The sequence below is a fragment of the Aquabacterium sp. T101 genome (assembly GCF_057219775.1).
The window spans coordinates 109485-164431 of sequence record NZ_JBXVVZ010000003.1 but is presented as its reverse complement, the minus strand read 5'-3'; the positions used below and the strand labels follow the sequence as shown (position 1 = coordinate 164431).

Here is a 54947-nt window from a genome sequence, read left to right as displayed (position 1 = left end):
CGGCCTGGTCGTGCGTGACGTACACCACCGTGAGGCCCAGGCGCTGCTGCAACTCGCGCAGCTCGTGGCGCATCTCCTGGCGCAGCTGCGCGTCCAGGTTGGACAGCGGCTCGTCCATCAGGCACACGCGCGCCTGCGCCACCAGCGCGCGGCCCAGGGCCACGCGCTGCTGCTGGCCGCCCGACAGCTGCGAGGGCTTGCGCTGCAGCAGCGTGCCCAGGCCGAGCAGCGACGCGGCCTCGTCGACGCGGCGCGTGGCCTCGGCCTTGTCCACCTTGCGCACCGCGAGGCCGAAGCCGATGTTGTCGGCCACCGACAGGTGGGGGAACAGCGCGTAGTTCTGGAACACCATCGCGATGCCGCGCTGCGCCGGCGGCAGGGCCGTCACGTCGCGGTCGTCGATCAGCACCTGGCCGCTGGTGGCGGACTCCAGCCCCGCGATGATGCGCAGCGTGGTGGACTTGCCGCAGCCCGACGGGCCGAGCAGCACGCAGAAGCTGGCCGGCTCGATGGAAAGGTCAATGCCGTCGAGCGCGCGCGTGGCGTCCCAGTGCTTGCAGACCTTGACGAGGCGGATGGCGGCCATGGGTCGGTGAGTATGCGTCGGTTCAGTGACAGGTCGGTGAGGGTGCGGTCTCGCGCAGCAGCTGCGACAGCTCGGCGTGCAGCGCCGCGTTGGCCGCGACGCACTCGCGCGCTTCCAGGTAGTGCGGGCTGCCATCGAAGGTGCTGACCACGCCGCCGGCCTCGGCCACCAGCAGGCCGCCGGCGGCCACGTCCCAGGCCTTCAGACCGCGGTCGTACATGGCGTCGCAGCGGCCCGCGGCCACCCAGGCCAGGTCGAGCGCGGCGGAGCCGCCGCGGCGCAGCGCGCTGACGCGTCCGACCACGCTGCCCAGCGTGCGCAGGCCGTCGGCCAGGCCGGGCCCGGGGCCGAAGGGACTGTTGGTGGTGACCAGCGCGTCGATCAGCGCCGTGCGCGTGCCCACCGCCAGGCGCTGTTCGCCGCACCAGGCGCCCTGGCCGCGCACCGCGTGGAAGACCTCGTCGCGGGCGGCGTCCCACACCACGCCCAGTTCCACCGTGCCGCGCACGGCCAGCGCCAGGCTCACCGCATAGGCCGGATAGCCGTGGATGAAGTTGTGCGTGCCGTCGATTGGGTCGACGATCCACACGTGGTCGGCCGCCGGATTGCCGTGCGGCTCGGCCGATTCCTCGCCGCGCACCGCGTGGCCGGGGCAGGCCGCCAGCAGCGTATCCACCACCACGCGCTCGGCGGCCTCGTCCACCTGGGTGACGAAGTCGTTGGGGTGCTTGGCGCGCACCTGCACGCTGGCGGGGTCGGCGGCGGCGCGGCGGATCACCGCAGCCGCCGCCTGCGCGGCGCGCAGGGCCAGTTCGAGCAGGGGCGGTACGTCGGCAGGCAGGGGCATCGGATTCGTCGGCCGCACGGGGCGGCCCGCGGCGCAGTATCCCCAAGCCGGCGCGGATGACCATCGGCATTGCCCCCGAGAGGGGCTGTGCGCCAACCCTGCGGCGCTGGCACACTGCGGCCCTTGCCGCCCCGCTGGAGATTCGCATGATCCACGCCCTCGTCAACCGCGCTGGCCTGGGCCGCGCAGGCTGGGTGGCCGCGCTGGCCCTGGCCCTGTTCGGTGCCGGCACGGCCCAGGCCGCGCTCAAGCCCGGCGACGCGGCGCCGGCTTTCACAGCCGACGCGGCCCTGGACGGCAAGGCGTTCCGCTTCACGCTGTCCGAGGCGCTGGCCAAGGGGCCGGTGGTGCTGTACTTCTATCCCAAGGCCTTCACCTCGGGCTGCACCTACGAGGCGCACCAGTTCGCCGAAGCGAGCGAGCGCTTCGCCGCGCTCGGCGCCACGGTGATCGGCGTGTCGGCCGACGACATCGACACGCTCAAGCGCTTCTCGGTCGAGGCCTGCCGCAGCAAGTTCGCGGTGGCCGCGGACGCGCAGGCGCGCGTGATCCGCGCCTACGACGCGCAGATCGCGTCGCGGCCCGACATGGCCGACCGCATCTCCTACGTGATCGGCCGCGACGGCCGCATCGCCTTCGCGCACCGCGACGGCAACCCGGACACGCACGTGGCCGCCACGCTGAAGGCGGTGGCGCAGCTGGGCGCGGCCCCGAAGCGCTGACGCCCGGGCCACCGCGACGGCTCAGGCCGCCAGATGCCGCGCGCGGAACTCGCGCGGCGTGGCGTCGTAGCGGCGCCGGAACTGCAGGTTGAAGTTCGACAGCGTGGCGAAGCCGCAGTCGGCGGCGATGCGCGCCACCGGCGCGGCGGTGCGCAGCAGGCGGTCGCAGGCGGCGCTGCAGCGCAGGTCGTTGACGTAGTCGGTGAAGCCGCGCCCGACCTCGCGCCGGAACCAGCGGCTGAACGCGGCCGGGCTCACGTGGGCCTGGCGCGCCGCTGCCGCCACCGTGATCTCGCGGCCCAGGTGGGCCTGGATCCAGTCGATCACCGCGTCGCGGCGCGGCGACGCGTCGCGCTCCTGCGCGGCCGGCCGCGTGGCGATGGGCGTCAGGTCGCGCCGGCCGCGCGCCAGCCGGCCCAGCAGCGAAAGCAGCAGCGCCAGGCGCTGCACCGGGTCGGCCGCGTTCATCTCGGCCAGCATGCGCGTCACGTCGCGGTGCGTGGCGCCGCCGACGGCCAGGCCGCGCGCGGCCGGCACCAGCGCCAGGCCCACCGCGCGCAGCTCGGGCAGCGCGCGGCCGTCGAGCAGCGCGGGCTCGAACTGCACCACGCTGACCACCGAGCTTTCCTGCGCCGGCCGGTGCAGGCTGGTCCAGTGATGCGGCACATGCGGGCCCAGCAGCACCAGGTCGCCGTCGCGAAACGGTGCCGCCCGGTCGCCCACCACGCGCACGCCCGAGCCGCGCTCGACCCAGGTCAGCTCGCAATGCCGGTGGCGGTGGTGCGGCCCGCGAAACGCCTGCAGCTCCAGGCGCAGGAAGCGCAGCGACGCGTCCGGATGGACGACGTTCTCGCGGGTGATGTTCATGGCGGCGATTCTGCGCCAAGGCGGTCAGAAAACAGTCGGAACCCGCCGTCCGGCCGGTGGGAGCGCCGCCCCGCGCCCGCCACACTGCGCCCGATGACGACGACGAACGCTGCGCAGCAGGACTGGTGGCGCGGCGCGGTGATCTACCAGATCTACCCGCGCAGCTTCGCCGACGCCGACGGCGACGGCATCGGCGACCTGCGGGGCATCACCGAGCGGCTGCCCTACGTGGCCGACCTCGGCGTGCAGGGCATCTGGCTGTCGCCGTTCTTCGCTTCGCCGATGCGCGACTTCGGCTACGACGTGTCCGACCACCGCGCGGTGGACCCGATGTTCGGCACGCTGGCCGACTTCGACGCGCTGGTGGCGCGCGCGCACCGGCTCGGCCTGCGCGTGCTGATCGACCAGGTGTGGTCGCACACCGCCGAGGAGCACGCCTGGTTCGCCGACAGCCGCGCCGCGCGCCACGGCCCGCGCGCCGACTGGTACGTGTGGGCCGACGCCCGGCCCGACGGCAGCCCGCCGAACAACTGGCTGAGCTGGATGGGCGGGCCGGCCTGGCGCTGGGAGCCGCAGCGGCGCCAGTACCACCTGCACAACTTCCTGCCGCAGATGCCGGACCTCAACTTCCACTGCCCCGCGGTGCAGGACGAGGTGCTGGACATCGCGCGCTTCTGGCTCGGGCGCGGCGTCGACGGCTTCCGGCTCGACACCGCCAACCTCTATTTCCACGACCCGCTGCTTCGCGACAACCCGCCCAGCGGCGTCGACGCCGACATGCCGGTGCTGATGCAGCGCCACCAGCACAACGCCGACCAGCCGCAGGCGCCGGCCTTCTTCGAGCGGCTGCGCCGCGTGATGGACGGGCATGGCGCGACGATGGCGGTGGCCGAGGTGGGCGGCGCCGACCCCTTCGCGGTGATGCGCGACTACACCGCCGGCCCGCACCGTCTGCACACCGCGTACTCGTTCGCGCTGCTCGGCCCGCGGCCCGACGCCGCCGCGCTGGCGCGCAGCGTGGGCGCCTGGGCCGACGACGCGCCGCAGGGCTGGCCGGCGTGGGCGATGTCCAACCACGACGCGGCGCGCGTGGCCACGCGATGGTCCGGCGCCGCGGACGGCGGCTTCGCCTTCGGCGCGGCCGGGGGTGCGGCGGGCGCGACACCCGCGACGGCCACCGGCGTGCCGTCCGGCGGCCGCGCCGGCCCGGTCACCTGGCTCGCGCTGCTGATGGCGCTGCGCGGCACCGCCTTCGTCTACCAGGGCGAGGAGCTCGGCCTGCCGCAGAGCGTGCTGGCACGCGAGCACCTGCGCGACCCGTTCGGCATCGCGAACTGGCCGCGCCACCCGGGGCGCGACGGTTGCCGCACGCCGATGCCCTGGCGCCACGACGCACCGGGTGCCGGCTTCGGCAGCGCACGGCCGTGGCTGCCGTGCGACCCGGCGCATGCCCGGCTCGCGGCGGACCTGCAGATCGCCGACCCGTCGTCGACGCTGCAGGCCACGCGCCGGCTGATCGCGCTGCGGCGCGCGCGCCCGGCGCTGCAGACCGGCAGCTTCGAACCGCTGCATGCCGCAGGCGACCTGCTGCTGCTGCGGCGCCGCGGTGGCGGCGACGACCTGATCGCCGCCTTCCACCTCGGCGACCGCGACGCCGAACTCGGCTGGCCGGCCGGCGCGCCGCGTGCCGGCCGCGTGGCCTTCGCGCACGGCACGCACCGCCGCACCGACGCCGGCCTGGCCCTCGGGCCGGGCGCCTGCGTCTTCCTCGACACCGAACCGTCATGACCCTCGACCTCGACTCGCCCTACCCGCTCGACGCGGCCCAGGTGGCCGCCTTCCGCCGCGACGGCTTCATCAAGCTCAGGAACGTGCTGTCGCCCGAGGTGCTGGCGCACTACGGCGCGGAGATCACGCGCCTGACCATCGCGCTGAACACGCAGGACAAGCCGCTGGCCGAGCGCAGCACCTACGACCGCGCCTTCCTGCAGGTGATGAACCTGTGGGAGCGCAGCCCGCTGGTGGCGCGCTTCGTGATGGGGCAGCGCCTCGCGCGCATCGCCGCCGCGCTGCTGGAAGTCGACGGCGTGCGCCTGTACCACGACCAGTCGCTGTACAAGGAGCCCGGCGGCGGCATCACGCCGGCGCATGCCGACCAGTACTACTGGCCGCTGGCGTCCGACCGCACCGTCACCGCGTGGATCCCGCTGCAGCCGGTGCCGCCGGACATGGGGCCGCTGGGCTTCTACGCCCGCAGCCAGTCGGTGGCGTTCGGGCGCGACCTGGGCATCTCGGACGAGAGCGAGGCCCGCATCAGCGCCAACATGGCGCGCCACGGCTTCGCGTTCGACGTCGGCGCGTTCGAACTGGGCGAGGTGAGCTTCCACCTCGGCTGGACCTTCCACAAGGCCGGCGCCAACCACAGCGACCGCCCGCGCTCGGTGATGACCATCATCTACATGGACGCGGCCATGCGACTGCTGCCGGCCCTGACGCCGGTGCAGGCCAACGACCGCGACCAGTGGTGCCCGGGCTGCGTGCCCGGCGGCCCGGCCGACTCGCGCAAGAATCCCGCGATCCTTGCGGGCTGAGCCCGCACCCGAGCCCACCCGATGCAGCGCCGCCACCTCCTGCTTTCCGCCATAACCGTCGACCCTGCCCTCGCGGCCGCGCAGACCGCTGCGCCGCTGCCCCGTCCGGCGATCGGCCGCATCGAGCGTCTGGCCGACTTCGGCTCGCGCCATGTCGCGCCCCGCCACGTGGACGTGTGGCTGCCGCCGGGCTACGACGGCCGCACGCCCCATGCCGTGCTCTACCTGCACGATGGCCAGATGCTGTACGACGCGTCGACCACCTGGAACCGCCAGGCCTGGCACGCGGACCAGGCCGTCGCCGCCGGCATCGCGGCCGGGCGGCTGCCGCCCACCGTCGTCGTCGGCGTGTGGAACGTGCCGGCGCAGCGCTACGCGGAGTACTTCCCCGAGAAGGCGCTGGCGCGGGCACCCGAAGCGTCGCGGCGCGAGTACGTGGAGCGCGCGTCGAACGGCCGCTCGCAGGCCGACGCCTACCTGCGTTTCCTCGTCGACGAGCTCAAGCCCGCGATCGACCGCCGCTTCGCGACGCGCCCGGGCCGCGAGGCCACCACCATCGCCGGCTCGAGCATGGGCGGGCTGATCTCGCTGTATGCGATGTGCGAACACCCGCAGGTGTTCGGCGCGGCCGCGGCGCTGTCGGCGCACTGGGTGGGCAAGCCCACGGCCTGGGGCCTGGAGGCGGCGCGCGACTCGGCGCTGCCGCTGGCCCTGCTCGACCAGTTCGGCGCCACGCTGCCTGCCGCCGGCGCCCACCGCGTCCACATCGACCGCGGTACCGACGCGCTGGACTCGCTGTACGCCCCCTGGCTCGACCGCGCCGGCGCCGTGCTGCGGCAGCGCGGCTACGGCCCCGGCGAGGCGCGCGTGCAGGTGTTCGAGGGCACCGGCCACAACGAGCGCGACTGGGCGGCGCGGCTGGGCGACGTGCTGGCGTTCGTGATGCGCGACCGCTGATGCGCGCCGCGACGGCCCGCCCGACGAGGCACCGCGTGCTCGCGGCCCTGGCCGCCCTGCTGGTGAGCACCGGCGCCGCGGCCGCCGGACCCTCGCGCCACGTCGACCCCTTCATCGGCACCGACGGCACCGGCCACGTATTCCCGGGCGCCAGCGTGCCCTTCGGCATGGTCGCGCCCAGCCCCGACAACGCCGACAGCGGCTGGAGCTACAGCAGCGGCTACCAGAAGCGCGCGCCGCGCATCCTCGGCTTTTCCAACACGCACATCAGCGGCGCGGGCATCCCCGAGCTGGGCGACGTGCTGCTGATGCCGGCCCACGGCACGCGCTGGCACGAGGGCAGCACCGACTTCTCCGCCGCCAAGGACGCGCGCCGCGAGACGGCGGCGCCGGGCCGCTACGCGGTGCGGCTGCCGGAGCACGGCGTGCGCGTCGAACTCACCGCCACCGAGCGCGTGGCGCTGCACCGCTACACCTTCGACGCGCCCGGCCGCGTGCAGGTGCTGGTGGACCTGCAGCACGGCCTGCGCTTCGCCGAGGGCCCGCGCGTCACGCGCGCCGACGTCGCCGTCGACGCGGCGGCCGGCGAGGTGTCGGGCACCGTGCACTCGCGCAACTGGGTCGAGCGCGAGGCCTCGTTCGTGCTGCGCTTCAGCCGGCCGGCGCGGTCGGTGCTGACCCTGCCGCCGCGTGCCGGCGAACGGGCGCCGCGCCTGGTGCTCGGCTTCGACCTGGGCCGCGACCGCGTGCTGCAGGCGCGCGTGGCGCTGTCCACGGTGGACGTGGCCGGCGCGCGCGCCAACCTTGCCCGCGACGACGGCCGCAGCTTCGAGCAGGCGCGCGCCGACGCCGGCCGGCGCTGGGACGCGCTGCTCGGCCGCGTGCTCATCGACGCCGACGCGCGCACGCAGCGCCTGTTCTATTCGGCGCTGTACCGCGCGATGCTGCACCCGTCCAACATCGCCGACGCCGACGGCCGCGTGCGCGGCCCGCGCGGCGACGTGATCCAGGCCCCCGGCGCGCGCTACGACAGCACGCTGTCGCTGTGGGACACGGCGCGCGCGGTGCACCCGCTGCACACGCTGCTGGTGCCCGAGCGCGTGCCGGGCTATGTGCAGACCCTGCTGCTGCACCACCGGCAGCAGGGCTACCTGCCGCTGTGGACGGCCTGGGGCCGCGAGACGCACACGATGATCGGCAACCCGGCCCTGCCGGTGCTGGCCGACGCGCTGGCCAAGGGCCTGGCCGGCGACGCCGACCGCGACGCGCTGCTGGCCGCGATGGTGGACACGTCCACGCGGCCGCGGCCACAGGCGCCCGACTGGGCGCAGCGCGACTGGGCCGTCTACGAGCGCTTCGGCTACCTGCCGTTCGACCTCGACGGCGGCGAGTCGGTGTCGCGCACGCTGGAGTACGGCTGGGGCGACGACGCCGTGGCCCGGGTGGCCGCGCAGCTCGGCCGCGCCGACACCGCCAGCCGCTTCGCGCAGCGCGCGCGCGGCTGGCGCCTGCTGCTCGACCCCGAGACGCGCACGATGCGCGGCAAGGACAGCGCCGGGCGCTGGCGCACACCGTTCGACCCGCTGGCCGCCACCTCGCCGATGAACAACCCCGGCGACTACACCGAGGCCAACGCATGGCAATACACCGCGACGCCGGCGCTGCACGACGCGGCCGGGTTCCGCGACGCGCTCGGCGGCGCGCGCGGGCTCGGCGACTGGCTCGACCGCTTCTTCTCGATCGAGGTGCGCCACGCCGACAAGCATCTCGGGCAGGAGGCGCTGGTGGGCGCCTATGCGCACGGCAACGAGCCCGGCCACCACGTGCCCTGGCTCTATGCCTTCACCGACCGGCCGGCGCGCGGCCACGCGCTGGTGCGCGACATCGTGCAGCGCTTCTACGGCACCGGCGCCGACGGCATCGTCGGCAACGACGACTGCGGCCAGATGAGCGCGTGGCTGGTGTTCGCGATGCTCGGCTTCTATCCGGTGCAGCCGGCCTCGGCCACCTACGTGGCCGGCGTGCCGCTGGTGCGCGAAGCCCGGATCGCGCTGGCCTCGGGCCGGGTGCTGGTGGTCCGGCCCGCGGGCGGGCTGCCCACCGGCGCGCGGCTGGACGGCCGCAACCTCGACCGCACCGCCCTGCCGCATGAGATGCTGGCGCGCGGCGGCCTGCTGCTGCTGGGAGACGACCGATGAATCACCTGCTTGGCGCCGCGCTCTGCGCGGCCGCGCTCGGCGCGCACGCGCAGCCGCTGAAGCTGCACGTGCCCTCGCCCGACTGGCGCGACCAGGTGCTCTACATGGTCATGACCGACCGCTTCGACGACGGCAACCCGCGCAACAACGACCAGGGCGTGGGCGCCTACGACCCGACGCGCGGCGACAAGGTCAACGGCGGCGACCTCGCGGGCCTGCAGCGCCGGCTCGACTACCTGCAGGCCCTGGGCGCCACCGGCGTGTGGATCACGCCGCCGGTGCTCAACCAGTGGTACGACCCGATGCTGGGCTACTGGGGCTACCACGGCTACTGGGCCCAGCACTTCAAGAAGATGGACCCGCACCTCGGCTCGCTGGCCGACTACCGCCGCCTGTCCGACGCGCTGCACCGGCGCGGCATGGTGCTGGTGCAGGACATCGTCGTCAACCACACCGGCAACCACTTCGAGTACGGCCCGGGCTGGCGCGCGAACGACCCGACGCGTGGCCTGCGCCTGAACCCGCGCTCGCGTCCGTCGGCCGCGCCGACGCAGCCGCCGTTCGACCTGATCGACCCGCGCAAGCCCGCACACCGCCGGGCCGCGATCTACCACTGGACCCCGGCCATCCGCGACGTGACGCGGCGCGACGAGGAGCTCAACTTCCAGACCTCGGGCCTGGACGACCTGAACACCGAGAACCCGGTGGTGCGGCGCGCGCTGCGCGACAGCTACGGCTGGTGGATCCGCGAGGTCGGCGTGGACGGCTTTCGCGTCGACACCGCCTACCACGTGCCGCCGGAGTTCTTCGAGGACTTCATCTTCTCGCGCGACGCGCGAGCGCCGGGCATGGCCGAGGTGGCGCGGCGCACCGGGCGGCGCGACTTCCTCGTCTTCGGCGAGGGCTTCGGCATCGACGCGCCGGGCGAGGACCGCTTCTCGGCCAAGCTCGAGTCCTACGTGCGCGGCGAGCGCGGGCAGCCGCGCATGGGCGGCATGCTCAACTTCCCGCTCTATGCCGGCCTGCACGAGGCCTTCGCGCGCGGCCGGCCCACGGCCGACCTCGGCGCGCGCATCGAGTCGATGGTGGCCGCCGGCACGCGCGGCGTCAGCCCGCACCGGCTGCCCAGCTTCATCGACAATCACGATGTCGACCGCTTCCTGGCCGGCGCCGACGAGGCGGCGCTAAAGCAGGCGCTGCTGGCGGTCATGACCCTGCCCGGCATCCCGGTCGTCTACTACGGCACCGAGCAGGGCTTCACGCTGCAGCGCGCGGCGATGTTCGGGCGCGGCTGGGGCTCCGGCGGGCGCGACCGCTTCGACACCGCCTCGCCGCTGTTCCGCTACACCGCTGCGACGATCGCGCTGCGGCGTGAACACCGCCTGCTGTCGCGCGGCACGCCGCGCGTGGTGCATGCCAGCCATGCCGGCCCCGGCGCGCTGGCCTGGCGCACCGAGCACGAGGGGCGCGCCGCCATCGTGGCGTTCAACACCGCCGCCAACGAGCGCCTGCTCGACAACCTCGACCTCGGCACCGGCCGGCTGCGCCTGCGCCCGGTGTTCGACATCGACGGCGCCGCGCTGCCGGTGGTGCGCGCGGGCTGCGACGGCCGCGTCCACCTGCGCCTGCCGCCGCGCAGCGGCCGGGTCTGGCTGGTGGAGCCCGACGACGAGGCGCCGCCGCCGGCCTGCGCCGCGCCGGCGCTGGCACCCACGCCGCGCGAGCCGGTCACGGCCGACATCGACGTGACGGGCCGCGTCGCGGTCCGGGCCGATGCCGCCTCCGGCACCATCGGCGCGGGCCGGGAGCCGCTGCTCGTGGTCGACGGCGACCTCGCGCGCGCACAGCCGATCGCCACCGACGCCCAGGGCCGCTTCACGCAGCGCGTGGACACGCGCCGCATGACCGACGCGTCGCGCACGCACCGCGTGGTGGTGTTCGATCCGCAGGCCGGTACCGCGTCACCGCCGCAGCCGATGCGCGTGGCGCTGCCCTGGCGCGAGCTGGCCGACGCCGCCGACCCGGCCGGCGACGACCGCGGCCCCGACGGCCGCTACGCCTATCCCACGCACGAGAGCTTCGCGCCGCGGCAGATGGACATCCGCCACCTGCGCGTCAGCGGCGCCGGCGGCGCGCTGCGCGTGGAGGTGGAGATGGCCTCGCTGACGCGGGTGTGGAACCCCGCCAACGGCTTCGACCATGTGGCGTTCTCGGTGTTCGTGGAACTGCCCGGCCGCAGCGGCGGCGCCACCGCGATGCCGGGCCAGAACGGCACGCTGCCCGCCGGCATGCGCTGGCACCTGCGCCTGCGCGCGCATGGCTGGACCAATGCGCTGTTCAGCGCCGACGGCGCCGGGCCGGACGCCGAGGGCACGCCACTGACGCCGGCCGCGTCGATCCGCAGCGACGCGCTGCGCCGCACGGTCACGTTCGAGATCGCGTCGGCCGCGCTGGGCGACCCGGCCACGCTGGCCGGCGCGCGCGTGTACGTCACCACCTGGGACTACGACGGCGGCTGGCGCGCCCTCGGGCGCGACGCGGCACCCTTCGCGATGGGCGGCGGCGGCGAGCGCGACCCGAAGGTGATGGACGCCGCAGGGCCGGTGACGCTGCGCTGAGGCAGCTGCCGCCGTGCCGCAGCCCGGCGGCATCGGCTCAGGCTACTTCACCAGCTTGAGCTGGCGGTTGTTCTCGACTTCCACCACCGAGCCGGTCTTCCAGACGGTGTTGGCGTTGGTCTCGAACTTGCGCACGCTGCCGTCCTTGAGGGTGACGGTGGTGATCCACACACGGTGGCTCTTGGCGCGCTTCTCGATCTCGTGCCCGATGATGCCGCCGACCGCGGCACCGCCCACGGTGCCCACGGTGCTGTCGGTGGCGCTCTTGCCGACCACGCCGCCGGCCACGGCGCCGCCCACGGCACCCACGCCGCTGGCCTCGCCCTTGCGGCGCTCGCTGCGCACGTTGGTGACCACGCCGCAGTCCTTGCAGATCTTGGCCAGGGTCACGCCCTGCACCACCTTCGGCGGCGCGGCGGCGGGCTTGGCGTCGGTGGCCCAGGCCGGCAGCGCCAGCAGGGCAGAAAGGGCGACGGCGGACAGGTGCAGGCGGGTCATCGTGGGTCTCCTGGGGATGCGAACCCCATAACGATACGCCTGCCGGTGCGGACTACACCATGAACCCGAGGTTGCGGCCCGAGAAGTTGCCGATGTTGGGGAACACCTGGCCCAGGTCGGTGTCGGCCACGCCGAACCAGCGCGCCAGCGTGGCGCCGAACTGGTCCACCGACGTGGTGGGCAGCAGCGCGCCGTTGCCGAGCTGGTCGGGGCTCGAATCGAAGTTGTTGTTGTTGGCGTTCTTCGGCCCCAGCACCGGGAAGGCGCCGTACAGGTCGCCGCCGCGCACCGCGCCGCCCATCACGAAGTGGTGCGCGCCCCAGCCGTGGTCGGTGCCGTCGCCGTTGCTGGTGAAGGTGCGGCCGAAGTCGCTGGCGGTGAACGCGGTGACGCTGTTGCGCAGGCCCAGCGCGCCCAGCGTCGTGTCGAAGTACGCCATCGCATGGGCCAGCCGCGCCATCAGGTCGGCGTGGTTGCGGTTCTGCAGGTCGTGGCTGTCGAAGCCGCCGAGACTGACGAAGAACACCTGGCGCCGCGCGCCGATGCCCGCGTTGCCCGCCGCCTCGATCATGCGCGCCACGATCTGCAGCTGCTGCGCCAGCGGGTTCGCCGCCGTGGTGCCGGGCACCAGCGGGTCCGGCGTGTAGCGCAGCTTGGGGTCGTTGTTGGCGTTGTAGTTGCCGCTGGCCGGCGGTGTGCCGAACAACGGGTCCGACGCGGGCCGCAGCGCGCTGCGCAGCGCCAGCTCGGCGTCGATCGAGCGCTGCGACACCGACGCGAGATCGCCCTCGAACACATGCCCGCCGCGGCTGCCGCGCACGATGCGCTCCATGGCCTGCGCCACCGCGGTGGAGCCGTAGATGCGGCCGTTGGCGTCGCTGCCCATGCGGATGGCGCCGCTGTTGCCCACCTGGTACTGGCGCACGTTCTGGCCGGACAGCCACACCGCATTGCCGCTGGCCGAGATCGACGTGAAGATCGCGCGCTGGTTGCTCGACGCGAGCAGGTCGCCCAGGCGTCCGCCCCAGCCCACGGTGGCCCCTTCGGGCTGGAACGACTGCCAGGTGTTCTGCTGGTCGTTGTGCGAGTACAGGCTGGCCGGCCGCGGATGCGACGCGTTGCCGTACTGCGCCTTGGTGGTGGGCGTGATCAGCGGCCCGACGTTGGGCACGATCGCCAGGCGCCGGTCGGTATCGAACATCGTGCGCAGCGCGCCCAGGTAGGGGTGCAGCGCGAACGTGCGGCCCTGCGGGTTGAGCGGCGCGATCGGCAGCACGCCGCCCAGCCGGGCCGGCGAGCCGGTGGCCGCGCCGGCATTGGCGGCCGTGCCCGGCGCCAGCAGCGCGATCGAGTCCGGTGCCTGGTTGCGCGTGGCGCTGTAGGCCGACCACGACGAGGCGTCGGTGGGCAGCACCATGTTGTAGGCGTCGTTGCCGCCGAACAGGAAGATGCACACCAGCGCGCGGTAGTCGCCGGCACTCTGCGCCGCCGCGCTGTTCATCAGCGCGAGGTTCAGCGCCAGCGGCGACGCGGCGCCCATCGTGGCCAGCGCGCCGGCCTGGCGCAGGAAGACGCGGCGCGAAGCCTTGGGTTGGATCAGCATGCGGGCCTCGCTCAGCGTTGGACCAGGAACTCGGGCGACACCAGCGTCAGGAAGATCGCCGCGTTGACGCGGTTGCGCCGCGCGCTGTCGATCTGCGCCTGGTTGCTACCGGTGGCCGTGGGAATGGTGATCGAGCCCACCGCGGCCTCGATCTCGCTGGCCAGGGCCGCGGGCATCGTGCCGTACATCAGCTTGGCGTTGATGCGCGCCACCAGCTGCGCCGGCTGCTCGGCCAGCGCGATCTCGCCGGCGAAGTCGCCCTGCAGGTCGCGCCGGTTCTGCGTGGCGCCGAACGAGCCGACGCCCTGCGACACGTTGTCGCGCATGTAGTTCACGTAGCCCGCCGCGGTGGTCTCGTGGACGATCTGCATCTCCGGCACCGCGAGACCGGCACTGGCCGCCGCGGTGCCCGGCGGCACGTAGCCCGGGCGGTAGAAGTTGAACACCGAGGGCGAGCGCATCGGCGTCTGGCCGAGCTGAGTGCCCGGGTTGTCGGTGTTGCCCACGCGGTACTCGCCGCTGTCGGAGCGGAAGCCGAACGCGCGCAGGAACGCCGCCAGGCGCAGCACCGGCTCGCGCACCTTGCCCGCGCTGCTGCCGGTCTGGCGCGCCTCGGGATGCATCAGGATCGTCTTGACCACGTGGCGCATGTCGCCGCGCACGCCGTTGCCGTTGTTGGCGAAGGCGGCCGACACCGCCGACACGTAGGCCGGGCTCGGATTGCTGGTCACCAGGCGCTGGATCAGCTGCTTGCCGATGAACGGGCCCACGTTCGGGTGCGCGGCCAGCGTGTCGAGCGCGTCGCGCAGGCTGGCCGCCGGGTCGGCGGTGGTCTGCGCGGCGATGGTGCGGCCGAGGAAGGTCTTGGCCTCGGTGCTGTGGAAGCTGGCGTAGCCGCGCATCGCCTTGAAGCCGCGGTCGGGGTCGCTCGTGCCGCCGCTCGATCCCGAATAGAAGCAGTTGTTGTTCGGGAAGGCCGGGCAGTCCCAGCTCCAGCCGGTGAACACGCGCGCCAGGCCCGCGATGTCGGCCGGCGTGTAGGTGTCCACCGACCGCCCGCCGCTGGTGCGCGGCGTGCCGTCGGCATTGAGCTCGGCCAGGCCGATCGAGAACAGCTGCATCACCTCGCGCGCGTAGTTCTCGTCGGGCACGCGGCCGGTGCGCGGGTCCGCCTTCTGGTTGCGCAGGTGCGACAGGTAGATGCCCATCATCGGGTGCAGCGACACCGCCTCGATCAGCTCGCGGTAGCTGGTCAGGCCCTTGTCGGCCAGCATGTCCATGTAGGCCGCCACCGCGCGCGGGTCGTCGCCGACGCCGCCATCCACCATCGAGATCACCATGATCTGCGACAGCGCGAAGGCCACGCGCTGGCGCAGCTGGTCCTGGCCGCTCACGGCGGCGCGCCAGAACGCGTTGATGGTGCCGTTCTGGTAGGTGCCGGCGTTGGGGTTGGTCGGGTCAGCCGCCTTGGCCGCCGCGTCGGCCGCCTCCCAGGCGGCACGGTGCGCGGACACGGTGCGGCCGCTGAACTGGTCGTCGATCCACGCGCCGTAGCCGAGCTGCATCACGCGGTCGATCTCGGCCTCGGTGGGGCCGAAGCTGGCCTGGGTCAGGAAGCGTGCGGCGGCCTCGCGCGACGCCGGCATCTCGCCGTTGCCGCCGACCGCGTCGTCGTCACCGCCGCCGCTGCCGCAGGCGGCCGCCGTAAGTGCCAGAGCCAGTGCCGCCAGACCCCGGCGCAGGCGGCGCGCCGGTCGGGCTTGTAGAACGTCCTGCATGCAACCCCCAGAGCGCGCGGCAGCCCGCGGGCCGCGCGATGCGGCGCCAACGGTTCACGCGGTGGCCGCATTCTTCCGTTGCGGCGCTCGACGCGGTGTGCAGTTGTTGGCGGCGGCGGCAGGCGTTACCCGCCGTCACAGCCGATGCAAGGCTAGCCCAGCAGCGGCGCCAGCGCGCGGCGCGCCTGGGCCTCGTCCAGCGCGCAGCGGCGCGCCCAGTCGGCCAGTTGGTCGGCGCCGATCGTGCCGACGTTGAAGTACACCGCCTCGGGGTGTGCGAGGTAGAAGCCCGACACGCTGGAAGCCGGCGTCATGGCCAGGCTTTCGGTCAGGCCCATGCCGACCTCGGCCGCGTCGAGCACGCGGAACAGGTCGGTCTTGGGGCGGTGGTCCGGGCAGGCGGGGTAGCCCGGCGCCGGGCGGATGCCGCGGTAGCGCTCGGCGATCAGGTCCTCGTTGGACAGGGTCTCGTCGCTGGCATAGCCCCAGAACTCGGTGCGCACGCGCTGGTGCAGCCGCTCGGCGAAGGCCTCGGCCAGCCGGTCGGCCAGCGCCTTGAGCATGATGGCCGAGTAGTCGTCGTGGTCGGCGAGGAACTGCGCCTCCTTCTTCTCGACGCCGTGGATGCTCACCGCGAACATGCCGGCGTAGTCGTCGCCGCGCGGCGACACGTAGTCGGCCAGGCAGCGGTTGGGGCGCCGCGCGCCGTCGACCACCGGGCGCTCGGTCTGCAGGCGCAGGCCGTGCCACACCATCAGCGGCTCGCCACGCGACTCGTCGGCATGGAAGGCGATGTCGTCGTCGGCCACGCGGGTGGCCGGGTACAGGCCGAACACGCCGTGGGCCTGCAGCCAGCGGCCGTCGACCAGGCGCTGCAGCATGCGCCGCGCGTCGGCGTACACGCGCGTGGCCTCGGTGCCCACCACCTCGTCGCGCAGGATCTCGGGGAAGCGCCCGGCCAGGTCCCAGGTCTGGAAGAACGGCGTCCAGTCGATGTAGGGCACCAGCTCGGCGATGTCCACGTTGCGCAGCACGCGGCGACCCAGGAAGCGCGGGCGCGGCGGCACGTAGGCGGCCCAGTCGATCGGCGTGCGGTTGGCACGTGCCTGCTCCAGGCCCACCAGCGGTGCGGCCTTGCGGCCGGCATGCTGCGCGCGCACGCGCTCGTAGTCGGCGGTGAGGTCGGCGATGAACTTCGCCGCGCGGGCGTCGGACGTGAGGTCGCTGCACACGCCCACGCTGCGCGACGCGTCGGGCACGTAGACCACCGGGCCCTCGTAGTGCGGCGCGATCTTCACCGCGGTGTGCACGCGGCTGGTGGTGGCGCCGCCGATCAGCAGCGGGATCTTGCGCATGCGGAACCAGTCGTCGCGCTGCATCTCCGCGGCCACGTGCTGCATCTCCTCCAGGCTGGGCGTGATCAGGCCGGACAGGCCGACGATGTCGGCGCCTTCGACCTTGGCCTTGGCGAGGATGTCCTGGCACGGGACCATGACGCCCATGTTGACGACCTCGAAGTTGTTGCACTGAAGCACGACGGTGACGATGTTCTTGCCGATGTCGTGCACGTCGCCCTTGACCGTGGCGATGACGATCTTGCCCTTGGGCCGGGCCTCGCCGCCGGCGGCCACCAGGGCGTTCTTCTCGGCCTCGATGTAGGGCAGCAGGTGCGCCACCGCCTGCTTCATGACGCGCGCGCTCTTCACCACCTGGGGCAGGAACATCTTGCCGGCGCCGAACAGGTCGCCCACGGTGTTCATGCCGCTCATCAGCGGGCCCTCGATCACCTCCAGCGGGCGGCCGCCGCGCGCATTGACGGCCTGCCACACCTCCTCGGTGTCGGCGGTGATGAACTCGGTGATGCCGTGCACCAGCGCATGCGACAGGCGCTGGTCCACCGGCAGCGCGCGCCACGCCAGGCGCGCGGAGTCGTCCTTGGCCAGGCCCTTGGCGCGCTCGGCGATCTCGATCAGGCGCTCGCCGGCGTCCTTGCGGCGGTTGAGCACCACGTCCTCGACACGCTCGCGCAGCTCGGCGTCGAGGTCGTCGTACACGCCGATCATGCCGGCGTTGACGATGCCCATGTCCATGCCCGCCTTGATGGCGTGGTACAGGAACACGGTGTGGATGGCCTCGCGCACCGGCTCGTTGCCGCGGAAGCTGAAGCTCACGTTGCTGACGCCGCCGCTGACCTTGGCGCCGGGCAGATGCTGCTTGATCCAGCGCGTGGCCTCGATGAAGTCGACCGCGTAGTTGTCGTGTTCCTCGATGCCGGTGGCGATGGCGAAGATGTTGGGGTCGAAGATGATGTCCTCGGGCGGGAAGCCCACCTCGTCGACCAGGATGCGGTAGGCGCGCTGGCAGATCTGCGTCTTGCGCGCGAAGCTGTCGGCCTGGCCCTGCTCGTCGAAGGCCATCACCACCGCGGCGGCGCCGTAGCGGCGCACCAGCGTGGCCTGGCGGCGGAACTCGGCCTCGCCCTCCTTGAGCGAGATCGAGTTGACGATGCCCTTGCCCTGGATGCACTGCAGGCCGGCCTCGATCACGTCCCACTTGGAGCTGTCGATCATCACCGGCACGCGCGCGATCTCGGGCTCGCCGGCCATCAGGTTGAGGAAGCGCACCATGGCTGCCTTGCTGTCGAGCATGGCCTCGTCCATGTTGACGTCGATCACCTGGGCGCCGTTTTCCACCTGCTGGCGCGCCACGGCCAGCGCCTCCTCGAACTGCCCGGCGAGGATCAGCCGCGCGAAGGCCTTGGAGCCGGTGACGTTGGTGCGCTCGCCGATGTTGACGAACAGCGACCCGGCGCCGATGGCGATGGGCTCGAGGCCGGACAGGCGAAGCGGCGGGGGCGGGGGCGGTGTCGTCGTCATTGCGTGCGTGGCATTGACGAGCGCCGTTGCCGGGCGCGGGGCGGGCGCCCTGCGCGGCCCCGAGCCTGGCAGCCAGTGTCTGGCCGTCGCAACGCTCCTCGGGGCACGCCGCATTGTAGGGGGGCGCTGCCCTTGAACCGGCGTGCACTGTCCACATCTGGCGGCCACGGGTAGCATCGGCCACCCGATTCCAAGGAGGAAGCGCCCCATGTCCACCACATCCCGCCGTGCCCTGGTCGCCGGCGCCGCGCTCGCGGCCACGCTCAGCCTGTCGGGCTGCGGCTACAACCAGTTCCAGACCCTGGACGAGCAGACCAAGAGCGCCTGGTCCGAGGTGGTGAACCAGTACCAGCGCCGGGCCGACCTGATCCCCAACATCGTGGCCACGGTCAAGGGCGAGGCCAACTTCGAGCAGGAGACGCTCACCAAGGTGATCGAGGCGCGCGCCAAGGCCACGTCGATCCAGGCCACGCCCGAGCTGATCAACAACCCCGAGGCGTTCGGCAAGTTCCAGCAGGCCCAGGGCGAGCTGTCGGGTGCGCTGTCGCGCCTGCTGGTCACGGTGGAGCAGTACCCCAACCTGAAGGCCAACCAGGGCTTCCAGGACCTGCGCGTGCAGCTCGAGGGCACCGAGAACCGCATCACCGTGGCGCGCAACCGCTACATCAAGGCGGTGCAGGACTACAACGTGCTCGCGCGCCAGTTCCCCACCAACCTCACGGCGATGATCTTCAGCTACCAGGTCAAGCCGAACTTCACGGTGCAGAACGAGGCCCAGATCTCGGCCCCGCCGGCCGTGAGCTTCGAGAAGCCGGCGTCCAAGTAAGGCCCGGCGATGATCGCGCTGCGGCGGCTGGCGCTGCTGCTCTGGCTGGCCTGCGCGGGCGTGTTCGCCCACGCGCAGGCGCTGGTGCCCGTGCCGGTGCTCACCGACCGGGTGATCGACCAGACCGGCACGCTGAGCGCTGCGCAGCGCCAGGCGCTGGTGGACAAGCTGGCGCAGTTCGAGGCCAAGGCCGGGCCGCAGATCGTGGTGCTGCTGGTGCCCACCACGCAGCCGGAGGACATCGCCAGCTTCGTGCAGCGCGTGGGCGAGGCCTGGCGCATCGGCCGCCGCGACGTGGGCGACGGCCTGCTGCTGGTGGTGGCCAAGGACGACCGCAAGCTGTGGATCGCGCCGGCCAAGGCGCTCGAAGGCGCGGTGCCCGACCTGGCGGCGCGGCAGATCGTGCGCGACGTGATCAGTCCGCGCTTCAAGCAGGGCGACTTCGCCGGCGGCATCGACGCGGGCGTGGATGCGCTGATCGCGCGCATCCAGGGCGAGGGTCTGCCCGCGCCCGAGACGCGCGACCGCGGCCGCATCGGCACGCCGGGCGGCAGCTTCGACCCGGTGGAACTGCTGGTGTTCGCGTTCGTGGCGCTGCCGGTGCTGGCCGCCGTGCTGCGCCGCGTGTTCGGCCGCGCGCTGGGCACCCTGGCCAGCGGCGCGGCCGGCGGCGGCATCGCGTGGGTGGTGACGCAGAGCCTGCTGTTCGCCGGCATCGGCGGCGTGATCGGCCTGCTGTTCGCGCTGTTCGGCGGGCTGGGCAAGGCGATGCACGGCCTGGGCTCGTCGTCGCACCACCGCAGTGGCGGCTTCCCGAGCACGGGCGGATGGTCCGGTGGCGGCTGGTCCGGCGGCGGCGGCGGCTTCAGTTCCGGTGGCGGCGGCTTCAGCTCCGGCGGCGGCGGTGACTTCGGCGGCGGCGGAGCCGGTGGCGATTGGTGAGGCGCAAGTAACGACCATGCCCCAGACGAAGAACCGCTTCCTGCGCATCCTGCGCCACCGCTGGATGGACGACAGCGACGTGAAGCGCGCGCTGAACGACGCCGCCCTGGCGCGCGTGGAAGCGCGCGTGGCCGCCAGCGAGCGACGGCACGGCGGCGAGATCCGCGTGTGCGTGGAAGCGGCGCTGCCCTGGTCCTACCTGTGGCAGCGCCTCGCGGCCCGCGACCGCGCCGTGACCCTGTTCGGCAAGCTGCGCGTGTGGGACACCGAGGCCAACAACGGCGTGCTGATCTACTTGCTGCTGGCCGAGCACGCCATCGAGATCGTGGCCGACCGCGGCCTGAACCGGCATGTGAGCCACGAGCAGTGGCAGGCCATCGTGGCCGGCATGCGCGACGCCTTCCGCGCCGGCCGCTTCGAGGAGGGCCTGAACGCCGCGGTGGACGCGGTGGACGCGCTGCTGGTGCAGCACTTCCCGGCGCGCGAGGGCGACGTCAATCCGAACGAGCTGCCGAATGCGCCGTTCGTGAACTGAGCCGGCTACTGCCCCCGGGCCGGCATGTGCCGGTACCACAGGCCGTAGGCCCAGCAGGCGGCGCAGAACGACAGCGCCCACTCGAGGGTCGAGAACACGATCAGCGCCCCGACCGGCACTTTCCAGTAGACGCTTGCCGTGGCGTAGAGCACCAGCGCCACGGTCGCGGCCACGGCCAGGATCTTGGCCGCGAACATCTTCGGGCCCGAGTTCTCGAGACGGCCCTGCCAGCCGCGGGCGGTGAAGAGGTGCCGCCACAGGCGGTGCGACGGGCACTTCGCATGGCCGAGGAAGCCCTTGATCACGCCCTGGGCGGCGGGGATCAGCATCAACCACGCCGACACCCACAGGGACAACACGCAGACGACGGTGACGACGAACGCCTCCCAGCGGATGACGTTGGCGGGGACTTGAGGCAGGTCGAAGCGAAGCATGAGGTCCTTCCTGGTCGGGGCGATTACTTGATCACTTGGCGGGTTCCACCCACTTGCCCTCGAATGCGGTGCACAGCGACTGTAGCGACTCGCGCGACTCCTTGTAGTCGGGGCCGCCGTAGTAGACGATGTCCGCCTTGCCGCCGGACATCGGCGGCTGCACGCCGGTGCAGCGCGCCACGATGGACGCGGTGACGGCCTGGCCACCGTCGCGCACGCGGGCGGTGGTCGGGCAGGTGGCGCCCTTGCGCACCTGGTCCGACGCGACCGTGGGCTTGCAGAAGCCCTGCTCCGGCTTGGGCGTCGTGATGCGCTCGGTGCACTGGTTGCCGCGCACGACGGCCTGCCCGCGCAGGTCCCACTCTGCCCAGCAGGCCTGGGCCAAGGCCTGCGACGACAGGAACGCAAGGACGACGAAGGTGATCTTTCGCATGGTGCTCTCCCTGGGTGGATGGGTGGCGCGGTGCAGCGGGTCGGTGCCCTTCAGTCCACGCTCGGGATCGGCTTGACCGGCCCCCGGAAGCTTTCCTTCAGCGGCCTGCCTGCCAGCGGCGGGAACACGATCTTCTCGGCAGGCACCGCGGTGTCGGGCAGGTGGTCCAGCAGGTGGCGGATCAGCGTCAGGCGGCCGCGGCGCTGGTCGTTGAAGTCCACCAGCGTCCACGGTGCGTGGCGCGTGTGCGTGGCCTGCAGCATGGTCTCGCGCGCCTTGGTATAGGCGGCGTACTTCTCGCGCGCCTTCAGGTCGATGGGCGAGAGCTTCCACTGCTTCATCGGGTCGGCCAGGCGCTCGGCGAAGCGCTCCTCCTGGCGGGCCTGGTCCACCGTGAGCCAGTACTTGAACAGCAGCACGCCGTCGTCCACGAGCAGCTTCTCGAACTGCGGTGCCTGCTTCAGGAACGCGGCCGTCTGCTCCGGCGTGCAGAAACCCATCACCGGCTCGACGCCGGCGCGGTTGTACCAGCTGCGGTCGAACAGCACGATCTCGCCGGCCGCGGGCAGGTGCGGCACGTAGCGCTGGAAGTACCACTGCGTGCGCTCGCGGTCGCTCGGCTTGGCCAGCGCCACCACGTGGCACTGGCGCGGGTTGAGCGTGTCCGACACGGCGGCGATGACGCCGCCCTTGCCCGCGGTGTCGCGGCCCTCGATCACCACCACGAGGCGCCGGCCCGTGGCCTGCAGCCAGCGCGCCATGCGGTTGAGTTCCAGCTGCAACGGGGCGAGCTTCTCCAGGTACTCGCCCTTGCCCATGCGGGCGTCGGCGCCCGCCTTGGCCTTGGCGGCCCTGCCGTCCGCCTTGCCCTCGTCCTTGCCCTCGTTCTTGCGCTTGCCGGCCATCGTCTACTCCTTGTGGGGTCGTGATCCGCGTCGCTGCAGCGCCTTGAGCGCCTCGCGCACCGTCAGCGGTGCCAGTTGCGAAGCGTACTCGCGGCAGAAGGCGCGCACCTCGTCCGGGGCGTCGTAGGACCGCTCGCGCAGCGCCCAGCCGATGCCCTTGCGGATGAAGAACTCGCCCGCCACCGGGCTGGTGCCGACGGACGGCAGGATCGTCTCGTACAGCAGCCGCGCGTCGAACAGCGCCGGCTTCAGGTTGCGCTGCGCCAGGATGGCGGCGCGGCGCAGCCAGAGGTCGCTGCCCTGCGCCCAGCGCCGCAGCGTGGCATGCACGGTGGCAGGGTCGCGCTCGATCAGGCGCGGCAGCAGGTTCCCCGACAGGTCGTCCACGAGGTCCCACCATGCGCCTTCGGTGATGAGCCGCTGCGCCAGCGGCAGCAGAGACAGGTCCACCAGCTTCGGGTGCCCGCGGCCGGTGCGCGGCAGTTCCACCGCGGCGTAGCGCTGCTCGCGGTGCGTGGCGCCCTGCCATAGCGCGAGCATGTCGCGCGCCAGCGCGGCGGCGTCGGCGGCAGGGTGCGCCTGCACGGCGTCGGCCGTGAGGCGGCGGCGCAGCGGCGTGGGGATGCCGTGGAAGGGCATCGCGGACTTCATGTAGGCCTGCATCGGCGCGTCGCGCGCGGCGTCCGCATGCGCGGCGAAGCGGTCGCGGATCGCGAGCACCAGGGGCGACGGGTCGGCCATGGGGCGCATTCTGCGCGGCAGCGCGTGTCGGGCCGACCCCCAGAAAGCAAAAGGCCGCACCGGCTGCCCGGTACGGCCTTGCAACGAAAGCGCGCTGCGGCTACTTCTTGCGCAGCTTCTGGATCGCGGCAAGCTGGGCCGCCATGGTGGCGAACTCGCTCTGCGCGGCGGCGAAGTCGATGTCGCTCTTGGCGTTCTTCATCGCTTCCTCGGCCAGCTTCTTGGCCTCGCTGGCCTTGGCCTCGTCGAGGTCGTGGCCGCGGATGGCGGTGTCGGCCAGCACGGTCACGCAGTGGGGCTGCACTTCCAGGATGCCGCCGGCGACAAAGACGAACTCCTCCTGGCCGTTGTCGGCACGCTCGATGCGCACGGCACCCGGGCGGATGCGCGTGATCAGCGGTGTGTGGCGCGGATAGATGCCGAGCTCGCCCACCTCGCCCGGCAGCGCGACGAACTTCGCCTCGCCCGAGAAGATGCTCTCTTCGGCGGAGACGACGTCGACGTGAATGGTGCTCATCGTGGTTCCTCGTGGACTCTCTGTGCGTCTTGCCCGGCAACCGCCGCGGATCCGGCTCCGCCGGTCCGCCAGCGGTGCCCCCCCCGGGGGGGAGCGCCGCAGGCGCAACGGGGGGGGTCCGTTACTGGATCTTCTTGGCCTTCTCGAACGCCTGGTCGATCGTGCCGGTCATGTAGAACGCCTGCTCGGGCAGGTGGTCGCACTCGCCGTTGACGATCATCTTGAAGCCGCGGATGGTCTCCTTCAGCGGCACGTACACGCCGGGCGAGCCGGTGAACACCTCGGCCACGTGGAACGGCTGGCTCAGGAAGCGCTGGATCTTGCGCGCGCGGGCCACGGCCAGCTTGTCCTCGGGCGACAGCTCGTCCATGCCCAGGATCGCGATGATGTCGCGCAGTTCCTTGTAGCGCTGCAGGGTGGCCTGCACGGCGCGGGTGGTGGAGTAGTGCTCCTCGCCCACGACGTTGGGGTCGACCTGGCGGCTGGTGGAGTCCAGCGGGTCCACGGCGGGGTAGATGCCCAGCGCGGCGATGTCGCGCGACAGCACCACGGTGGCGTCCAGGTGGGCGAAGGTGGTGGCGGGCGACGGGTCGGTCAGGTCGTCCGCGGGCACGTACACGGCCTGGATCGACGTGATCGAGCCGACCTTCGTGGAGGTGATGCGCTCCTGCAGGCGGCCCATTTCCTCGGCCAGCGTCGGCTGGTAGCCCACGGCGGAAGGCATGCGGCCCAGCAGCGCGGACACTTCCGTGCCGGCCAGCGTGTAGCGGTAGATGTTGTCCACGAAGAACAGCACGTCGCGGCCTTCGTCGCGGAACGACTCGGCGATGGTCAGGCCGGTGAGCGCCACGCGCAGGCGGTTGCCCGGGGGCTCGTTCATCTGGCCGTACACCATCGACACCTTGGACTCGCCCAGGTTGTCGAGCTTCACGACGCCCGACTCGGCCATCTCGTGATAGAAGTCGTTGCCCTCGCGGGTGCGCTCGCCCACGCCGGCGAACACCGACAGGCCCGAGTGCGCCTTGGCGATGTTGTTGATGAGCTCCATCATGTTCACGGTCTTGCCGACGCCGGCGCCGCCGAACAGGCCCACCTTGCCGCCCTTGGCGAACGGGCAGATCAGGTCGATCACCTTGATGCCGGTCTCGAGCAGTTCGGTCGACGGGCTCAGCTCGTCATAGGTGGGCGCCTTGCGGTGGATCGACGCGGTCTGCGTCTGGTCCACGGGGCCGCGCTCGTCGATCGGCGTGCCCAGCACGTCCATGATGCGGCCCAGCGTGGCCTTGCCCACCGGCACCGTGATCGGGTTGCCGGTGTTGCGCACGACGATCCCGCGGCGCAGGCCGTCGGACGAGCCGAGGGCGATGGTGCGGACCACGCCGTCGCCGAGCTGCTGCTGCACCTCGAGGGTCAGCGCGGAGCCGTCGAGCTTGAGCGCGTCATAGATGCGGGGCATCTGGTCGCGCGGGAACTCGACGTCCACGACGGCGCCGATGCACTGAACGATCTTGCCTTGAGACATGGTGTGCTTCCTTTGATCCGTATTCTTCAGACGGCCGCAGCGCCGCTGACGATCTCACTCAGTTCCTTGGTGATCGCCGCCTGCCGCGTCTTGTTGTAGATGAGCTTGAGCTCGGCAATCAGGTTGCCCGCGTTGTCGGTGGCCGCCTTCATCGCCACCATGCGCGCGCTCTGCTCGCTGGCCATGTTCTCGGCCACGCCCTGGTACACCAGCGCTTCGAGGTAGCGCTTGAGCAACTCGTCGATGACGCTGGCCGCGTCGGGCTCGTACAGGTAGTCCCAGCCGTAGGCCTTCTTCTCGTCGGCCGACTGCGACAGGCGGTCGGCGCCCAGCGGCAGCAGGGCCTCGATCTGGGGCTCCTGCTTCATGGTGTTCAGGAACTTGGTGTAGCACAGGTACACCGCGTCCAGCTTGCCCTCGACGAAGGCGTCGAGCATCACCTTCACCGGGCCGATGAGCTTGTCGAGCTGGGGGGCGTCGCCGAGCTGCACCGCGTGGCTGACCACGTTGGCGCCGATGCGGTTGAGGAAGCCGAAGCCCTTGTTGCCGATGGCCACCGTCTGCACGGTCTGGCCGGCAGCCTGGGCTTCCTTCATGCGCGTGGTCAGGGCCCGCAGCATGTTGGTGTTGAGGCCGCCGCACAGACCCTTGTCGGTGGTCACCACGATGAAGCCCACCGCGCGCGCCTTGTTGTCGGTGCGCATGTAGGGCGACTGGTACTCCGGGTTGGCCTGCGACAGGTTGGCCGCGATGTTGCGCACCTTGTCGCTGTACGGGCGGGCCTGGCGCATGCGCTCCTGCGCCTTGCGCATCTTCGACGCCGCCACCATCTCCATCGCCTTGGTGATCTTCTTGGTGTTCTCCACCGACTTGATCTTGGCGCGGATTTCCTTGCCGACTGCCATGGCAGTTGCTCCTGGTCAGTCGCTTAGGCGAAGCTCTTCTGGAACGCCGCGATGGCGGCGGTGAGTTCGGCCTCGGCGTCGATGCAGGTCTTCTTGAAGGCCTTCTTCTCGTCGCTATCCGAATCCTTCGCGGGCTTGTTGTCCCACTTGGCGCCGTGCTTCTCGATCGTCGCCAGCAGGGCCGCGTGGCTCGACTTCAGGTGCTGGTGCAGGCCGTGCTCGAAGGCCAGCGCCTTCTTCACGTCCACGCCGTCCAGGTAGCCCTTGTTCACGGCGAACAGCGTCGCGCCCATCAGGCTGATCGGCAGCGGCGAGTACTGGGCCTGCTTGAGCAGCTCGGTCACGCGGGCACCGCGGTCGAGCTGCTTGCGGGTGGCCGCGTCGAGGTCGGACGCGAACTGCGCGAAGGCGGCCAGCTCGCGGTACTGCGCCAGGTCGGTACGGATACCGCCGGACAGGCCCTTGATCCAGTTGGTCTGGGCCGCGCCACCGACGCGCGACACCGAGATGCCGGCGTTGATGGCGGGGCGGATGCCGGCGTTGAACAGCGAGGTCTCCAGGAAGATCTGGCCGTCGGTGATCGAGATCACGTTGGTCGGCACGAACGCGGACACGTCGCCGGCCTGCGTCTCGATGACGGGCAGCGCGGTCAGCGAACCGGTCTTGCCCTTGACCTCGCCCTTGGTGAAGGCCTCGACGTAGTCGGCGTTCACGCGCGCGGCGCGCTCGAGCAGGCGGCTGTGGAGATAGAACACGTCGCCGGGGAAGGCTTCGCGGCCCGGCGGGCGGCGCAGCAGCAGCGACACCTGGCGGTAGGCGACGGCCTGCTTGGACAGGTCGTCATAGATGATCAGCGCGTCCTGGCCGCGGTCGCGGAAGTACTCGCCCATCGTGCAGCCCGAGTAGGCCGACACGTACTGCATGGCGGCCGACTCGGAGGCCGACGCGGCCACGACGATGGTGTATTCCATCGCACCGGCCTGCTCCAGCGCGCGCACGACGTTCTTGATCGACGAAGCCTTCTGGCCGATCGCGACGTACACGCAGGTCATGTTCTGACCCTTCTGGTTGATGATCGTGTCCACCGCGACGGCAGTCTTGCCGGTCTGGCGGTCGCCGATGATCAGCTCGCGCTGGCCGCGGCCCACGGGCACCATGGAGTCGATCGACTTCAGGCCGGTCTGCACCGGCTGGCTCACCGACTGGCGCGCGATCACGCCCGGGGCCACCTTCTCGATCACGTCCGTCATCTTGGCGTTGATCGGGCCCTTGCCGTCGATCGGCTGGCCGAGCGCGTTGACGACGCGGCCGATCAGCTCGGGGCCGACCGGCACTTCCAGGATGCGGCCCGTGCACTTGACGGTGTCGCCTTCGGAGATGTGCTCGTACTCGCCCAGGATCACCGCGCCGACCGAGTCGCGCTCGAGGTTCAGCGCCAGGCCGTACGACGGCTGGCCGTCCTTGCCGGCCGGGAATTCGAGCATCTCGCCCTGCATCGCGTCCGACAGGCCGTGCACGCGGCAGATGCCGTCGGTGACCGACACCACCGTGCCCTGGTTCTTGATGTTGGTCGAGCCCTGAAGGCCCTCGATCCGGCTCTTGATGAGTTCGGAAATTTCAGCGGGATTGAGTTGCATCGTTTTCTCCTGGCGTCGCTCAGGCAGTGAGCGCCGTCTTCATTTGTTCGAGCCGGGCACGGACCGAGGTGTCGAGCACTTCGTCTCCGACCACCACGCGGATGCCGCCGATCAGCTCGGGCTTCACGACGACCTGGGCCTTGAGCTTGCGTTCGAAGCGCTTCTCGAGCGTGGCCACCACGTCGCCGAGCGCCGAGGCGTCGATCGGGTAGGCACTCTCGATCACCGCGTCGGACACGCCGGAGCGGGCATTGACCAGGGCCTGGAACTGCTGCGCGATCTCCGGCAGCGCGGCCAGGCGGCCGTTGTCGAGCACCGCGCCGAGGAAGGCCTGCACCTTGGGCGACAGCGGCGACTTGATCGCGCCGCCCATCACCGACAGCACCTGCTGCGAGCTCACCTTCGGGTTGTCGGCGAACTGGCGCAGCTGCGGGTCGGCCGCCACGGCCGCCAGCGCATTGACCTGCTCGGCCTCGGCAGCGCCCCCGCCGGCCTTGAACAGGGCCTCGGCGTAGGGGCGCGCGATGGTGGCGAGTTCGGCCATGGTCAGAGTTCCGACTTCAGGCGACCCAGCAGGTCGGCATGCACGGACGCGTTGACTTCCTTGCGCAGGATCTGCTCGGCACCCTTGACCGCCAGCGCCGCGACCTGGTCGCGCAGCGCCTCGCGGGCCTTGACGGCCTCCTGGGCGGCCTCGGCCTTGGCGGCGGCAATGATCTTGGCGCCCTCGTCGTTGGCACGGCCCTTGGCCTCCTCGACGATCTGCTGCGCCAGGCGCTCGGCGTCGGCCAGGCGCTTGGCAGCGTCGTCGCGGGCGGCGGAGAGCTGCTGCTCGACGCGCGTGTTCGCGGCGGCCAGGTCGGCCTTGGCCTTGTCGGCGGCGGACAGGCCGTCGGCGATCTTGCGCGCGCGCTCGTCGAGCGCGGCGGTGATCGGCGGCCAGACGAATTTCATCGTGAACCAGACCAGGATCGCGAAGACGATCATCTGGACGATGAGGGTGGCGTTGATGCTCACGTTCTTGCCTCGGAAATGTCGGTGACCAAGCGGGCGTCGCGGAACCGGCTCAGCCGGGCCGCCGACGCCGCCCCCTCGAGGGGGAGCGGCGCAGCCGCTCCGGGGGTGGGCCTGATTACTTCGGCAGGTTGACGATCTGGGCCAGGAACGGGTTGGCCGTGGCGAACCACAGCGCGATACCGGCGCCGATGATGAAGGCCGCGTCGATCAGGCCGGCCAGCAGGAACATCTTGGTCTGCAGTTCGCCCATCAGCTCGGGCTGGCGGGCCGCCGATTCGAGGTACTTGCTGCCCATGATGCCGATGCCGATGCAGGCACCCAGCGCGCCCAGGCCGATGATCAGGCCGGCGGCGATGGCAACAAAGCTGATGACTTCCATGATGACTCCTAAGGTCGTTTGGTTTGTGGAGAGGAAAAAGCGGGAACTGCGGTGAGGATCAGTGCGCGTCGTGCGCCTGGCCGACGTACACCAGCGTCAGCATCATGAAGACGAAGGCCTGAAGCGTGATGATCAGGATGTGGAAGATGGCCCACACGCTGCCGGCGATGACGTGGCCGATGGCCAGGCCGATGCCGGTGGCCGACAGCGACCAGGCGCCGCCCATCAGCGCGATCAGCATGAAGATCAGTTCGCCGGCGTACATGTTGCCGAACAGCCGCATGCCGTGCGACACGGTCTTGGCGACGAACTCGATGATCTGCATCGCGAAGTTGACGATGCCCAGCACCACGGCGAACAGCGGGTTCTTGCTGGTGCCGAAGGGCGCGCTGACCAGCTCGTGCGCCCAGCCGCCCATGCCCTTGATCTTGACGTTGTAGACGAGGCACACCACCAGCACGGACAGCGACAGGCCCATCGTGACCGACAGGTCGGCAGTCGGCACCACGCGCATGTAGTCCTTCTCGGTGAAGGCCTTGTGCAGGCCATGCTCCCAGATGTAGGGAATCAGGTCGACCGGCAGCAGGTCCATCGCGTTCATCAGGAAGATCCAGACGAACACCGTGAGCGCCAGCGGCGCGACGAGCTTGCGGCTCTGGGCGTTGTGGACGATGCCCTTGGCCTGGCTGTCCACCATCTCGACCAGCAGCTCCACCGCGGCCTGGAAGCTGCCCGGCACGCCCGAGGTGGCCTTGCTGGCCGCGCGCCACAGGAAGAAGCAGCCCACCACGCCGAGCAGCACGGCCCAGAAGATGGAGTCGTAGTTGTAGACGGAGAAGTCGACGACCGCCTTCTGCTTGTGGTTCTGCAGGTGGGTCAGGTGGTGAATGATGTATTCACCGGCGGTGGGAGCGTGACCTTCGGCTGCCATGGCTTGTTAGTGACCCGTCGTCGTTCTTCGTTTTCACACCCGGCGGCGCCATGCGAGCGCCACCCAGTACACCTTGATGCACACCACCAGGCCCACCAGCAGCGCCGGCCAGCTCAGCGGTTGCACGATGCGCGCCGCCAGGATCAGCAGCACGACCGAAACCCCGATCTTCACCCCCTCCCACAACATGAAGCTGACGGCACTGCCGAGCGGCGACATGCTGGAAAGCGGGCTGGTCATGCCGCGAGCCATCAAGGCCCCCGGCACCACCACCACGCCGGCGCCGTAAAGCGCCGACCAAAACACTTCCATGCGGCCGGTGACGGCACCCGCGACGAGCGCCACCACCAACCCGACCGCGGCCTGAACCGCGATCACCCGCCACGGGGACACCGTGTGCAGGTCCTTTGCCTTGAGCGCCAGCGCTTCTTCCCGCGTCCAGCGCCGAAACGGCGGCCTCGCGTCGGCGCCGTGTTCCTCGTCGTCCCAGGGGTCGGACCGTGAAGTCCGGTCTGGAGTCGTCGTGCCCACGGATGCGTCCAGCAAAGCCGCGGGATTATACGAAGAAACCCGTGCCCGCCCTTCTTGACCCCGGACAAGAGGGGGAGGATCCGTTTTCGTGACGGGCTGACACCGCCGGGCACCGCGGCGGCGCGCCGGAACTCCCGTCTTGCACTACGCTCCCACGCGTGATGCCCGTCCGCCCTGCCCGTCTCGCTGCCCTGCATGACTCCGCCGCCCGGGTCGCGTCCGCGCTGGCCCTGTGCCTGGCCGCGGCCGTGGCGCTGGCCCCGTCGACGGCGCGGGCCCAGGGCGCGGTGGTCAAGACCTCCGAAGTGCGCGCCGAACTGGTGGCCCACGCCCCCGACGGCGTGGCCGCGGGCAAGCCGGTATGGCTGGGCCTGCTGATCGATCACCAGCCGCACTGGCATACCTACTGGAAGAACCCCGGCGACTCCGGCCTGCCGACCACGATGACGTGGCAGCTCGGCGGCGGCGCCACGGCCGGCGACATTGCCTGGCCCACGCCGACGCGGCTGCCGGTCGGGCCGCTGGTGAACTACGGCTACGAGGGCCGCGTGCTGCTGCCGGTGCCGGTGGCGGTGCCGGCGTCGTTCCAGGGCGAGGCGCTGGACGTGAAGCTGTCGGCCCAGTGGCTGGTGTGCAAGGACGTGTGCATCCCCCAGCAGGGCGACTTCGCGCTGCGGCTGCCGGCACGGTCGAGCACCGCGGGCCAGGCCGCCGCCTTCGAGGCCGCCTGGGCCGCGCAGCCGAAGGACGCCGCGTCGGCGCAGGCGGGCGCCGAACTGGTCGACGACGCGCGCACGCTGCGCGTGGCGGTCGCCGGCCTGCCGCCAGCGCTGGTGGGCAAGGACCTCGTCTTCTTCGCCGAGGTGGCCGGCGTGATCGACCATGCGGCCAAGGTGGCCGGCCGCTGGGACGGCGCCACCTGGCGCGCCGACGTGCCGGTGTCGCCGCAGCGCTTCGAGAGCCCGGCACGCCTTGCCGCGGTGCTCGCCGCGCCGGGCGTGGCCGCGGGCACGCGGGTGGACCTGGCCATCGCCGGCACCTGGCCGGCCATGGCACCGCTGCCCACGCCGGCCCTGCAGACCGAAGCCCCGGCGGCGCCAGTGACACCCGCCTCGTCGGCCTCGCCGCTCGGCCTCGGCCTGGCGCTGCTGTTCGCCTTCGGTGGCGGCCTGCTGCTCAACCTGATGCCCTGCGTGTTCCCGATCCTGTCGCTCAAGGTGCTGGGCTTCGCCGGCCATGCGCACAGCCGGCGCGCGCTGGTGGGCGGCGGGCTGGCCTACAGCGCGGGCGTGGTGCTGTCGTTCGTGGCGCTGGCCGGGCTGCTGATCGCGCTGCGCAGCGGCGGCGAGCAGATCGGCTGGGGCTTCCAGCTGCAGTCGCCCGGCTTCGTGGCCGCGCTGGCGGTGCTGTTCACGGTGATCGCGCTCAACCTCGCGGGCCTGTTCGAGTTCGGCAGCGTGCTGCCGGGTCAGGCCGCGGCGCTGCGGCTGCGTCATCCGCTGGCCGACAGCTTCCTCACGGGTGTGCTGGCGGTGGCGGTGGCCTCGCCCTGCACCGCGCCGTTCATGGGCGCGGCGCTCGGACTGGCGTTCACGCTGCCGGCGGCGCAGGCGCTGCTCGTGTTCGCCGTGCTCGGCGCCGGCATGGCGCTGCCCTATCTGGCGATGAGCGCATGGCCCGGGCTGGCCCGCGCGATGCCGCGGCCCGGCGCCTGGATGGCCACCTTCAAGACCGTGATGGCGTTCCCGATGCTGGCCACCGTGGTGTGGCTGGTGTGGGTGCTGGGCCAGCAGACCGGCATCGACGGTGCCACGGCGCTGCTCGCGGTGCTGCTGGCGCTGGCCTTCGCGCTGTGGGCCTGGGGCCGCGTGGACAGCGCGCGCGGCGTGCGCTGGGCCTGGAGCGCGGCGGGCGTGGCGCTGCTCGGGCTGTCGCTGTCGTGGGCCCTGCCCGCGTGGCGCGAGGCGCAGGCCGCGCCCGCGCCGGGCGCCGCCGCCGACGCGCCGTGGCAGCCCTGGAGCGCCGAGCGCGTGGCCGCGCTGCACGCCGAGGGCCGCACGGTGCTGGTGGACTTCACCGCCGCCTGGTGCGTGACCTGCCAGGTCAACAAGCGCAGCACGCTCGGCGACGCACGCCTGCTGGCCGAGATGCAGCAGCGCAAGGTGGCGCTGCTGCGCGCCGACTGGACGCGGCGCGACGCCGCCATCAGCGGCGAGCTGGCACGCCTGGGGCGCAACGGCGTGCCGGTGTATGCGATCTACCGGCCGGGCGCGGCCCAGCCCCAGCTGCTGCCCGAACTGCTCACCGTCCAGACCGTCCTCGACGCTTTTGCCAAGGAGTCCGCACCATGATGAAGTCGATCCTGTGTGCCGCGGCCGTGGCCGCCCTGCCCGCGCTGGCCGCGGCCAATGCCGTGGTGGGCCAGCCCGCCCCCGCCTTCACCGTCACCGACACGGCCGGCAAGCCGGTCTCGCTGGCCGACTTCAAGGGCCGCACCGTGGTGCTGGAATGGGTGAACCCCGGCTGTCCCTACGTGCGCAAGCACTACGACAGCGCCAACATGCAGGCCACCCAGAAGGGCGCGGCCGACAAGGGCGCGGTGTGGCTGGCGGTGAACTCCACGCACCCGGGCCACTACGACTACCGCAAGCCGGCCGACCTGGCGGCGTGGATGCAGTCGCAGAAGGCCGCCGCCACGCACACGCTGATGGACGCCGACGGCAAGGTGGGCCGCGCCTACGGCGCGCGCACCACGCCGCACATGTACATCGTCGACGCCAGAGGCACGCTGGTGTATGCCGGCGGCATCGACGACAAGCCGACGTCCAACCCCGCCGACACGAAGACGGCGCGCAACCACGTCAGCGCCGCGCTGGCCGACATCGCGGCCGGCCGCCCGGTGGCCCAGGCCGCGACGCGGCCCTACGGTTGCTCGATCAAGTACGCCGACGGTTGAGGACGCGTCAGGGCAAGCGCAGATAGCTCGCCGCCAGGGCCTTGAAGTCGGCGGCGGAGCGCGCGGCGTCGAAGCCGGGGCCGAGTTCGTCGGCCAGCAGCGCGGCCACGGCGTCGGCCTGGCGGGCGGCCTCGGCGGCGTCGAGGAACAACAGGCGCGAACGGCGCGCGAGCACGTCCTCCACCGACAGCGCCATCTCCTCGCGCGCGGCAAAGCGCACCATCGCCTCGGACAGCCCGCCGCGCGGCGCGGTGCCGGCACGCCAGAGCCAGCGGTCGGCGCCGGGCAGCGCGCGCACGCAGTCGGCCTCGTCGCCATAGAGGTGTTCGCCGGGGGCCTCGGTCATCGACACGCCGGTGCGCGCCGACGCGCCGACCAGGCGCAGGTGCTCGGTGGCGCCGCCGGCGCGGCGCGGCAGCAGCTCGCGCTCGAAGCAGCGCTCGAGCACGTCCTCGGCCATGGCGCGGTAGGTGGTCCACTTGCCACCGGTGACGGTGACGAGGCCCGAGCGGCCCACCAGCACGGTGTGCTCGCGCGAGATCGACTTGGTGTTGTCGCCGTCCTCGCCGCCGGGCCGCACCAGCGGGCGAAGGCCGACCCACACCGAGCGCACGTCGGCACGCTGCGGCGCGCGCGCGAGGTAGCGCGCCGACTCGCCGAGGATGAAGGCCACCTCGTCGGCGAAGGGCTCGGGCTCGCGCACCACGTCCGCGCGCGGCGTGTCGGTGGTGCCGAGGATGGTCTTGCCGAGCCAGGGCACGGCGAACAGCACGCGGCCGTCGGCCGTCTTGGGCACCAGCAGCGCATGCGTGCCGGGCAGGAACTCGCGGTCCACCACGAGGTGCACGCCCTGGCTGGGCGCGACGATGGCGGGCTTGGCCGGCGCGTCGGCGTCGCGGTCCATGTGGCGCAGGTCGTCCACCCAGACACCGGTGGCATTGACGACGCAGCGGGCGCGCACCTCGAAGTCGGCGCCGCCGCCGGCCGTGTCGCGCGCGGTGACGCCGACCACGCGGCCGCCTTCGCGCCGCAGGCCGGTGACCGGGCAGTGGTTCAGCACCACGGCGCCACGCTGCGCCGCACTGCGCGCCAGCGCGAGCGCCAGGCGCGCGTCGTCGAACTGGCCGTCCCAGTACTTGACGCCGCCGGTCAGGCCGCGCGGCTGCACGTTGGGCAGCAGCTCGCGCGTGCGCGCGGGCGACAGGAACTCGGTGTGGCCGATGCCGCGCGAGCCCGCCAGCGCGTCGTACATCTTCAGGCCCGCGCCGTAGAACGGCGCCTCCCACAGCCGGTAGGCCGGCATCACGAAGGCCAGCGGCTGCGCCAGGTGCGGCGCGTTGGCCAGCAGCGTGGCGCGCTCGGCCAGCGCTTCGCGCACCAGCGACACGTTGCCCTGCGCCAGATAGCGCACGCCGCCGTGCACGAGCTTGGTGGCGCGCGAGCTGGTGCCCTTGGCGAAGTCCTCGGCCTCCAGCAGCAGCACGGAAAAGCCGCGCGCCGCCGCGTCCAGCGCCACGCCGCAACCGGTGGCGCCGCCACCGATGACCACCAGGTCGAACGTGCCGCGCGCCGCCGCGAGGCGCTGCGCCCGGCCGGCCGGGGCGGACCCGCCCATGGGCGCAGCACTCATGTGATGACCGAGTTCTGCGCGATGCCGGCGTCCACCAGCACATGCTGGCCGGTCATGCCGTCGCTGTCGTCGGCGGCCAGGAACAGCGTGGCGCGCGCCACGTGCCCCGGGTCGAGGCGGATCTTCAGGCACTGCGCGTCGAGGAAGGCCTGGTCGGCCGCCGGGTCGCGGTGCAGCGCGGTCTGGCGCTCGGTGACGATGGCGCCGGGCACCAGCGCATTGACGCGGATGCCGCGCCCGCCCAGCTCGCGCGCCAGCGTGCGCGTCAGGCCCAGGATGCCGGCCTTGGCCGTGGTGTAGCCGGCCAGGTTCGGCCGGCCGCGCATCCAGCTCACCGAGCCCATGTTCACCACGCTGCCGCCGCCGGCCTTTTCCATGCCCGGGGCCACGGCCTGGATGGCGAAGAAGTAGTGCTTGAGGTTGAGCGCGAGCCGGTCGTCCCAGAACTCGGGCGTCACATCCTCCATGCGGTGGCGGTCGTCGCGGCCGGCGTTGTTGACCAGCACGCGGACCGGCCCCAGCTCGTCGGCGGCGCGCGCCAGCACCGCCTGGTAGGCCGCCACGTCGCGCACGTCGCAGGCGGCGTACCAGGGCGCGGGCAGGCCCATGGCGGCCAGCTCGTCGGCCAGCGGCCGGCCGCCGTCGGGCCGGGTGCCGCAGAAGGCGACGCGCGCGCCCTGCTGCGCGAACGCGCGCACCAGCTCGGCACCGATGCCCGAGCTGCCGCCGGAGACGAAGACGACGCGGTCCTGCAGCGATGCGTAGCGGGTGTAGTTCATCGAGGGGGTCCTAGAGGCGCGCGACGTTGGCCGGCAGGCCCGGCACGTCGACCCGGCACTGCAGCACGCAGCCGGCCAGCGGCTCGCGCGCCAGCTCGTCAGCGGGGCGCTTCTCGCGCGCGGTGGTGATGTAGAGCGTGCGCAGGTCGGCGCCGCCGAAGCAGGGCATCGTGGGGCAGCGCACCGGCAGCGGCAGCTCGTGCGTGACCGCGCCGTCGGGTCCCAGGCGCAGCAGTCGCGCGCCCTCGAACATCGCCACCCAGTAGCCGCCCTGGGCGTCCATCGCGGCCCCGTCGGGTCGGCCGCCGTAGACCGACAGTGGCTGGCCGGTGTCGCGCGGCGCGAAGCGGGCGAACACGCGCTGGTTCGACAGCGCGCCGTCCGCGCGCTCGAAGTCGAAGGCGTACACGGTGTGCGCCTTGGTGTCGGCCCAGTGCATCGTGCCGCCGTCCGGGCTCCAGGCCAGGCCGTTGCTCACCGTGATGCCGTCGGCCATGCGGTCGAGACGGCCGTCGGTCAGGCGGTACAGCGCCGCCGCCGGCTCGCGCAGGTCGTGGATGGTGCCGACCCAGAAGCGCCCCTGCGGGTCGGCCTTGCCGTCGTTGAAGCGCTCGGTGGCCGGGTCGTAGGGCAGCGGCACCGGCAGCGGCGAGGCCGTGCCGGTGGCGGGGTCGAAGCGCACGAGGCCGCGCCGCAGCGACAGCAGCAGACCGCCGTCCATCAGCGGCACGCAGCACGAGGGCTCGCTGTCGAAGGGCCACTGCCGGTGCGCGCCGCTGCGCGGGTCGAACCGGTTCAGCGCCTTGCCCGGAATGTCGCACCAGTACAGCACCTGCTCGGCGGGGTGCCACAGCGGCGACTCGCCGAGCAGGCTGGGCGCCACGCCGGGCAGCGCTTGCAAGGTCATGCGGCGGACACCTCCAGCCGCATCCAGGCCTGCAGCGTGTCGGCCGCGGCCACCGAGCGCAGGCCGTGCGCCACCGGGTCGGCCATGTGGATGGCGTTGCTGACGTGGCTAACGGGTTCCACGCAGTAGTAGTCGCGCGTGGGCGGCGTGAACACCACCAGGTAGGGCAGCGACGAGGTCAGCGACACCGACAGCGCCTCGTCGCGCAGGCGGGCCACGCCGCGCCAGCCGTCGAAGCAGTGGTCGAAGTCGAGGTGGCGCACCTCGCCGTCGATGCCGGTCTGCGCCACGCGGCGCGTGGGCAGGTGGGTCGACGCGTCGGACTCCCAGCGCCCCGAGCACTCGACGTGCACGCGGCTGCGGCTGCGCTTGGGGAAATAGGGATGCCATCCCAGGCCCACCGGCTGCGAGCGGGCGTCGATGTTGGTGAACGTCATGCTGACCTGCAGCGCGTCGTCGGTCAGCTCGAAGCGCTGCGACACGTCGAAGGTGTAGGGCCAGTGCTCGTTGCTCAGGTGCGTGAGCATCAGCTCGGCGCTGCGCCCGTCCTGCCCGACCACGCGCCAGGGCTCGGTCCAGCCGCAGCCGTGCAGCGAGTGCGGGTAGTCCGCACCGAAGTTGGCGGCGGTGGTGTGCTCGCGGCCCTGCCACTTGAAGCGGCGGTAGCCCAGGCGGTTGGAGTACGGCACCAGCGGGAAGCAGCCCGACTGGCGCGGCCCGGCCAGCTCGGCGGGCTCCACGCTGCGCAGCACCGGCTTGCCGTCCCTCCACAGCCCGGCGATGCTGCCGCCCAGGTCGGGCCGCAGCGCCAGTCGCAGCGGGCCGCTTCGCAGCTCCACGGCCGGGGGGGAAGCGGAGCGTGCGTCCTGCGTCATGGTGCGTCCTCGTGCGCTGTGTCGATCGCGCGCATCCTACCCACCCCGGCGCTCATCCCCCGGCGGGCAGCACTTCGGACATCGCCACCACGCGCCCCTCGTCGATGCTGCGGTGCGCCGCCAGGCCCACCGCCACGGCGCGCAGGCCCTCGTCGAGCGGGATCTCGGCGGGCGCGCCGCTGCGCACGGCCTGGGCGAACTTCTGGTGCTCCACGTAGCTGGCGCCGAAGTGCTGGCCGAGGTACTTGATGTTGGTATCGCGGATCTGGCGCACCGACACGCCACGCGCGGTGCCCGAGGGCTGGCCCCACACCTCGCGCCGGCCCCAGTCCTCGCGCCGGCCGAATCGCAGTACGCCCGAGGGCAGGAGCGACTCGAGCTTGCCCTCGGCGCCGACGATGGTGACGTGCTCGTTGTCGATGGAGTTCTCGGCGAACATGCACAGGTCCAGGCTGGCGCGCGCGCCGCTGGCGTACTCGACGATGACGAAAGCGCTGTCGAGGATGTCGGGCACCTTGCCGTCGTAGCGCTCGTCGAGATGGTTCACGCGCTGGCCGCCGGAGGCGAACACGCGCTGCGCCGGCTCGCCGAGGATGAACTCCATCAGGTTGAAGTAGTGGCAGCACTTCTCCACCAACGTGCCGCCGGTGTTGGCCGAGAAGCGGTTCCAGTTCCCCACCTTCGGATAGAACGGCTCGCGGTGCTCGCGGATCGCCACCTGGTGGAGGGTGCCCACCTGCCCGGCATGGGCCAGGCGGATCATCTCGGCCACCGGCGGCATGTAGCGGTATTCCTGCGCCACCCAGACGATGGCCTTGCGGCCCTGCGCGCGGCGCAGCAGGTCCTGCCCGTCCTCGATGCGCGTGACCAGCGGCTTCTCGCACAGGATCGGCAGCTCGGTGGCGAGCGCGTCGCGCATCACCGTGACGTGCGTGAAGTTGGGGCTGGCCACCACCAGCGCGTCGCACAGGCCGCTGGAGAGCAGGTCCTCGTGGCGCTCGAACAGTCGTCCCTGGCCGTCCAGCAGCGCCGCGGCCTGGGCGCGGCTGCCGGCGTCGGGGTCGGCCACCGCGGTGACGACCGCGCCGCCCATCGCGCGCAGGTTCTCGATGTGCTCGCGGCCCATGCTGCCGCAGCCGATGATGCCGTAGCGGATCTTGTCCATGATGCGTTGCCGGGTCAGCCCTTGAGGCCGCCCTGGGTGAGGCCGCCGACCACGCGCTCCTGGAACACGGCGATCAGCACCGCGATCGGAACGATGGCCACGATGAGCGCGGCGGAAATGATCGGCCAGGGGAAGGTGAACTCCCCCTGGTACAGCGTGATGCCCACCGGCAGCGTGCGCATCGACGCACTGCTGTTGAGCGACAGGGCCAGCAGGAACTCGTCCCAGGCGTTGACGAAGGCCAGGATGCCCGCGGTGAACACCCCCGGCGCGGCCAGCGGCACCACCACGCGCCACAGCGCGCCCAGGCGCGTGCAGCCGTCGATCATGGCGGCGTTCTCCAGGTCGCGCGGGATGCTCTGGAAGAAGCTCACCAGCACCAGCGTGCACACCGGCAGGTTCAGCACCACGTAGGGCAGCACCAGCGCGGTGTAGGTATTGAGCAGCCCGGCCGCGCGCATGGTCTCGAAGATCGGCACCAGCAGCGTGACCAGCGGGAACATGCTGGACGCGACGATGCAGGTGAGGATGAGCTGGCGCCGGCGCAGGTTCAGCCGCGCGATGGCATAGGCGGCCAGCGCCGACACCAGCAGCGAGAACACGGTGGCCAGCAGCGCCACCGCGAGGCTGTTGCCCAGGTAGCGCAGCAGCGGCTGGTCGGTGAAGGCCTGCACGTAGTTGCCGAAGGTGATGTCGCGCGGCCACCAGGTGATGGGCTTGCTGACCAGTTCGGTCTCGGTCTTCAGCGACGTGAGCAGGATCCACAGCGCGGGGAAGAAGCCGTTGACCACCACCAGGCCGGCGGCGATCAGGCGCAGGCTGCGCGAATCGAAGATCGACCGGGTCATGCGTTGTTTCCGATGCGGCGCAGGTAGAAGCCGGTGACCACCAGCGACAGCACGAACATGCACACGGCCAGCGTGGAGCCGTAGCCGACGTCGAGGTAGTCGATCGTGGTCTTGTGAATCAGCATCGCCAGCGTCTCGGTGCTGTTGCCCGGCCCGCCCTTGGTCATGGTGTACGGGATGTCGAAGGTCTGCAGCGCGGTGATTGTGCGGAAGATCAGCGCCACCACGATCGACGGCGCCAGCATCGGGATCGTGATCTGCCAGAACTGCTGCCACTTCGACGCGCCGTCCACCTCCGCGGCCTCGTACAGCGAACGCGGAATCATCTGCAGCCCGGCCAGCAGGATCAGCGCCATGAAGCTGCTGGTCTTCCAGATGATGGTCAGGCAGATGGCGGCGAAGGCCCAGTTCGGCCGCAGCAGCCACATCGCAGGCTCCGCCGGCGCGGCCACGCGCCGCACGACGTCGTTGACGACGCCGTACTCGGTGTGGAAGAACCACGCGAAGATCAGGCCGGCGAAGGCCAGCGGCAGCGCCCAGGGCAGCAGCAGCGCCAGCCGCACCGGCCACTTGCGCTTGAAGGGCAGATTGGCCAGCAGCGCCAGGCCCATGCCCACCACCAGCGCGCCGGGCACGGTGATCAGCGTGATCAGGACCGTGTTCGTGGTGGCGTTCCAGAAGTCCGGGTCCTTGAACACGAGCACGTAGTTCTCGAAGCCGACGAACTTGACGCCGCTGCCGCCGGACAGGCGCAGGTCGTGGAAGCTGTTCCAGATCAGCTTGCCGATCGGATAGACGACGATCAGCGCCAGCAGGATGAATGCAGGCGCGAGCAGCATGACGCCGAGCGTCTTCTCGCTCGGGTCACGCCAGTTCCTCAGCGGGCTCGCGCCTGCAGCCATCGCGTCCTCTCCCTCAGCGCATCACGCGCGCCAGTCGCGACTCGATCTCGGCCACGCCCTCCTCGGGCTTCTTGGTCCGGGCGAGCACGGCGCTGGTGGTGGTGCGGATCACGTCGCTGACCTGGCCATAGTCCTTGCTCATCGGACGGCTCTTGCCGGCGATCACCACGTTGGCGGCGTCCTTGAACCACGGCACGGCCTTGACCACGTCGGCGTCGGTGTAGACGCCGGGGTAGGTGGCCAGCAGCGAGCCCTCGACGGCGAGGAACTTGCTCGACTCGGGGCTGGACAGGTGCTTGACCAGGTTGGCCGCGGCCTGCTTGTTCTTGCTGAACGCGCTCACCGCCCACTGCCAGCCGCCGACGCAGGTGGCGCTGCGGCCGCCAGCCATGGCCGGCAGCGGCATCACGCCGACCTTGCCCTTGACCTGCGAGTCGGCGTCGTCCTTGAAGCGGTCCCAGGCGAAGCCCCAGTTGATGGCGAACACCACCTGGCCGGCCTTGAACTCGTTGACCGTGTCGGGCGTCTTCACCTCGGCCACGTTCTTCTTGATCACGCCCTGGTCGACCATGTTCAGCCAGGTGGCCAGGCCCTTGGCGGCGGCGCCCTTGTCCAGCGTCATCTTGCCGGCGGCGTCGTTGAACTCCTTGCCCTGGCCCCAGTAGGGCAGCAGGAAGGTGCACACCGCGCCCTCGATCGGCGCGCCCTGGATCGACAGGCCCTGCAGGTTCGGATTGCCTTCGGCCTTCTGGATCTTGGCGGCGGCGGCGGACAGCTCGTCCCAGGTCTTGGGCTCCTTCACGCCATGCTTGTCGAGCAGGTCCTTGCGGTAGTACATGAACATCGCGTCGGCGAACGCCGGCATCGCGGCGATCTTGCCGTCCACCACGTTGGAGTTGGCGTACACCGGCAGGAACGGCTTCATCACGTCGGCGGGCTTGCCGATGTAGGCGTCCAGCGGCTCGAGCCAGCCGGCGCCGAAGTACTGCGCCGGGTTGACGATGTCGATCAGGTAGATGTCGATCGCCGGGTCCTTGGCGTTGAGCACGGTGGACAGGTACTGGCGCTGCAGCTCGCTGGTGGCGCCGCCGGTCTCGATCTCGATCTTCACGCCGGGGTTCTTGGCCTGGTACTGGTCGAACAGCTTGCGCATCAGGTCCGGGCGCTGGTTCGAGCCGCCGGAGAACACGCGCAGCGTGGTCTGCGCCAGGGCCGGGGCGCTGGCCAGTGCGGTCACCAGGGCCAGCAGCGGGAACAGGATTCTTCTCTTCATCTCGGGTCTCCTTCGTTGGACGGGTACTTTCGGCCTGCGGCCGGGCTCAGCGCTCACGCAGGTCGTTCTCGACGACGACCTTCTTCATGGTCTCGAACTCGTTCATCGCGAAGCGGCGGAACGCCTCGCCGTCGCGCCACACCAGCGGGCTGTTGGCCGCCTGCGCCCGCGCCTTGTAGAGCGTGGTGTCGGTGGCGGCGCGACAGGCGGACTCGAGCCGCGTGCGCAGCTCGGCCGGCAGGCCCTTGGGGGCGACCAGCCCGCCCCAGACCGAGCCGCGCACCGGCACGCCCAGCTCCTTGGCGCTGGGCACCTGCTCGAAGCCGGGCACGCGCTTGTCGGTCAGCGCCAGCAGCGGCCGCAGCTGGTGCTGCACCGCCACCGGCGGCGTCTCGTTGAACACCTGGATCTCGCCGTTCTTCAGCGGCACGACCATGTCGCCGGTGCTCTTGTAGGGCACGTGCAGCGCGGCCACGCCGTGGTGCTTCCACTGCTGCAGGCCGCTGATGTGCAGCGCGGTGCCGATGCCCGACGAGCCGTAGTTGAAGCGCGCGCCTGCGGCCTGGGCCGCGGCCACCAGCGACTTGTAGTCGCGGTGCGGCGAAGTCTCGGGCACCAGGGTCAGCAGCGGCACGTCGTAGGTGCCGCACAGGTAGTCGAAGCTCTCCGGCGAGTAGCCGGCGTTGTCGCGCCGCGCCGGCTGGATCACCAGCGGGCCGATGGTCGTCATCGACAGCGTGTAGCCGTCGGGCCGCGCACGCGCCACGTTGCCCATGCCGATGGCGCCGCCGGCACCGGCGGTGTTGAGCACCACCACCGAGCCGCCGATCTGGCGCGCGAACTCGTCGGCCAGGATGCGCGCCATGATGTCGGTGGTGCCGCCGGGCCCGAAGGGCACGACGATGGTGACCGGCCGCTCCGGGAAGCGGGCCTGGGCGGCGGCGTTGCCGGCCGTGCCGGCGGCGACGGCCGCGAGCGCGAGCGTCGCGGCGCGTCGGGTTGCATGGTGCTTCATAGTGCCTGGCCGCCCTGGCGGTCGAAGAGGTGGAGGTGGTCGGGGTTGACGTGCAGCGCGACCTCGGAGCCGGCCGGCTGGCGGAACGACGCCGGGCAGCGCGCCACCATGTCGGTGCTGCCGACGTTGATCGTGACCAGCGTCTCGGCGCCCAGCGGCTCGAGCAGCTGCACGCGCGCGGGCAGCACGATGTCGCCCGCGGCGGGCGCCAGGCGCAGGTTCTCCGGGCGCACGCCGAGCTTGGGGGCGTCGCTGCGCGCGGCGCGGGCGGCCAGCGCGCGCGGCAGGCGCAGGCGCACGCCGCCGAGGTCGGCGGCCATGTCGTCGCCGTCGCGCGCCAGCGTGCAGTCCACCAGGTTCATCGGCGGCGCGCCGGTGAAGCCGGCCACGAACAGCGCGGCAGGCCGGTTGTAGATGTCGTCCGGCGTGTCGTACTGCATCAGGCGGCCGGCGCTGAGCACGGCGATGCGGTCGGCCATGGTCATGGCCTCGACCTGGTCGTGCGTGACGTAGATGATGGTGGCGCCCAGACGCTGGTGCAGCCGCTTGATCTCGCTGCGCATCTCGCCGCGCAGCTGCGCGTCCAGGTTGGACAGCGGCTCGTCGAACAGGAACACCTTGGGCTGGCGCACGATGGCACGGCCGATGGCCACGCGCTGGCGCTGGCCGCCCGACAGCTGCCCGGGGCGACGGTCGAGCATGTGGTCGATGCGCAGCAGCTTGGCCGCATCCATCACGCGGCGCGTGATCTCGGCCTCGTCGGTGCCGCGCAGGCGCAGCCCGAAGGCCATGTTGTCGTACAGGTTCTTGTGCGGGTAGAGCGCGTAGTCCTGGAACACCATCGCGATGTCGCGGCTGCGCGGCGGCAGGTCGTTGACCACCTGGTCGCCGATGCGCACGTCGCCGCCGGTGATGGTCTCCAGCCCGGCGATCATGCGCAGCAGCGTGCTCTTGCCGCAGCCCGACGGCCCGACGAAGACGACGAACTCGCCGTGCCGGATGTCCAGGTCGATGCCGTGGATGACGTTGTTCTTGCCGTCGTAGCTCTTGACGACGCCGCGCAGCTCCACCGAGGCCATGTCAGTACGCTCCCTGGCCCGACGGTGGCGTGGTCGTGCCGTGCTGCAGCGTGTGCACGTGCTCCTCGCCTTCGGGCGTGGTCAGCGCCTTGACCGCCGCCTGCGCGCCGCGCATCAGCAGGCCCAGGTCGCTGCCGATGGCCACGTAGCTGTAGCCCATGGCGCGGTACTGCACCACCAGCTCGGGCGTACCGCCCACGGTGCCGATCGGCTTGCCGATGGCCTTGCAGCGCCGCGCCGCGTCGGCCATCAGCGCCATCACGTCCGGGTGCGTGGTGTTGCCGGGCACGCCGAGGGCGGCCGACAGGTCGCCCGGGCCCATGAAGATCGAGTCCACGCCGGGCACCGACGCGATGGCCTCCAGGTTGGCCAGCGCGGCCGGCGTCTCGATCTGCACCACGGTGCCGACGGTGCGGTTGGCGGTCTTGGCGTAGTCCGGCACGGTGCCGAACTTCGAGCCGCGGCTCATGCCGGCCAGGCCGCGGTTGCCCTCGGGCGGGTAGCGCATCGCCGCCACCGCGCGCGCAGCCTCGTCGGCGTTCTGCACGAAGGGCACCAGCAGCGTGGTGGCGCCGGCGTCGAGCACGCGCTTGATCATCACGGTGTCGTTCCAGGGCACGCGCACGATCGGCACCATCTTCGTGTTGCCGGCGGCCTGCAGCAGCTGGATCACCTCCATCATGTCCAGCGGCGTGTGCTCCATGTCGATCACGCCCCACTGGAAGCCGGCATGGCCCATGGCCTCGGTGACCAGCGGGCTGGCGGCCATGATCCAGGTGCCCAGGGGTGCCTGCGAGCCGCAGGACTTGAGCAGTTGGCGCAGCGGGTTCATGGCGGGCTCCTTCAGTAGATGACGGGCTCGGCGGTCGGCGCCGCGCCCTGCAGGAAGTCGAAGTCGCAGCCCTCGTGGGCCTGCGTCACGTGCTGGCGGTACAGGCGGGCGTAGCCGCGCTCGTAGGGTTCGGGCGCCGGGCGCCAGCCGGCTCGGCGGCGGGCCAGTTCGTCGTCGGGCACGTCCAGGTGCAGGCGGCGCGCGTCGATGTCGACCTCGATCCAGTCGCCGGTGCGCACCAGCGCCAGCGGGCCGCCGACGGCGGACTCGGGGCTGACGTGCAGGATGCAGCTGCCGTAATGGGTGCCGCTCATGCGCGCGTCGGAGATGCGCACCATGTCGCGCACGCCGCGGTCGAGCAGCTTCTTCGGGATCGGCAGGCCGCCCCATTCGGGCATGCCCGGCGCGCCCACCGGCCCGGCGTTGCGCAGCACCAGCACGCTGGACTCGTCGCAGTCGAGCGCCGGGTCGGCGCAGGCAAGGTTCATCTGCGCCGGGTCGTCGAACACGATGGCGCGGCCGCGGTGACGGAAGAACTTCGGGCTCGCGGCGCTGGCCTTCATCACCGCCCCGTCGGGGGCGAGATTGCCGCGCAGCACGGCGAGCGCGCCGCTGGCCGACACCGGGCGGTCGAGCGGGCGGATCACCTCGTCGTCGAGCACCTGCACGCCGGCGAGGTTCTCGCCGAGCGTGCGGCCGTTGGCGTTGCGCTGGGACAGGTCGAGGTGATCGCGGATGCGCGACATCAGCGCGGGCACGCCGCCGGCATAGTGGAAGTCCTCCATCAGCCGGTCGCCGCTGGGGAACAGGTTGGCCAGCACCGGCACGCGGCGGCCCGCCGCGTCGAGGTCGTCGAGCGTGAAGGGCACGCCGGCGCGCCGCGCCATCGCGATCATGTGCACCGCGGCATTGGTGGAACCGCCCAGCGCCATCTGTACCGCGGCAGCGTTGAGGAAGGCGCCGCGCGTGAGCAGCGCCTGCGGCACGAGGTCGTCCCACACCATCTGCACGATGCGCTCGCCGCAGGTGGTGGCCATGCGCACGTGGGCCGCGTCCATCGCCGGGATCGCGGTGGAACCGGGCAGCGCCAGACCCAGCGCCTCCACCAGCGAGGTCATCGTGCTGGCGGTGCCCATGGTGTTGCAGGTGCCCGGGCTGCGCGTCATGTGCGACTCGAGCTTGACCCAGTCGGCGTCGCTGACGCGGCCGGCCTGGTATTCGTCCCAGAACATGCGCGTGTGCGTGCCGGCGCCGACGCGGCGCTCGGGCTGCCCGGGCTTCAGGTAGCGGTCGTTGAGCATCGGGCCGGCAGCGCAGAACAGCGTCGGCACGCCCATGCTGATGGCGCCCATCAGCGTGCCGGGCGTGGTCTTGTCGCAGCCGGCCAGCAGCACCGCGCCGTCCACCGGCAGCGAGCGCAGCAGTTCCTCCACCTCCATCGCGAGCAGGTTGCGATAGAGCATGGTGGTGGGCTTGACCATCACCTCGCCCAGGCTCAGCGCGGGCAGCTCGAACGGCAGGCCGCCGGCCAGCAGGATGCCGCGCTTGACCGATTCCGCCCGCTCGCGCAGGTGCGCGTGGCAGGGCGACAGGTCGCTCCAGGTGTTGATGATGGCGATGCAGGGCCGGCCCATCACGTCCTCGCGGCGCAGGCCCATCTGCTGGGCGCGCTGGCGGTGCGCGAACGCGCGCATGCCGCCGGCATTGAACCAGCGGCGGCTGCGCAGGTCGTCGAGGGACTTGGGCACGGCGGCTAGGGTGAGTGCGGATGCAGCGCGGAAATGACAGCGCTAACATTATCCCGACCACCACCCTCTGTCATCCACGCAAACCCGGATGCCCGCCGCCCCCCGCACCGCCGCCCGGACGCCCCGCCGCGGCCATGGCCGCGCCACGCTGGCCGATGTGGCCGCCGCCGCCGGGGTGACCGCGATCACGGTGTCGCGCTACCTGCGCGAGCCGCACCGGGTGGCCGCCGGCACCGCCGAGGCGATCGGCCGTGCCCTGGCGACCACCGGCTACGTGCCGAACAAGCAGGCCGGCGCGCTGGCCAGCGCCGGCACGGGCGCGTCGCGCATGGTGGCCGCGCTGATCCCCAGCATCGCCAACTCGATCTTCGCGGAGACGGTCCAGGGCCTCGCCGACGGGCTGCAGGGCTCGGGCTGCGAGCTGTTGCTGGCGTCGACCAACTACTCGATCGAGCGCGAGGAGGAACAGCTGCGCGCGCTGATGGGCTGGTTCCCGAGCGCGATCGTGGTCACCGGCCGGCGCCACAGCCCGGGCGCGCTGGCGCTGATGCGCGCCGCACGCAGCCGCGGCGCGCCGGTGATCGAGGTCTGGGACCACCATCGCAGCGCGCGCGGCTTCACCCAGATCGGCTTCGACCATGCCGAGGTGGGCCGTGCGATGGCCGCCCACCTGCTCGACCGCGGCCACCGCACGCTGGCCTACGTGGACAGCGGCGTGGCGGAGGACTTCCGGGCCCACGAGCGCGGCGAGGCCTTCATCGCCGCCGCCGCCGCGCGCGGCGTGCAGGTGCGCCGCGTGGTGGCGCCGCAGGCCGAGGCCATCGAGGCCGGCCGTGCCGCGCTGGCGTCGCTGATTGGCCCGCGCGGCCGCCCCGGCGTGGCGGCGGCCGCCTTCGCCAACGACCACCTGGCCTGCGGCGCGCTGCTCGAGGCGCAGGCCCGCGGCATCGCGGTGCCGGCGTCGCTGGCGCTGCTGGGCTTCGGCGACTTCGTGCTCGGGCGCCAGCTCGCGCCCGGGCTGTCCACGGTGCACCTGCCGCGGCTGGAGATCGGGCAGGCGGCCGCCGGCGCGCTGCTCGCGTCGCTGGCCAGCGGCCAGCCTGCCCCCGACCAGCGCCTGCCGTGGACCCTGGTGGCCCGCGGCAGCAGCTGAGCCGTGGCCGCGTCCTGGGGGTCGGCCGCGGCCGCCGGGCTGGCGCTCGGCGCCGGGCTCATCGTGGCCATCGGCGCGCAGAACGCCTTCGTGCTGCGCCAGGGCCTGCGGCGCGAGCATGTCGGCCCCGTGGTGCTGTTCTGCGCCGGGGCCGACGCGCTGCTGATGACGGCCGGCGTGCTGGGCGTGGGCGGTGCGCTGGCCGCGGCGCCGCGGCTGGCGACCGCGCTCACGCTGGCGGGCTGCGTGTTCCTGCTCGCCTACGGGCTGCGCGCGCTCTGGCGCGCCGGGCGCCCGGGCGTGCTCGTGGCCGACGCGGGGGCCGCCGCCACGCCACGCGCGGCAGTGCTGGCGCAGGCCGCGGCGTTCACGCTGCTCAATCCGCATGTGTACCTGGACACCGTGCTGCTGGTGGGCACGATGGGTGCGCAGTACCCCGGCACGCAGCGCGCGGCCTTCCTGGCCGGCGCCTGCGCGGCCAGCGCGCTGTGGTTCACCGCGCTCGGGTTCGGCGCCCGCCGGCTCGCGCCCTGGTTCGCGCGGCCGTCGGCGTGGCGCCTGCTCGACGCCGCGGTCGGCGTCACGATGCTGGTGCTGGCGGCGTGGCTGGCTCGCCCGCTGTGGGCGGCATCCCCGTCCGGCTGAGGCGCTGCGCCCGGGCCGAGCCGGCCCAGCGCAGCAGCGTGTCGTGCAGGCGCTGCGCGTCGATCGGCTTGGTGAGAAAGTCGTTCATGCCGGCGGCCAGCGCGTCGTCGCGCTCCGACGTGAGCGCGGCCGCCGTCAGCGCGATGATCGGCAGCGTGCGCGCGTCGAAGCGCTCGCGCAGGCGGCGCGTGGCCTCGTGGCCGCCCTGCACCGGCATCTGCACGTCCATCAGCACCAGGTCGAACGGCCGCGACGTCTCGGCGCGCTGGTGCACCGCGGCCACCGCCTCGACGCCGTTGGCCGCCTCGGACACCTCCACGCCCCACTGCCGCAGCAGGGCCACCGCGATCATCATGTTGACCGGGTTGTCCTCGACGATCAGCAGCGACAGGCCCTCGAGCGGGCTGGGCAGCACGTCCGCGGCCAGGTAGGTGGCGCCCGGGCCGTCCTGCGCGCCGGCCGGCAGCGGCAGCTCGGCCCAGAAGCGGCTGCCCAGGCCGATGCGGCTCTCGAGCCCGACCTCGCCGCCCATCAGGTGCGCCAGCTCGCGGCAGATCGACAGGCCCAGGCCGGTGCCGCCGTAGCGGCGCGTGGTCGAGTCGTCGGCCTGCGTGAAGGGCATGAACAGGCGTTGCTGCACCTGCGGCGCGATGCCGGGGCCGGTGTCCTCCACCTCGAAGCGGATGCGCGGCCCGCCGGCGCCGCGCACCCACACCCGCACCGAGCCCGCCTCGGTGAACTTGAGCGCGTTGGACAGGAAGTTCGACAGGATCTGCCGCACCCGCACCGCGTCGCCGCGTACGCGGCGCGGCACGTCGGCGGCGACCTCCATCGCCAGCGTCAGCGAGCGGGCCTCGGCCAGGGCGGCATAGCCGTGCTCGATCGACTCCAGCAGCGCGTGCAGGTCGAACTCGGCCTGCTCCAGCGCCAGCTTGCCGGCCTCGATCTTGGACAGGTCGAGGATGTCGCTGATGACGCCCGACAGCGCGCGCGCGCTGTCGTCGATCTGCGCCAGGTACTGGCTGCGGCGCGCCTCGTCCAGGCCCGGCTGGCGCGCCAGGCGGGCCAGCCCCACCAGGCCGTTGAGCGGCGTGCGGATCTCGTGGCTGGTGTTGGCGAGGAACGCGCTCTTGGCGCGGTTGGCGGCCTCGGCCTCGTCGCGCGCGCGGGCCAGCGCCTCGGCCACCGCGCGCTTCTCGGTCACGTCCTCCGCGATCCAGATGGTGGCGCCCTTGGCCGGGTGGTGCGGGTCGATCGGGCGCGCCAGCACGCGGCAGGTGAAGATGCTGCCGTCGCGGCGGCGCATCGGGCGCTCGAACTCCACCGCTTCGCCCCGCGACAGGCGCGGCCCGATCAGGCCGCCCAGTTCCTCGTAGGCCGCCTCGTCGACCGAGACGATCGACGCCGGCTGGGCCACCAGCTCGTCGGCCTGCCAGCCGAACATCTGCGCGAAGGTCGGGTTGACGAGCTGGAAACGGCGGTCGCGGGTCAGCGCGATGCCGATCGACGCATTGGCCAGGATCGCCTCGCGCTCGAGCCGCTCGCGCTCGGCAGCGGTGACGTCGCGCCCGTTGATCACGAGGTACTCGCGCCCTTCCATGCCGAAGCGCGCGGCCGACACCAGCAGAGAGAAGTCGCGGCCCTGGCGGTCGCGGAACACCACCGGCAGGTCGCGCACCTCGCCGCGCTCGCGCACCTGGGCCACGAAGCGTTCGCGCGAGTCGCCCGGGCCCCAGATGCCCAGCTCGACCGCGGTGCGGCCGATCGCCTCGTCGCGCGACCAGCCCGACAGCGCCACGAAGGTGTCGTTGATCATCACGTAGCGGCCGGTGACGATGTCGGTCAGCGTGATCAGGTCGGGGCTGGTGGCCACCACGTGCGACAGCAGCGCCTCGCTGCGCTCGCGCGCCAGCTCGGCGCGCAGCCGCTCGGTCTCGTCGCGGTAGATCGACAGGATCGCCGGGCCGCCCTCGGCCTCGATGTTGACGCTGGTGACCTGCACCGTCAGGCGCCGGCCGGCCGTGGTGAGCAGGCCGAACTGCTGCGGCGGCGTGGCCTCGCCCACCGGCAGCGTGGCCAGCCACGCGGCACGGCGCGTGGCCAGGTCGCGCGAGCCGTCGGACTCCTCGTAGAAGGACAGCAGCGGCTGGCCGATCAGCTCGCCGGGCGCCCAGGCGCCGAACAGCGCCAGCGCGGCGACGTTGGCGTCGAGCACGCGGCCGTCGCGGTGCAGCACCAGCGGCGACGGCGAGCGCGTGAACAGCTCGCGGTAGCGGGCCTCGGTGGCGGTGCGCTGCAGCTCCGCCTCGCGCTCGGGCGTGATGTCGCGGCCCACGCCCCAGTAGCCGCTGAACAGCCCGCGGTCATCGAAGCGCGCGCGCCCGCTCATCGTCAGCCAGCGGCGGCGCCCGTCGGGCCCAGCGCGGCCCAGCACCAGCGCCGTCAGCGGCCGCCGCGCCTCGAGGTCGGCGCGCAGCGCGTCCATCGCGTCGGGATCGAGCCCGAACCCTTCGATGTCCCAGGGCGCGAGTCCGATGCAGCGGTCGACGGCCAGCACCGTCACGCCCGGGCTCTGCTCGGACACGAGGACAAAGCGCAGCTCCGCGTCGGTCTCCCAGTACCAGTCGGCGGCCACGGCCAGCAGGCCGACGAAGCGCTGCTCGCGCCGCCGCAGGCCGGCCATGGTGGTGTCCAGCGTGCGGCGCACGAGCTGGCCGATCACCGTGCCGGCCAGCAGCAGCGCGACGTGACCAGCGAACAGCTCGACCACCTGGGACGGGGCGGCTGCGGACCCGGCTCCGGCAGAGGCCTCCACCACGGTCAGGGATGCCAGGAACAGGAACTGGCCGGCGGCCACACCGAGCGCCACGCTGCGCGGCACCAGGGTTGCCGCCACCAGCAGCAGCGGCACGAAGGCCAGGGCCACCAGCCCCAGCCTCTGGCCGCTGGCCACAGCCAGCGCATCGATGCCGAGCGTGCACAGCACCAGGGCCAGGGCCAGTGTGCGTGCCAGCGGCAGCGTACTCGGCCGCAGCGCGACGGCGCCGAACGCGGCGGCCAGCAGGCCGCACAGGGCCGCCGACAACCGCGGCGAACCGCGCGCTGCCAGCTCCGGCGCGGCCAGGAACAGCCCCATGAACAGCAGCGAGACGAGCACGCCGACGGCCATGAACAATCGCACCAGGGCCGCGTCGCCGTGGCGCGCGGCGTCGGCCGGGTCGCGACGCGCACGCCCGTCGTGCGCGGCAGGCGACACGGCGGCGCGCTTGCTCATCCAGGGCCGCCTAGCGCAGCGCCTCGGCCAGGGTCTCTCGCGTGGCGCGCGCGGCGTCGCGCGCGGCCTGCGCGAACTCGGCCGTGGCACCGGCATACAGGATGGCACGCGACGAATTGACGATCACCGCGCCGTCGGCGCGCCAGCCGGCGCGCACCGCGGCATGGGCGTCGCCGCCCTGCGCACCCACGCCGGGGACCAGCAGCGGCAGTGTCGGCGCCAGCTCCCGCACGCGCGCGATCTCCGCCGGCGCGGTGGCGCCCACGACCAGGCCGAGCCGGCCCGCGGCGGCGCCGGCACCCCAGGCGCCGGCGGCCAGTCGCGCCACCTTCTCGTAGAGCAGGCCGCCGTCGGCCAGCGGCAGCGACTGCAGGTCGGCGGCGCCGGGGTTGGAGGTGCGGCACAACAGGAACAGCGCACGGCCGTCGTAGCGCAGGTAGGGCTCGATCGAGTCGAAGCCCATGTACGGCGACAGCGTCACCGCGTCGGCCTGGTAGCGCACGAAGGCCTCGCGGGCGTACTGCTCGGCGGTGGCGCCGATGTCGCCGCGCTTGGCGTCGAGGATCACCGGCACGTCCGGCGCGACGCGCCGCATGTAGGCCATCAGCTGCTCGAGCTGGTCCTCGGCGCGCTGCGCGGCGAAGTAGGCAATCTGCGGCTTGAACGCGCAGGCGAGGTCCTTGGTAGCGTCGACGATGCGGGCGCAGAAGTCGAAGATGCGCGTCGCGTCGCCGCGCCAGGGCTCGGGAAAGCGCTGCGGCTCGGGGTCCAGGCCCACGCACAGCAGCGAGTCGCGGCGCTGCTGCGCGGCCTGCAGGCTGGCGAGGAAGTTCATCGGTCGCGCCCCGCGGGCGTGAAGCGGCGCGCCAGGTCGACGGCGCAGCCGGTGTAGCTGGCCGGCGTCATCGCCTTGAGCCGCTCGCGCTCGGCCAGCGGCACCTCGGTGAGCGTGTCGATGAAGGCCAGCATCGCCTCGCGCGTGATGGCGCGGCCGCGCGTCAGCGCCTTCAGCCGCTCGTAGGGATTGGCCGCGCCATAGCGGCGCATCACGGTCTGGATCGGCTCGGCCATCACCTCCCAGGCCGCGTCGAGGTCGGCCGCCAGCGCGGCGGCATCCACCTCCAGCTTGGCCATGCCCTTGGCGATGCCGTCGTAGCCGAGCACCGAGTAGCCGAAGGCCACGCCCATGTTGCGCAGCACGGTGGAATCGGTGAGGTCGCGCTGCCAGCGGCTGACCGGCAGCTTCTGCGCCATGTGCGACAGCAGCGCGTTGGCCAGTCCCAGGTTGCCTTCGGCGTTCTCGAAGTCGATCGGGTTGACCTTGTGCGGCATGGTCGAGCTGCCGATCTCGCCTTCGCGCGTCTTCTGGCGGAAGTAGCCCAGGCTGATGTAGCCCCAGGCGTCGCGCGACCAGTCCACCAGCACGGTGTTGGCGCGCGCGATGGCGTCGAACAGCTCGGCGATCCAGTCGTGCGGCTCGATCTGGATGGTGTACGGGTTGAAGGTCAGGCCCAGGCGCTCCTCGACGACGCGGCGCGAGAACGCCTCCCAGTCGAAGGCCGGGTAGGCGGCCAGGTGCGCGTTGTAGTTGCCCACCGCGCCGTTCATCTTGGCCATCGGCTGCACCGCGGCAATGCGCTCGCGCGCGCGCGCCAGACGGGCGGCCACGTTGGCCAGCTCCTTGCCCACCGTGGTGGGGCTGGCGGTCTGGCCGTGGGTGCGCGCCAGCATCGGCTGCGCGGCCTGGGCGTGCGCCATCGCGGTGAGCGCGTCCACCAGGCCGTCCAGCGCCGGCAGCAGCACGTCCGTGCGCGCGGCCTGCAGCATCAGCGCATGGCTGGTGTTGTTGATGTCCTCGCTGGTGCAGGCGAAGTGCACGAACTCGCCGGCGGCCTTGAGCTCGGGGCTGTGCTCGAAGCGCGACTTGAGCCAGTACTCCACGGCCTTGACGTCATGGTTGGTGGTGCGCTCGATGTCCTTGATGGCCTGGGCATCGGCCTCGGAGAAGCGCACCACCAGCCCGCGCAGCAGGCCGCGCGCGGCCTCGGACAGCGGCCGGAACTCGGGAAAGCCGGCGTCGGACAGGGCGATGAACCACTCCACCTCCACCTGCACCCGACGGTGCATCAGCCCGAATTCGGACAGCAGGGTGCGCAGCGGCGCGACACGGGCGGCGTAGCGGCCGTCCAGCGGAGACAGGGCGGTCAGCGTCGAATGAACCATCACCCGGGATTGTAGGTGGCCGGCCCCGGCGCGCCGCAGGGCGGCAGGCCCGCGACTTGCGTCGTATCCTGATCGGGATCACACCGGAGACCGCGATGCCCGCTCCTGCCGCCGCCGTGCACGAACTGACCCACCCGCTGATCCGGCACAAGCTGACGCTGATGCGCGAGAAGGACCGCAGCACCAGCGGATTCCGGCGCCTGCTCAACGAGATCGGCATGCTGATGGCCTACGAGCTGACGCGCGACATGCCGACGCAGGCGGTGCAGATCGAGACCCCGCTGGAAACCACGACCGGCCACCTGATCGACGGCCGCAAGACGGTGCTGGTGCCGATCCTGCGCGCCGGGCTCGGCCTGGTGGACGGCATGCTCGAGGTGGTGCCCGGCGCCCGCGTCGGCCACATCGGCCTGTACCGCGACCCCGACACGCTGGCCGCGGTGGAGTACTACTTCAAGATGCCCGACCACATGGACGAGCGCGACGTGATCGTGCTCGACCCGATGCTGGCCACGGGCCACTCCGCCGCCGCCGCGGTGACGAAGCTCAAGGAGCGCGCGCGTCCGCGGTCGATCCGGCTGGCCTGCCTGCTGGCCGCGCCGGAGGGCATCGCGCACCTGCACGGTGTGCATCCGGACGTGCCGCTGTTCACCTGCGCGATCGACCGCTGCCTCAACGAGCACGGCTATATCCTGCCCGGGTTGGGGGATGCCGGCGACCGGATCTTCGGCACCAAGTAGGGCAGAATCGATTCGACCCCCACCACGCTCTGACGACGCCTGACCCCATGAAACTGATCGGCGCCTACACCAGCCCCTACGTCCGCAAGGTACGCATCGTGCTGGCGGAAAAGAAGCTCGACTACCAGTTCATGCTCGAGGACGTCTGGAACAGCGACGCGATCCTGCACGCCAACCCGCTGGGCAAGGTGCCCTGCCTCGTGATGGAAGGCGGCGAGGCGGTGTTCGACTCGCGCGTCATCGTCGAGTACGTGGACACGCTGTCGCCGGTGGGCCGGCTGATCCCGTCCAACGGCCGCGAGCGCGCCGAGGTGCGCACCTGGGAAGCGCTGGCCGACGGCCTGCTCGACGCCGCCATCCTGGCCCGCCTCGAGAAGACCTGGGCCGGCCGCACCGACGCGCAGCGCAGCCCGCAGTGGATCGAGCGCCAGATGACCAAGATCGACTCGGCCCTGGTGGCGATGTCCAAGGGCCTGGGCGACAAGCCCTTCTGCGCCGGCATCCACC

Annotated in this window: 50 protein-coding genes and 1 riboswitch (2 of these 51 cut by a window edge); of the genes, 15 read left to right on the top strand and 35 right to left on the bottom strand. The window is 72.1% G+C overall.

What is annotated here, in order from left to right; genetic code table 11:
- Together AC2EAQ_RS10560 and AC2EAQ_RS10555 are read right to left on the bottom strand one after the other, a co-directional pair.
- Positions 1–586, bottom strand: partial view of an ABC transporter ATP-binding protein gene (locus AC2EAQ_RS10560; protein ID WP_484643178.1) — the 5' portion only. It extends 428 nt beyond the left edge of the window; only the first 586 of its 1014 coding nucleotides appear in the window; its start codon is at positions 584–586; the stop codon falls past the left edge of the window.
- Between the two features lie 22 nt (positions 587–608).
- Positions 609–1433 (bottom strand): inositol monophosphatase family protein, encoded by an 825-nt coding sequence (locus AC2EAQ_RS10555; protein ID WP_484643175.1) that lies wholly within the window; start codon positions 1431–1433, stop codon positions 609–611.
- A gap of 146 nt (positions 1434–1579) precedes the next feature.
- Between AC2EAQ_RS10555 and AC2EAQ_RS10550 the strand changes: the two genes are divergently transcribed.
- On the top strand, positions 1580–2155 hold the full coding sequence (locus AC2EAQ_RS10550) for a peroxiredoxin (protein ID WP_484643171.1): 576 nt from the start codon (positions 1580–1582) through the stop codon (positions 2153–2155).
- Between the two features lie 21 nt (positions 2156–2176).
- On the opposite strand, the gene AC2EAQ_RS10545 is transcribed toward AC2EAQ_RS10550, so the two are convergent.
- The gene (locus AC2EAQ_RS10545) at positions 2177–3022 is read right to left on the bottom strand and encodes a helix-turn-helix domain-containing protein (protein WP_484643169.1); all 846 of its coding nucleotides are present in this window, start codon (positions 3020–3022) and stop codon (positions 2177–2179) included.
- A gap of 93 nt (positions 3023–3115) precedes the next feature.
- On the opposite strand from AC2EAQ_RS10545, the gene AC2EAQ_RS10540 reads away from it, so the two are divergent.
- The 5 genes from AC2EAQ_RS10540 to AC2EAQ_RS10520 are packed head-to-tail and all read left to right on the top strand — an operon-like array spanning position 3116 to position 11386.
- Positions 3116–4810, top strand: coding sequence for an alpha-amylase family glycosyl hydrolase (locus tag AC2EAQ_RS10540; RefSeq protein ID WP_484643164.1), 1695 nt, complete (start codon positions 3116–3118; stop codon positions 4808–4810).
- On the top strand, positions 4807–5613 hold the full coding sequence (locus tag AC2EAQ_RS10535; protein WP_484643162.1) for a phytanoyl-CoA dioxygenase family protein: 807 nt from the start codon (positions 4807–4809) through the stop codon (positions 5611–5613). The genes AC2EAQ_RS10540 and AC2EAQ_RS10535 overlap by 4 nt, the downstream gene beginning before the upstream one ends.
- Positions 5614–5634: 21 nt before the next feature.
- The gene (locus tag AC2EAQ_RS10530; RefSeq protein WP_484643159.1) at positions 5635–6570 is read left to right on the top strand and encodes an alpha/beta hydrolase; all 936 of its coding nucleotides are present in this window, start codon (positions 5635–5637) and stop codon (positions 6568–6570) included.
- Positions 6571–6605: 35 nt separating this feature from the next.
- Positions 6606–8768, top strand: coding sequence for a GH92 family glycosyl hydrolase (locus AC2EAQ_RS10525; protein ID WP_484643157.1), 2163 nt, complete (start codon positions 6606–6608; stop codon positions 8766–8768).
- The gene (locus AC2EAQ_RS10520) at positions 8765–11386 is read left to right on the top strand and encodes an alpha-amylase family glycosyl hydrolase (RefSeq protein ID WP_484643155.1); all 2622 of its coding nucleotides are present in this window, start codon (positions 8765–8767) and stop codon (positions 11384–11386) included. The genes AC2EAQ_RS10525 and AC2EAQ_RS10520 overlap by 4 nt, the downstream gene beginning before the upstream one ends.
- A gap of 42 nt (positions 11387–11428) precedes the next feature.
- Here the strand turns inward: AC2EAQ_RS10520 and AC2EAQ_RS10515 are convergent, their stop codons facing one another.
- From AC2EAQ_RS10515 to metH, 4 genes are all read right to left on the bottom strand, one after another.
- Positions 11429–11884 carry a glycine zipper 2TM domain-containing protein gene (locus AC2EAQ_RS10515; protein ID WP_484643152.1) on the bottom strand — a complete coding sequence of 152 codons (456 nt, stop codon included), beginning with the start codon at positions 11882–11884 and terminating at the stop codon, positions 11429–11431.
- A gap of 52 nt (positions 11885–11936) precedes the next feature.
- Positions 11937–13487 carry a DUF1501 domain-containing protein gene (locus tag AC2EAQ_RS10510; RefSeq protein ID WP_484643150.1) on the bottom strand — a complete coding sequence of 517 codons (1551 nt, stop codon included), beginning with the start codon at positions 13485–13487 and terminating at the stop codon, positions 11937–11939.
- Between the two features lie 11 nt (positions 13488–13498).
- On the bottom strand, positions 13499–15265 hold the full coding sequence (locus AC2EAQ_RS10505) for a DUF1800 domain-containing protein (RefSeq protein ID WP_484643148.1): 1767 nt from the start codon (positions 15263–15265) through the stop codon (positions 13499–13501).
- A gap of 152 nt (positions 15266–15417) precedes the next feature.
- Positions 15418–18141: a methionine synthase gene (gene metH / locus AC2EAQ_RS10500; RefSeq protein WP_484643145.1), complete on the bottom strand. Its 2724-nt coding sequence runs from the start codon at positions 18139–18141 to the stop codon at positions 15418–15420.
- Between the two features lie 11 nt (positions 18142–18152).
- Positions 18153–18247: riboswitch (S-adenosyl-L-homocysteine riboswitch) on the bottom strand.
- Positions 18248–18349: 102 nt separating this feature from the next.
- On the opposite strand from metH, the gene AC2EAQ_RS10495 reads away from it, so the two are divergent.
- The 3 genes from AC2EAQ_RS10495 to AC2EAQ_RS10485 are packed head-to-tail and all read left to right on the top strand — an operon-like array spanning position 18350 to position 20444.
- The gene (locus AC2EAQ_RS10495; protein WP_484643142.1) at positions 18350–18967 is read left to right on the top strand and encodes a LemA family protein; all 618 of its coding nucleotides are present in this window, start codon (positions 18350–18352) and stop codon (positions 18965–18967) included.
- Positions 18968–18976: 9 nt separating this feature from the next.
- Positions 18977–19909: a TPM domain-containing protein gene (locus AC2EAQ_RS10490; protein ID WP_484643139.1), complete on the top strand. Its 933-nt coding sequence runs from the start codon at positions 18977–18979 to the stop codon at positions 19907–19909.
- Between the two features lie 16 nt (positions 19910–19925).
- Positions 19926–20444 carry a TPM domain-containing protein gene (locus AC2EAQ_RS10485; protein ID WP_484643135.1) on the top strand — a complete coding sequence of 173 codons (519 nt, stop codon included), beginning with the start codon at positions 19926–19928 and terminating at the stop codon, positions 20442–20444.
- 5 nt (positions 20445–20449) lie between these two features.
- Here AC2EAQ_RS10485 and AC2EAQ_RS10480 read toward each other — a convergent pair whose 3' ends face one another.
- The 13 genes from AC2EAQ_RS10480 to AC2EAQ_RS10420 all read right to left on the bottom strand — a co-directional run bounded on the left by AC2EAQ_RS10480 (position 20450) and on the right by AC2EAQ_RS10420 (position 30411).
- On the bottom strand, positions 20450–20878 hold the full coding sequence (locus tag AC2EAQ_RS10480) for a DUF4395 family protein (RefSeq protein ID WP_484643133.1): 429 nt from the start codon (positions 20876–20878) through the stop codon (positions 20450–20452).
- Positions 20879–20909: 31 nt separating this feature from the next.
- Entirely contained in the window at positions 20910–21311 is a 402-nt protein-coding gene (locus tag AC2EAQ_RS10475) for a hypothetical protein (protein WP_484643131.1), read from the bottom strand.
- A 50-nt stretch (positions 21312–21361) separates the two neighbouring features.
- On the bottom strand, positions 21362–22216 hold the full coding sequence (ppk2, locus tag AC2EAQ_RS10470; protein ID WP_484643127.1) for a polyphosphate kinase 2: 855 nt from the start codon (positions 22214–22216) through the stop codon (positions 21362–21364).
- Positions 22217–22219: 3 nt separating this feature from the next.
- The gene (locus AC2EAQ_RS10465; protein WP_484643122.1) at positions 22220–22957 is read right to left on the bottom strand and encodes a DNA alkylation repair protein; all 738 of its coding nucleotides are present in this window, start codon (positions 22955–22957) and stop codon (positions 22220–22222) included.
- Between the two features lie 100 nt (positions 22958–23057).
- Entirely contained in the window at positions 23058–23474 is a 417-nt protein-coding gene (locus AC2EAQ_RS10460; protein ID WP_484643117.1) for a F0F1 ATP synthase subunit epsilon, read from the bottom strand.
- Between the two features lie 121 nt (positions 23475–23595).
- Positions 23596–24996: a F0F1 ATP synthase subunit beta gene (gene atpD, locus AC2EAQ_RS10455; protein WP_484643115.1), complete on the bottom strand. Its 1401-nt coding sequence runs from the start codon at positions 24994–24996 to the stop codon at positions 23596–23598.
- A 26-nt stretch (positions 24997–25022) separates the two neighbouring features.
- Positions 25023–25901 (bottom strand): F0F1 ATP synthase subunit gamma, encoded by an 879-nt coding sequence (gene atpG, locus AC2EAQ_RS10450; RefSeq protein ID WP_484643113.1) that lies wholly within the window; start codon positions 25899–25901, stop codon positions 25023–25025.
- 23 nt (positions 25902–25924) lie between these two features.
- A complete protein-coding gene (atpA, locus tag AC2EAQ_RS10445) occupies positions 25925–27538 on the bottom strand; it encodes a F0F1 ATP synthase subunit alpha (RefSeq protein ID WP_484643111.1) in 1614 nt (537 codons plus the stop codon).
- Between the two features lie 19 nt (positions 27539–27557).
- Positions 27558–28082 carry a F0F1 ATP synthase subunit delta gene (locus tag AC2EAQ_RS10440; protein ID WP_484643109.1) on the bottom strand — a complete coding sequence of 175 codons (525 nt, stop codon included), beginning with the start codon at positions 28080–28082 and terminating at the stop codon, positions 27558–27560.
- A 2-nt stretch (positions 28083–28084) separates the two neighbouring features.
- On the bottom strand, positions 28085–28555 hold the full coding sequence (locus AC2EAQ_RS10435; protein ID WP_484643107.1) for a F0F1 ATP synthase subunit B: 471 nt from the start codon (positions 28553–28555) through the stop codon (positions 28085–28087).
- A 115-nt stretch (positions 28556–28670) separates the two neighbouring features.
- Positions 28671–28934 carry a F0F1 ATP synthase subunit C gene (gene atpE, locus AC2EAQ_RS10430; protein ID WP_484643104.1) on the bottom strand — a complete coding sequence of 88 codons (264 nt, stop codon included), beginning with the start codon at positions 28932–28934 and terminating at the stop codon, positions 28671–28673.
- 58 nt (positions 28935–28992) lie between these two features.
- A complete protein-coding gene (atpB, locus tag AC2EAQ_RS10425; protein WP_484643102.1) occupies positions 28993–29865 on the bottom strand; it encodes a F0F1 ATP synthase subunit A in 873 nt (290 codons plus the stop codon).
- Between the two features lie 33 nt (positions 29866–29898).
- A complete protein-coding gene (locus tag AC2EAQ_RS10420; RefSeq protein ID WP_484643100.1) occupies positions 29899–30411 on the bottom strand; it encodes an ATP synthase subunit I in 513 nt (170 codons plus the stop codon).
- A 146-nt stretch (positions 30412–30557) separates the two neighbouring features.
- Between AC2EAQ_RS10420 and AC2EAQ_RS10415 the strand changes: the two genes are divergently transcribed.
- Together AC2EAQ_RS10415 and AC2EAQ_RS10410 are read left to right on the top strand one after the other, a co-directional pair.
- Positions 30558–32747, top strand: coding sequence for a protein-disulfide reductase DsbD family protein (locus AC2EAQ_RS10415; RefSeq protein ID WP_484643097.1), 2190 nt, complete (start codon positions 30558–30560; stop codon positions 32745–32747).
- Complete coding sequence (locus AC2EAQ_RS10410) at positions 32744–33352, top strand: thioredoxin family protein (RefSeq protein WP_484643093.1); 609 nt, start codon at positions 32744–32746, stop codon at positions 33350–33352. Before AC2EAQ_RS10415 ends, AC2EAQ_RS10410 begins: the two co-directional genes overlap by 4 nt.
- A gap of 7 nt (positions 33353–33359) precedes the next feature.
- Here the strand turns inward: AC2EAQ_RS10410 and AC2EAQ_RS10405 are convergent, their stop codons facing one another.
- From AC2EAQ_RS10405 to araD, 12 genes are read right to left on the bottom strand one after another with little or no spacing between them, the layout of a single operon-like run.
- The gene (locus AC2EAQ_RS10405; protein WP_484643091.1) at positions 33360–34982 is read right to left on the bottom strand and encodes a glycerol-3-phosphate dehydrogenase/oxidase; all 1623 of its coding nucleotides are present in this window, start codon (positions 34980–34982) and stop codon (positions 33360–33362) included.
- The gene (locus AC2EAQ_RS10400) at positions 34979–35761 is read right to left on the bottom strand and encodes an SDR family NAD(P)-dependent oxidoreductase (protein ID WP_484643089.1); all 783 of its coding nucleotides are present in this window, start codon (positions 35759–35761) and stop codon (positions 34979–34981) included. Before AC2EAQ_RS10400 ends, AC2EAQ_RS10405 begins: the two co-directional genes overlap by 4 nt.
- 10 nt (positions 35762–35771) lie before the next feature.
- Positions 35772–36668, bottom strand: a complete 897-nt coding sequence (locus AC2EAQ_RS10395) for an SMP-30/gluconolactonase/LRE family protein (RefSeq protein ID WP_484643086.1) — start codon at positions 36666–36668, stop codon at positions 35772–35774.
- On the bottom strand, positions 36665–37543 hold the full coding sequence (locus AC2EAQ_RS10390; RefSeq protein WP_484643084.1) for an aldose 1-epimerase: 879 nt from the start codon (positions 37541–37543) through the stop codon (positions 36665–36667). The genes AC2EAQ_RS10395 and AC2EAQ_RS10390 overlap by 4 nt, the downstream gene beginning before the upstream one ends.
- Before the next feature lie 52 nt (positions 37544–37595).
- Complete coding sequence (locus AC2EAQ_RS10385) at positions 37596–38708, bottom strand: Gfo/Idh/MocA family protein (protein ID WP_484643082.1); 1113 nt, start codon at positions 38706–38708, stop codon at positions 37596–37598.
- Between the two features lie 14 nt (positions 38709–38722).
- Entirely contained in the window at positions 38723–39556 is an 834-nt protein-coding gene (locus tag AC2EAQ_RS10380; protein WP_484643079.1) for a carbohydrate ABC transporter permease, read from the bottom strand.
- Complete coding sequence (locus AC2EAQ_RS10375; RefSeq protein WP_484643076.1) at positions 39553–40458, bottom strand: carbohydrate ABC transporter permease; 906 nt, start codon at positions 40456–40458, stop codon at positions 39553–39555. The genes AC2EAQ_RS10380 and AC2EAQ_RS10375 overlap by 4 nt, the downstream gene beginning before the upstream one ends.
- A gap of 13 nt (positions 40459–40471) precedes the next feature.
- On the bottom strand, positions 40472–41731 hold the full coding sequence (locus tag AC2EAQ_RS10370) for an ABC transporter substrate-binding protein (protein WP_484643073.1): 1260 nt from the start codon (positions 41729–41731) through the stop codon (positions 40472–40474).
- Between the two features lie 46 nt (positions 41732–41777).
- On the bottom strand, positions 41778–42746 hold the full coding sequence (locus AC2EAQ_RS10365; RefSeq protein ID WP_484643070.1) for a tripartite tricarboxylate transporter substrate binding protein: 969 nt from the start codon (positions 42744–42746) through the stop codon (positions 41778–41780).
- Entirely contained in the window at positions 42743–43825 is a 1083-nt protein-coding gene (locus tag AC2EAQ_RS10360; protein ID WP_484643068.1) for an ABC transporter ATP-binding protein, read from the bottom strand. The genes AC2EAQ_RS10365 and AC2EAQ_RS10360 overlap by 4 nt, the downstream gene beginning before the upstream one ends.
- Before the next feature lies 1 nt (position 43826).
- A complete protein-coding gene (locus tag AC2EAQ_RS10355; RefSeq protein WP_484643066.1) occupies positions 43827–44657 on the bottom strand; it encodes an HpcH/HpaI aldolase family protein in 831 nt (276 codons plus the stop codon).
- A gap of 11 nt (positions 44658–44668) precedes the next feature.
- Positions 44669–46405 (bottom strand): L-arabinonate dehydratase, encoded by a 1737-nt coding sequence (gene araD, locus AC2EAQ_RS10350; protein WP_484643064.1) that lies wholly within the window; start codon positions 46403–46405, stop codon positions 44669–44671.
- A gap of 88 nt (positions 46406–46493) precedes the next feature.
- Between araD and AC2EAQ_RS10345 the strand changes: the two genes are divergently transcribed.
- Both AC2EAQ_RS10345 and AC2EAQ_RS10340 read left to right on the top strand, forming a co-directional pair.
- Positions 46494–47558, top strand: a complete 1065-nt coding sequence (locus AC2EAQ_RS10345; protein WP_484643061.1) for a LacI family DNA-binding transcriptional regulator — start codon at positions 46494–46496, stop codon at positions 47556–47558.
- Positions 47559–47561: 3 nt separating this feature from the next.
- Positions 47562–48203 carry a LysE/ArgO family amino acid transporter gene (locus AC2EAQ_RS10340; protein ID WP_484643057.1) on the top strand — a complete coding sequence of 214 codons (642 nt, stop codon included), beginning with the start codon at positions 47562–47564 and terminating at the stop codon, positions 48201–48203.
- Here AC2EAQ_RS10340 and AC2EAQ_RS10335 read toward each other — a convergent pair.
- The 3 genes from AC2EAQ_RS10335 to purB are packed head-to-tail and all read right to left on the bottom strand — an operon-like array spanning position 48139 to position 53700.
- Positions 48139–51477: a PAS domain-containing hybrid sensor histidine kinase/response regulator gene (locus AC2EAQ_RS10335; RefSeq protein ID WP_484643055.1), complete on the bottom strand. Its 3339-nt coding sequence runs from the start codon at positions 51475–51477 to the stop codon at positions 48139–48141. The genes AC2EAQ_RS10340 and AC2EAQ_RS10335 overlap by 65 nt on opposite strands.
- Positions 51478–51487: 10 nt before the next feature.
- A complete protein-coding gene (gene pyrF / locus AC2EAQ_RS10330; protein ID WP_484643053.1) occupies positions 51488–52312 on the bottom strand; it encodes an orotidine-5'-phosphate decarboxylase in 825 nt (274 codons plus the stop codon).
- Positions 52309–53700 (bottom strand): adenylosuccinate lyase, encoded by a 1392-nt coding sequence (gene purB / locus AC2EAQ_RS10325; RefSeq protein WP_484643051.1) that lies wholly within the window; start codon positions 53698–53700, stop codon positions 52309–52311. Before purB ends, pyrF begins: the two co-directional genes overlap by 4 nt.
- Positions 53701–53795: 95 nt before the next feature.
- On the opposite strand from purB, the gene upp reads away from it, so the two are divergent.
- Both upp and AC2EAQ_RS10315 read left to right on the top strand, forming a co-directional pair.
- Positions 53796–54440: a uracil phosphoribosyltransferase gene (upp, locus tag AC2EAQ_RS10320; protein ID WP_484643049.1), complete on the top strand. Its 645-nt coding sequence runs from the start codon at positions 53796–53798 to the stop codon at positions 54438–54440.
- Between the two features lie 47 nt (positions 54441–54487).
- Positions 54488–54947 carry the 5' portion of a glutathione S-transferase family protein gene (locus AC2EAQ_RS10315; protein ID WP_484643048.1) on the top strand. It continues 152 nt past the right edge of the window, so only the first 460 of its 612 coding nucleotides appear in the window; its start codon is at positions 54488–54490; its stop codon lies beyond the right edge, outside the window.

What these genes read in the sequence shown, in the direction of transcription:
- atpB (WP_484643102.1), bottom strand. Translation starts at nt 29,865, where the DNA reads ATGGCAGCCGAAGGTCACGCTCCCACCGCCGGTGAATACATCATTCAC.
- atpD (WP_484643115.1), bottom strand. Translation starts at nt 24,996, where the DNA reads ATGTCTCAAGGCAAGATCGTTCAGTGCATCGGCGCCGTCGTGGACGTC.
- atpE (WP_484643104.1), bottom strand. Translation starts at nt 28,934, where the DNA reads ATGGAAGTCATCAGCTTTGTTGCCATCGCCGCCGGCCTGATCATCGGC.
- pyrF (WP_484643053.1), bottom strand. Translation starts at nt 52,312, where the DNA reads ATGAACTTCCTCGCCAGCCTGCAGGCCGCGCAGCAGCGCCGCGACTCG.
- AC2EAQ_RS10505 (WP_484643148.1), bottom strand. Translation starts at nt 15,265, where the DNA reads ATGCAGGACGTTCTACAAGCCCGACCGGCGCGCCGCCTGCGCCGGGGT.
- AC2EAQ_RS10380 (WP_484643079.1), bottom strand. Translation starts at nt 39,556, where the DNA reads ATGACCCGGTCGATCTTCGATTCGCGCAGCCTGCGCCTGATCGCCGCC.
- AC2EAQ_RS10390 (WP_484643084.1), bottom strand. Translation starts at nt 37,543, where the DNA reads ATGACGCAGGACGCACGCTCCGCTTCCCCCCCGGCCGTGGAGCTGCGA.
- AC2EAQ_RS10515 (WP_484643152.1), bottom strand. Translation starts at nt 11,884, where the DNA reads ATGACCCGCCTGCACCTGTCCGCCGTCGCCCTTTCTGCCCTGCTGGCG.
- purB (WP_484643051.1), bottom strand. Translation starts at nt 53,700, where the DNA reads ATGGTTCATTCGACGCTGACCGCCCTGTCTCCGCTGGACGGCCGCTAC.
- AC2EAQ_RS10400 (WP_484643089.1), bottom strand. Translation starts at nt 35,761, where the DNA reads ATGAACTACACCCGCTACGCATCGCTGCAGGACCGCGTCGTCTTCGTC.
- AC2EAQ_RS10555 (WP_484643175.1), bottom strand. Translation starts at nt 1,433, where the DNA reads ATGCCCCTGCCTGCCGACGTACCGCCCCTGCTCGAACTGGCCCTGCGC.
- AC2EAQ_RS10405 (WP_484643091.1), bottom strand. Translation starts at nt 34,982, where the DNA reads ATGAGTGCTGCGCCCATGGGCGGGTCCGCCCCGGCCGGCCGGGCGCAG.
- AC2EAQ_RS10440 (WP_484643109.1), bottom strand. Translation starts at nt 28,082, where the DNA reads ATGGCCGAACTCGCCACCATCGCGCGCCCCTACGCCGAGGCCCTGTTC.
- AC2EAQ_RS10345 (WP_484643061.1), top strand. Translation starts at nt 46,494, where the DNA reads ATGCCCGCCGCCCCCCGCACCGCCGCCCGGACGCCCCGCCGCGGCCAT.
- AC2EAQ_RS10460 (WP_484643117.1), bottom strand. Translation starts at nt 23,474, where the DNA reads ATGAGCACCATTCACGTCGACGTCGTCTCCGCCGAAGAGAGCATCTTC.
- AC2EAQ_RS10410 (WP_484643093.1), top strand. Translation starts at nt 32,744, where the DNA reads ATGATGAAGTCGATCCTGTGTGCCGCGGCCGTGGCCGCCCTGCCCGCG.
- AC2EAQ_RS10360 (WP_484643068.1), bottom strand. Translation starts at nt 43,825, where the DNA reads ATGGCCTCGGTGGAGCTGCGCGGCGTCGTCAAGAGCTACGACGGCAAG.
- AC2EAQ_RS10365 (WP_484643070.1), bottom strand. Translation starts at nt 42,746, where the DNA reads ATGAAGCACCATGCAACCCGACGCGCCGCGACGCTCGCGCTCGCGGCC.
- AC2EAQ_RS10545 (WP_484643169.1), bottom strand. Translation starts at nt 3,022, where the DNA reads ATGAACATCACCCGCGAGAACGTCGTCCATCCGGACGCGTCGCTGCGC.
- AC2EAQ_RS10495 (WP_484643142.1), top strand. Translation starts at nt 18,350, where the DNA reads ATGTCCACCACATCCCGCCGTGCCCTGGTCGCCGGCGCCGCGCTCGCG.
- ppk2 (WP_484643127.1), bottom strand. Translation starts at nt 22,216, where the DNA reads ATGGCCGGCAAGCGCAAGAACGAGGGCAAGGACGAGGGCAAGGCGGAC.
- AC2EAQ_RS10480 (WP_484643133.1), bottom strand. Translation starts at nt 20,878, where the DNA reads ATGCTTCGCTTCGACCTGCCTCAAGTCCCCGCCAACGTCATCCGCTGG.
- AC2EAQ_RS10395 (WP_484643086.1), bottom strand. Translation starts at nt 36,668, where the DNA reads ATGACCTTGCAAGCGCTGCCCGGCGTGGCGCCCAGCCTGCTCGGCGAG.
- AC2EAQ_RS10550 (WP_484643171.1), top strand. Translation starts at nt 1,580, where the DNA reads ATGATCCACGCCCTCGTCAACCGCGCTGGCCTGGGCCGCGCAGGCTGG.
- AC2EAQ_RS10475 (WP_484643131.1), bottom strand. Translation starts at nt 21,311, where the DNA reads ATGCGAAAGATCACCTTCGTCGTCCTTGCGTTCCTGTCGTCGCAGGCC.
- AC2EAQ_RS10465 (WP_484643122.1), bottom strand. Translation starts at nt 22,957, where the DNA reads ATGGCCGACCCGTCGCCCCTGGTGCTCGCGATCCGCGACCGCTTCGCC.
- AC2EAQ_RS10485 (WP_484643135.1), top strand. Translation starts at nt 19,926, where the DNA reads ATGCCCCAGACGAAGAACCGCTTCCTGCGCATCCTGCGCCACCGCTGG.
- AC2EAQ_RS10385 (WP_484643082.1), bottom strand. Translation starts at nt 38,708, where the DNA reads ATGGACAAGATCCGCTACGGCATCATCGGCTGCGGCAGCATGGGCCGC.
- AC2EAQ_RS10520 (WP_484643155.1), top strand. Translation starts at nt 8,765, where the DNA reads ATGAATCACCTGCTTGGCGCCGCGCTCTGCGCGGCCGCGCTCGGCGCG.
- AC2EAQ_RS10530 (WP_484643159.1), top strand. Translation starts at nt 5,635, where the DNA reads ATGCAGCGCCGCCACCTCCTGCTTTCCGCCATAACCGTCGACCCTGCC.
- metH (WP_484643145.1), bottom strand. Translation starts at nt 18,141, where the DNA reads ATGACGACGACACCGCCCCCGCCCCCGCCGCTTCGCCTGTCCGGCCTC.
- AC2EAQ_RS10370 (WP_484643073.1), bottom strand. Translation starts at nt 41,731, where the DNA reads ATGAAGAGAAGAATCCTGTTCCCGCTGCTGGCCCTGGTGACCGCACTG.
- AC2EAQ_RS10375 (WP_484643076.1), bottom strand. Translation starts at nt 40,458, where the DNA reads ATGGCTGCAGGCGCGAGCCCGCTGAGGAACTGGCGTGACCCGAGCGAG.
- AC2EAQ_RS10535 (WP_484643162.1), top strand. Translation starts at nt 4,807, where the DNA reads ATGACCCTCGACCTCGACTCGCCCTACCCGCTCGACGCGGCCCAGGTG.
- AC2EAQ_RS10415 (WP_484643097.1), top strand. Translation starts at nt 30,558, where the DNA reads ATGCCCGTCCGCCCTGCCCGTCTCGCTGCCCTGCATGACTCCGCCGCC.
- AC2EAQ_RS10335 (WP_484643055.1), bottom strand. Translation starts at nt 51,477, where the DNA reads ATGAGCAAGCGCGCCGCCGTGTCGCCTGCCGCGCACGACGGGCGTGCG.
- atpG (WP_484643113.1), bottom strand. Translation starts at nt 25,901, where the DNA reads ATGGCAGTCGGCAAGGAAATCCGCGCCAAGATCAAGTCGGTGGAGAAC.
- atpA (WP_484643111.1), bottom strand. Translation starts at nt 27,538, where the DNA reads ATGCAACTCAATCCCGCTGAAATTTCCGAACTCATCAAGAGCCGGATC.
- upp (WP_484643049.1), top strand. Translation starts at nt 53,796, where the DNA reads ATGCCCGCTCCTGCCGCCGCCGTGCACGAACTGACCCACCCGCTGATC.
- AC2EAQ_RS10510 (WP_484643150.1), bottom strand. Translation starts at nt 13,487, where the DNA reads ATGCTGATCCAACCCAAGGCTTCGCGCCGCGTCTTCCTGCGCCAGGCC.
- AC2EAQ_RS10355 (WP_484643066.1), bottom strand. Translation starts at nt 44,657, where the DNA reads ATGAACCCGCTGCGCCAACTGCTCAAGTCCTGCGGCTCGCAGGCACCC.
- AC2EAQ_RS10490 (WP_484643139.1), top strand. Translation starts at nt 18,977, where the DNA reads ATGATCGCGCTGCGGCGGCTGGCGCTGCTGCTCTGGCTGGCCTGCGCG.
- AC2EAQ_RS10540 (WP_484643164.1), top strand. Translation starts at nt 3,116, where the DNA reads ATGACGACGACGAACGCTGCGCAGCAGGACTGGTGGCGCGGCGCGGTG.